General features: G+C 72.0%; 48 protein-coding genes and 3 pseudogenes (1 of these 51 running past the window's edge). 27 read left to right on the forward strand and 24 right to left on the reverse strand.

Going from position 1 to position 56,603, the window contains the following annotated elements:
* Positions 1-528: pseudogene (locus ABT123_RS00005) on the forward strand (hypothetical protein); the annotation flags it as partial.
* Between the two features lie 290 nt (positions 529-818).
* Here ABT123_RS00005 and ABT123_RS00010 read toward each other — a convergent pair.
* Together ABT123_RS00010 and ABT123_RS00015 are read right to left on the reverse strand one after the other, a co-directional pair.
* Positions 819-1,292, reverse strand: a pseudogene (locus tag ABT123_RS00010) (DUF3626 domain-containing protein); the annotation flags it as partial.
* A gap of 256 nt (positions 1,293-1,548) precedes the next feature.
* Positions 1,549-2,523: an alpha/beta fold hydrolase gene (locus tag ABT123_RS00015; protein WP_351307250.1), complete on the reverse strand. Its 975-nt coding sequence runs from the start codon at positions 2,521-2,523 to the stop codon at positions 1,549-1,551.
* A gap of 89 nt (positions 2,524-2,612) precedes the next feature.
* Here ABT123_RS00015 and ABT123_RS00020 point away from each other — a divergent pair, with 89 nt between their 5' ends.
* From ABT123_RS00020 to ABT123_RS00055, 7 genes are all read left to right on the forward strand, one after another.
* Positions 2,613-3,203, forward strand: a complete 591-nt coding sequence (locus tag ABT123_RS00020; protein ID WP_351307252.1) for a TetR/AcrR family transcriptional regulator — start codon at positions 2,613-2,615, stop codon at positions 3,201-3,203.
* Between the two features lie 180 nt (positions 3,204-3,383).
* Positions 3,384-3,734, forward strand: coding sequence for a hypothetical protein (locus tag ABT123_RS00025; protein ID WP_351307254.1), 351 nt, complete (start codon positions 3,384-3,386; stop codon positions 3,732-3,734).
* Between the two features lie 194 nt (positions 3,735-3,928).
* Positions 3,929-5,434, forward strand: coding sequence for a GMC family oxidoreductase (locus ABT123_RS00030; protein WP_351308162.1), 1,506 nt, complete (start codon positions 3,929-3,931; stop codon positions 5,432-5,434).
* Between the two features lie 320 nt (positions 5,435-5,754).
* Positions 5,755-6,573, forward strand: a complete 819-nt coding sequence (locus ABT123_RS00040; protein WP_351307257.1) for an inositol monophosphatase family protein — start codon at positions 5,755-5,757, stop codon at positions 6,571-6,573.
* Between the two features lie 39 nt (positions 6,574-6,612).
* Positions 6,613-7,209 (forward strand): NADPH-dependent F420 reductase, encoded by a 597-nt coding sequence (locus tag ABT123_RS00045; RefSeq protein WP_351307260.1) that lies wholly within the window; start codon positions 6,613-6,615, stop codon positions 7,207-7,209.
* Positions 7,210-7,337: 128 nt separating this feature from the next.
* On the forward strand, positions 7,338-8,024 hold the full coding sequence (locus tag ABT123_RS00050) for an acyl-CoA thioesterase family protein (protein WP_351307262.1): 687 nt from the start codon (positions 7,338-7,340) through the stop codon (positions 8,022-8,024).
* Between the two features lie 597 nt (positions 8,025-8,621).
* Entirely contained in the window at positions 8,622-9,608 is a 987-nt protein-coding gene (locus ABT123_RS00055; RefSeq protein ID WP_351307264.1) for a helix-turn-helix domain-containing protein, read from the forward strand.
* A 19-nt stretch (positions 9,609-9,627) separates the two neighbouring features.
* Here the strand turns inward: ABT123_RS00055 and ABT123_RS00060 are convergent, their stop codons facing one another.
* The 3 genes from ABT123_RS00060 to ABT123_RS00070 form a co-directional block, all read right to left on the reverse strand.
* Positions 9,628-10,188: a hypothetical protein gene (locus ABT123_RS00060; RefSeq protein ID WP_351307267.1), complete on the reverse strand. Its 561-nt coding sequence runs from the start codon at positions 10,186-10,188 to the stop codon at positions 9,628-9,630.
* Positions 10,189-10,534: 346 nt separating this feature from the next.
* Positions 10,535-12,058 (reverse strand): acetaldehyde dehydrogenase ExaC, encoded by a 1,524-nt coding sequence (exaC, locus tag ABT123_RS00065; RefSeq protein WP_351307270.1) that lies wholly within the window; start codon positions 12,056-12,058, stop codon positions 10,535-10,537.
* Between the two features lie 58 nt (positions 12,059-12,116).
* Complete coding sequence (locus tag ABT123_RS00070; RefSeq protein WP_351307273.1) at positions 12,117-13,541, reverse strand: GAF domain-containing protein; 1,425 nt, start codon at positions 13,539-13,541, stop codon at positions 12,117-12,119.
* Positions 13,542-13,802: 261 nt separating this feature from the next.
* Between ABT123_RS00070 and ABT123_RS36685 the strand changes: the two are divergent.
* A pseudogene (locus ABT123_RS36685) lies at positions 13,803-13,946 on the forward strand (LysR family transcriptional regulator); the annotation flags it as partial.
* 188 nt (positions 13,947-14,134) lie between these two features.
* Here ABT123_RS36685 and ABT123_RS00075 read toward each other — a convergent pair.
* Together ABT123_RS00075 and ABT123_RS00080 are read right to left on the reverse strand one after the other, a co-directional pair.
* Positions 14,135-15,445, reverse strand: coding sequence for an SWIM zinc finger family protein (locus ABT123_RS00075; protein ID WP_351307275.1), 1,311 nt, complete (start codon positions 15,443-15,445; stop codon positions 14,135-14,137).
* Entirely contained in the window at positions 15,442-18,486 is a 3,045-nt protein-coding gene (locus ABT123_RS00080; RefSeq protein ID WP_351307278.1) for an SCO1167/SCO6262 family helicase, read from the reverse strand. The genes ABT123_RS00075 and ABT123_RS00080 overlap by 4 nt, the downstream gene beginning before the upstream one ends.
* A 190-nt stretch (positions 18,487-18,676) precedes the next feature.
* Here ABT123_RS00080 and ABT123_RS00085 point away from each other — a divergent pair, with 190 nt between their 5' ends.
* Together ABT123_RS00085 and ABT123_RS00090 are read left to right on the forward strand one after the other, a co-directional pair.
* Positions 18,677-18,865, forward strand: a complete 189-nt coding sequence (locus tag ABT123_RS00085) for a tail-anchor membrane protein (RefSeq protein ID WP_351308165.1) — start codon at positions 18,677-18,679, stop codon at positions 18,863-18,865.
* A 41-nt stretch (positions 18,866-18,906) separates the two neighbouring features.
* A complete protein-coding gene (locus ABT123_RS00090) occupies positions 18,907-19,143 on the forward strand; it encodes a hypothetical protein (protein ID WP_502970805.1) in 237 nt (78 codons plus the stop codon).
* Between the two features lie 137 nt (positions 19,144-19,280).
* Here ABT123_RS00090 and ABT123_RS00095 read toward each other — a convergent pair whose 3' ends face one another.
* Both ABT123_RS00095 and ABT123_RS00100 read right to left on the reverse strand, forming a co-directional pair.
* A complete protein-coding gene (locus tag ABT123_RS00095; RefSeq protein WP_351308167.1) occupies positions 19,281-19,736 on the reverse strand; it encodes an SAM-dependent methyltransferase in 456 nt (151 codons plus the stop codon).
* A 44-nt stretch (positions 19,737-19,780) separates the two neighbouring features.
* Positions 19,781-20,593, reverse strand: coding sequence for a hypothetical protein (locus ABT123_RS00100; protein ID WP_351307281.1), 813 nt, complete (start codon positions 20,591-20,593; stop codon positions 19,781-19,783).
* 136 nt (positions 20,594-20,729) lie between these two features.
* Here ABT123_RS00100 and ABT123_RS00105 point away from each other — a divergent pair, with 136 nt between their 5' ends.
* Positions 20,730-21,653 (forward strand): oxygenase MpaB family protein, encoded by a 924-nt coding sequence (locus ABT123_RS00105; RefSeq protein ID WP_351307284.1) that lies wholly within the window; start codon positions 20,730-20,732, stop codon positions 21,651-21,653.
* 92 nt (positions 21,654-21,745) lie between these two features.
* Here the strand turns inward: ABT123_RS00105 and ABT123_RS00110 are convergent, their stop codons facing one another.
* On the reverse strand, positions 21,746-22,360 hold the full coding sequence (locus ABT123_RS00110; RefSeq protein WP_351307287.1) for a class I SAM-dependent methyltransferase: 615 nt from the start codon (positions 22,358-22,360) through the stop codon (positions 21,746-21,748).
* A gap of 161 nt (positions 22,361-22,521) precedes the next feature.
* Here ABT123_RS00110 and ABT123_RS00115 point away from each other — a divergent pair, with 161 nt between their 5' ends.
* From ABT123_RS00115 to ABT123_RS00140, 6 genes are all read left to right on the forward strand, one after another.
* Positions 22,522-23,298 (forward strand): MHYT domain-containing protein, encoded by a 777-nt coding sequence (locus ABT123_RS00115; protein WP_351307290.1) that lies wholly within the window; start codon positions 22,522-22,524, stop codon positions 23,296-23,298.
* Positions 23,299-23,539: 241 nt separating this feature from the next.
* Complete coding sequence (locus ABT123_RS00120; RefSeq protein WP_351307293.1) at positions 23,540-26,299, forward strand: sensor histidine kinase; 2,760 nt, start codon at positions 23,540-23,542, stop codon at positions 26,297-26,299.
* The gene (locus tag ABT123_RS00125) at positions 26,296-26,739 is read left to right on the forward strand and encodes a roadblock/LC7 domain-containing protein (protein ID WP_351307296.1); all 444 of its coding nucleotides are present in this window, start codon (positions 26,296-26,298) and stop codon (positions 26,737-26,739) included. The genes ABT123_RS00120 and ABT123_RS00125 overlap by 4 nt, the downstream gene beginning before the upstream one ends.
* 14 nt (positions 26,740-26,753) lie before the next feature.
* Entirely contained in the window at positions 26,754-27,131 is a 378-nt protein-coding gene (locus tag ABT123_RS00130; RefSeq protein ID WP_351307299.1) for a DUF742 domain-containing protein, read from the forward strand.
* The gene (locus tag ABT123_RS00135) at positions 27,131-27,772 is read left to right on the forward strand and encodes a GTP-binding protein (RefSeq protein WP_351307302.1); all 642 of its coding nucleotides are present in this window, start codon (positions 27,131-27,133) and stop codon (positions 27,770-27,772) included. Before ABT123_RS00130 ends, ABT123_RS00135 begins: the two co-directional genes overlap by 1 nt.
* A gap of 26 nt (positions 27,773-27,798) precedes the next feature.
* A complete protein-coding gene (locus tag ABT123_RS00140) occupies positions 27,799-28,638 on the forward strand; it encodes a hypothetical protein (RefSeq protein ID WP_351307305.1) in 840 nt (279 codons plus the stop codon).
* Here the strand turns inward: ABT123_RS00140 and ABT123_RS00145 are convergent.
* Positions 28,615-29,052 (reverse strand): PPOX class F420-dependent oxidoreductase, encoded by a 438-nt coding sequence (locus tag ABT123_RS00145; RefSeq protein WP_351307307.1) that lies wholly within the window; start codon positions 29,050-29,052, stop codon positions 28,615-28,617. The genes ABT123_RS00140 and ABT123_RS00145 overlap by 24 nt on opposite strands.
* Before the next feature lie 94 nt (positions 29,053-29,146).
* Here ABT123_RS00145 and ABT123_RS00150 point away from each other — a divergent pair, with 94 nt between their 5' ends.
* Positions 29,147-29,545: a roadblock/LC7 domain-containing protein gene (locus ABT123_RS00150; RefSeq protein WP_150211228.1), complete on the forward strand. Its 399-nt coding sequence runs from the start codon at positions 29,147-29,149 to the stop codon at positions 29,543-29,545.
* A gap of 29 nt (positions 29,546-29,574) precedes the next feature.
* Here ABT123_RS00150 and ABT123_RS00155 read toward each other — a convergent pair whose 3' ends face one another.
* Positions 29,575-30,552: a threo-3-hydroxy-L-aspartate ammonia-lyase gene (locus ABT123_RS00155; protein ID WP_351307310.1), complete on the reverse strand. Its 978-nt coding sequence runs from the start codon at positions 30,550-30,552 to the stop codon at positions 29,575-29,577.
* A 127-nt stretch (positions 30,553-30,679) separates the two neighbouring features.
* Here ABT123_RS00155 and ABT123_RS00160 point away from each other — a divergent pair, with 127 nt between their 5' ends.
* Positions 30,680-31,453 carry a DUF6397 family protein gene (locus ABT123_RS00160; protein ID WP_351307313.1) on the forward strand — a complete coding sequence of 258 codons (774 nt, stop codon included), beginning with the start codon at positions 30,680-30,682 and terminating at the stop codon, positions 31,451-31,453.
* Here ABT123_RS00160 and ABT123_RS00165 read toward each other — a convergent pair.
* Genes ABT123_RS00165 through ABT123_RS00175 form a run of 3 tightly spaced genes read right to left on the reverse strand, consistent with a single transcriptional unit; the run spans position 31,417 to position 35,342 of the window.
* Complete coding sequence (locus tag ABT123_RS00165) at positions 31,417-31,815, reverse strand: YchJ family protein (protein ID WP_351307316.1); 399 nt, start codon at positions 31,813-31,815, stop codon at positions 31,417-31,419. The two genes, ABT123_RS00160 and ABT123_RS00165, sit on opposite strands and share 37 nt — an antisense overlap.
* A 7-nt stretch (positions 31,816-31,822) precedes the next feature.
* Positions 31,823-32,704 (reverse strand): acyl-CoA thioesterase, encoded by an 882-nt coding sequence (locus ABT123_RS00170; RefSeq protein ID WP_351307319.1) that lies wholly within the window; start codon positions 32,702-32,704, stop codon positions 31,823-31,825.
* Positions 32,705-32,747: 43 nt separating this feature from the next.
* A complete protein-coding gene (locus tag ABT123_RS00175; protein WP_351307322.1) occupies positions 32,748-35,342 on the reverse strand; it encodes a DEAD/DEAH box helicase in 2,595 nt (864 codons plus the stop codon).
* Between the two features lie 31 nt (positions 35,343-35,373).
* Here ABT123_RS00175 and ABT123_RS00180 point away from each other — a divergent pair, with 31 nt between their 5' ends.
* A complete protein-coding gene (locus ABT123_RS00180) occupies positions 35,374-36,165 on the forward strand; it encodes a metal-dependent hydrolase (protein ID WP_351307325.1) in 792 nt (263 codons plus the stop codon).
* Between the two features lie 73 nt (positions 36,166-36,238).
* Here the strand turns inward: ABT123_RS00180 and ABT123_RS00185 are convergent, their stop codons facing one another.
* The 4 genes from ABT123_RS00185 to ABT123_RS00200 form a co-directional block, all read right to left on the reverse strand.
* Positions 36,239-38,020: an ABC transporter ATP-binding protein gene (locus ABT123_RS00185; protein ID WP_351307328.1), complete on the reverse strand. Its 1,782-nt coding sequence runs from the start codon at positions 38,018-38,020 to the stop codon at positions 36,239-36,241.
* On the reverse strand, positions 38,017-39,825 hold the full coding sequence (locus ABT123_RS00190) for an ABC transporter transmembrane domain-containing protein (RefSeq protein WP_351307331.1): 1,809 nt from the start codon (positions 39,823-39,825) through the stop codon (positions 38,017-38,019). The genes ABT123_RS00185 and ABT123_RS00190 overlap by 4 nt, the downstream gene beginning before the upstream one ends.
* Positions 39,826-39,939: 114 nt before the next feature.
* Entirely contained in the window at positions 39,940-42,894 is a 2,955-nt protein-coding gene (locus ABT123_RS00195) for an FAD-binding and (Fe-S)-binding domain-containing protein (RefSeq protein WP_351307334.1), read from the reverse strand.
* 28 nt (positions 42,895-42,922) lie between these two features.
* Entirely contained in the window at positions 42,923-43,432 is a 510-nt protein-coding gene (locus ABT123_RS00200; protein ID WP_351307337.1) for a MarR family winged helix-turn-helix transcriptional regulator, read from the reverse strand.
* Between the two features lie 95 nt (positions 43,433-43,527).
* Here ABT123_RS00200 and ABT123_RS00205 point away from each other — a divergent pair, with 95 nt between their 5' ends.
* Positions 43,528-45,378 carry an ABC transporter ATP-binding protein gene (locus ABT123_RS00205; protein WP_351307340.1) on the forward strand — a complete coding sequence of 617 codons (1,851 nt, stop codon included), beginning with the start codon at positions 43,528-43,530 and terminating at the stop codon, positions 45,376-45,378.
* 55 nt (positions 45,379-45,433) lie between these two features.
* Positions 45,434-46,270 carry an endolytic transglycosylase MltG gene (gene mltG / locus ABT123_RS00210; RefSeq protein ID WP_351307343.1) on the forward strand — a complete coding sequence of 279 codons (837 nt, stop codon included), beginning with the start codon at positions 45,434-45,436 and terminating at the stop codon, positions 46,268-46,270.
* Positions 46,271-46,304: 34 nt separating this feature from the next.
* Here the strand turns inward: mltG and ABT123_RS00215 are convergent, their stop codons facing one another.
* From ABT123_RS00215 to ABT123_RS00230, 4 genes are all read right to left on the reverse strand, one after another.
* Positions 46,305-47,375, reverse strand: a complete 1,071-nt coding sequence (locus ABT123_RS00215; RefSeq protein WP_502970821.1) for an FAD-dependent oxidoreductase — start codon at positions 47,373-47,375, stop codon at positions 46,305-46,307.
* A gap of 72 nt (positions 47,376-47,447) precedes the next feature.
* The gene (locus ABT123_RS00220) at positions 47,448-48,125 is read right to left on the reverse strand and encodes an HAD family hydrolase (RefSeq protein WP_351307349.1); all 678 of its coding nucleotides are present in this window, start codon (positions 48,123-48,125) and stop codon (positions 47,448-47,450) included.
* A 45-nt stretch (positions 48,126-48,170) separates the two neighbouring features.
* On the reverse strand, positions 48,171-48,650 hold the full coding sequence (locus tag ABT123_RS00225; protein ID WP_351307352.1) for an Lrp/AsnC family transcriptional regulator: 480 nt from the start codon (positions 48,648-48,650) through the stop codon (positions 48,171-48,173).
* 50 nt (positions 48,651-48,700) lie between these two features.
* Positions 48,701-50,305, reverse strand: coding sequence for a phospholipase D family protein (locus ABT123_RS00230; RefSeq protein WP_351307355.1), 1,605 nt, complete (start codon positions 50,303-50,305; stop codon positions 48,701-48,703).
* A 333-nt stretch (positions 50,306-50,638) separates the two neighbouring features.
* On the opposite strand from ABT123_RS00230, the gene ABT123_RS00235 reads away from it, so the two are divergent.
* Complete coding sequence (locus tag ABT123_RS00235) at positions 50,639-52,117, forward strand: FUSC family protein (protein WP_351308170.1); 1,479 nt, start codon at positions 50,639-50,641, stop codon at positions 52,115-52,117.
* Positions 52,118-52,156: 39 nt separating this feature from the next.
* Here ABT123_RS00235 and ABT123_RS00240 read toward each other — a convergent pair whose 3' ends face one another.
* The gene (locus ABT123_RS00240; protein WP_351308173.1) at positions 52,157-54,448 is read right to left on the reverse strand and encodes a HelD family protein; all 2,292 of its coding nucleotides are present in this window, start codon (positions 54,446-54,448) and stop codon (positions 52,157-52,159) included.
* A 150-nt stretch (positions 54,449-54,598) separates the two neighbouring features.
* Between ABT123_RS00240 and ABT123_RS00245 the strand changes: the two genes are divergently transcribed.
* The 3 genes from ABT123_RS00245 to ABT123_RS00255 form a co-directional block, all read left to right on the forward strand.
* Complete coding sequence (locus ABT123_RS00245; RefSeq protein WP_351307358.1) at positions 54,599-54,940, forward strand: thioredoxin family protein; 342 nt, start codon at positions 54,599-54,601, stop codon at positions 54,938-54,940.
* A 38-nt stretch (positions 54,941-54,978) separates the two neighbouring features.
* Positions 54,979-55,545 carry a GNAT family N-acetyltransferase gene (locus ABT123_RS00250; protein ID WP_351307361.1) on the forward strand — a complete coding sequence of 189 codons (567 nt, stop codon included), beginning with the start codon at positions 54,979-54,981 and terminating at the stop codon, positions 55,543-55,545.
* 137 nt (positions 55,546-55,682) lie between these two features.
* Positions 55,683-56,603, forward strand: partial view of a nitric oxide synthase oxygenase gene (locus ABT123_RS00255; protein WP_351307364.1) — the 5' portion only. The gene runs 216 nt beyond the window's last position; 921 of the gene's 1,137 nt are visible here — the first part of the coding sequence; the start codon lies at positions 55,683-55,685; the stop codon falls past the right edge of the window.

The raw sequence follows: 56,603 nt of genomic DNA on the forward strand, positions 1-56,603 counted from the left end.
ACCCCCACCGGAACCGTCACCTTCAGCGGCCCCGGCGGCTTCACCCAGACCGTGGCACTCAACGCAAGCGGCACAGCCTGCGTCACCACCACCGCAACCACCAACGGCACGGTCACCGCCGTCTACAACGGAGGCCCCTGCCGCAGCGCCTCCGCCACCACCGCAAACCTCACCGTGAACACAGCACCCACAACGCTCACGGCCGCCCCGGCACAGGTCCGCCTGCGCACCAACGGCACCTTCGTCATCCCGTCAATGAGCGCCACACTCAAGGTCACCGCCACCGCCGCCCCGCTCGCCGGACAACTGGTCACCTTCAGGGCCAACACCCTGCCCTTCCCCACCATCCTCGGAACCGCACTCACCAACGCCGCCGGGGTCGCAACACTGGCCCCGCCGAACCTGCCGGTCCCCAGCACAGTGATCACGGCAACGACCTACACCGCAACCTTCGCGGGAACAAGCTGCTACCGCTCGTCCACCGTGACAGCACCACTGACAGCCGTCTTCTTCCCACTCCTTCCCTAACCGCACACCGGTCACCGCCCCGGGAACCACGGCCCGGGGCGGGACCGGCTGACCGAGACGGGACCCCCGCCCCGGCCAGCCGCAGACCGTGAAGACACACGTGGTGCTTGCAGATGAACCGGGGCGACGCCGACGAGGAACTCGGCGTCGCCCCGGCCCCATGTCCGGGCCGCCCTGCGCCGGCAGCGCACAGTCGTAGTGTCCCGCCTCCAGTCCGGCTGACCCACCGCGTGGGGATCTGCGGTCTCACAGCCCGGAACAAAGCCCACAGTCCCTCCGGCACCAGCCCCTCAACGAAGGCCATCGAGTACAGCCCCCTCCATCGGTGCCGAAGCCACCGAGCGGTCCGTGACCTTGCGGGGAGACCCGAATCGCGCCAGGTAGTGCCACACCTTCTTGACGGCCTGGACGTCATAGAGGCCGGCGCGTGCAGCGTCTCCGACGATCCGAGGATCGAGCACGCCGTCGATCGCGATCTGCGTGCCCAAGTCGACGTACTCCTGACCGCGGAGCCGGGATGACGTCGGATCTCTTCAACCCCGAGTCGGAAGCCCCGGTGCCACTCCACCGGGCAGCCAAGACGCCTCAATGTAGTCGTCAAGCTCGTCCTGACGATCTGCGCAAGCCCTCAGCCGGAAGTGGGCCGAGCCGAACCGCGGCGCCCCGCCGACCGGCTTGCGGCGGAAGTTCAACGCACCGTAGACGGGCCGCTCATGAGCAGTCACTGCGTCGTACGCCCCGTCGAAGATCCGGCTCTCCCAGCGTTGATTGATCACCAATCGAGACGATCTCTTAAGCGCTCAGAAGAACCCGAGCTTCTTCGGCGAGTAGCTGACCAACAGGTTCTTGGTCTGCTGTTGGTACAGCAGCTGCACCCATTCTGACCAGGGGAAACGGCAGGAGGTGCGACTCTCTGGCGGGGCTGGTCCGGAAATGGTCCGGATCTTGGTCCGGGCGGTCCTGGGGCAGGGGGGGATGGGGTGGGATGGGAGGTTCTGGGAGTGATCGGGAGCGGGCTCGCTATTGGACCCGGTCACCGTGCCGCACATGTGCGGTGACACGCTCGTGATCGATGAACGCGGTCAGCACGTCCAAAGTTGCGTCGGGCTGTTCGTCGGGAATGAAGTGTCCGGCTTGCGGGATGACGACGCCGGTCGCGTTCTCTGCCCACGGACTGACGGAGGCCGCCATGTCGGGGATCGAGCCGTGGGAGCTGGAGATTCCCAGGACCGGGACGGTCAAGTGCCCACGTTCGAGAGCGTCATGATTCCTACGCGCTGATTCCGCGGCGTCGCGGTAGTAGGCGAGAGATGCTGAAAGCCCTCCCTCGGCCGCGATGGCGGCGGCGTAATGGTCGATCTCGGCGCCGTCGAAGGCGTTCGGGGACAGGGCTTTGACCTTCAAGAACCAGCCGACGTAGTCACGCTCGCGGCCGGCGAGCAGAGTCTCGGGCAGTTCGGGCACCAAGTGGAAGGCGAAGTGCCAGGTCTTCCAGGCCCGGTCGGGGTCCGTCGGGATGGAGTCCGGGAGGGTGATTCCGGGAATGCCGGCGTCAAGCAGAGCGACACCGTGCAGGCGCTCTTCGTACTTCAGGGCCAGCGAGAAGGCAACCCAGGCTCCGATGTCGTGGGCGGCGAGCCAGTACTTCGGCACGTTGAGCGCGGTCAGCGCGGCCTGGACGCGCGAAGCGACGGTGTGCGTGTCGTAGCCCCCTTGAGGGCGGTCGGAGTGGCCCTGCCCCGGCAGGTCGATCGCGATCACGCGGAATCGCTCGGCAAGACCGGGCATCACCTTTCGCCAAGCCCACCAGGTCTGCGGGAACCCGGCGAGCAGGACGACGGTGGGACCGGCCGGCCGGCCGCCTTCCACGGCATGCAGCCGGATTCCTTCCGCGTCGACCCAGCGGTGAGTGAAACCCGCAAGGTCGTACAGCGGCAACCTGGGGACCGGGTTCTGGTCGCAGGAGCGGTTCGGGGCTACAGCGTCGGCGGTCATGTTTGAAGCCTACGGCATCTTGAACTGATCAGTTCAAGATAGGATGGGTAGGGCGGCAACGGCTGGTACAAGAGCGAGGTGCATGCGTGATGGCCGGGAAGAAGCAGTTCGACGTGGGCATCGCGCTCGACGCGGCGATGGTCCAGTTCTGGCGGGCCGGATACGCCGACACGTCTCTCGACGACCTCTCCAGGGCGACTGGACTGAACCGCAGTTCCATCTACTCCTCGTTCGGCGACAAAGACTCGCTCTACCTGCGCTGCCTGGACCGCTACGCCGCGCGGTACGGAAAGAGGTACGACCAGGCGCTTTCACGTGCGTCCGAGGAACCGCTCCAGGCGGTACGGGCGTTCTTCGACGTCACCCTGCAGCGCATCGCCGACCCTGACGTACCTGACGGATGCCTGATCGCCCAGACCGTGATGGCGGCACCGGCGCTCAGCCCCACCATCGCCGCACGCGTGATCGAAGCTCTGGACTCTCAGCATGCTCGGCTGCGGACCGCTTTGAACGCCGCGCAGTTGGCCGAAGGCGATGCTGACGACTTCGCGGTTCACATAACGGCGGTCAACCAGTCGCTGGCCGTGATGAGCAAGACCAGGGCGAGCCAGAAGCAGCTCCGCACGGTCATCGACATCAGCATGAGTGCGCTAGAGCGCGCCTTGCATGCCCGGAGCTAACCTCGCCGTTTCGCCTGGGTGCGGCGGCTGGCCGGTCTCGGGGTCGATCCCGAAGCCCTGCGCAACTGGGTGCGGGCGGTCGGCGCGAGCGGGCCACGGGGGCGCCGGGCAGGGGTCCCCGCCGAGGCGTCGATGCCGCTGGAGCGGTGCTGTGTTGACGCCGACTGTCTCGCCACTCGCATGGCGCTGACGTTCCGAACGAACGTCGCGCAGGTTCAAGTACGTGCCGTGTCGGTATTCCTAGGATTCAACGGCAGAAGGGAAACCCGGGCTGTTCAAGGACGGGTACACACCAAGGACAAGAAACTCGTGAAACAAGAGAAGTCTAGCCGCGCGGCCGTCATCGCAGGTACGGGCGCCGACATCGGCATCCCCAACAGGATGATCGGCAATGGCCGGACCGGGTGCACCCAGGCCCGACGGATCAAGGTGATCATTTGCCACCGGGCCACCTCGGTGTCCGTCAGCACCAGCAGCGCGCGCAGCCTGCCTCCGGACAGCCCTGCTCCACTGGAACCCGTTCGCTGCTGATCAGCCGGTTCCACGCCTTCTGCGCGTCGCCGAGCTCGGAGGCGGCCGAGCGAGCCACAGGGCCGACCCGAAGACAACCACCCCAACTTTTCGGCCCCTTGAGTACATGCAAGCAATCAGCTCTTTGATCGTCGAAGAGCTCTTTTCCTGAAACCCGGTGGTCGGACAGTGCTGCCGTGGGAAGCGGAGACATGATGGGCCAGAGTCCTTATGACTATGTCGTTGTGGGAGCGGGGACAGCGGGGTGCGTGATTGCCTCCCGGCTTTCGGAACGCCCCGGCGTGCGGGTGCTGTTGCTGGAGGCAGGAGCCCGGGACGCGACCGAGGCGATGGCCTCTCCTTGGGGGTTCCTGGGGTTCGCCCCGTCATCCCTCTGGCTGGGCTCCTCGACCGTGCAGGCCGGTACAGGCAGGGCCGCTGACGTGTTGCGCGGTAAGGCGCTCGGCGGATCCTCGAGCATCAACGGCCTCTACCACCTGCGGGGGCACTGCTCCGGTTACGACGAATGGCCCGGACTCGGTGCTCCGGGCTGGGGTTTCGACGATCTGCTGCCCTATTTCCGCCGCAGCGAGAGCACTCGCAGTCGTGATGCCTCCGTGCGGGGCACGGACGGGCCGGTCGTGGTCGCCCCGGTTCCGGAACCCCATCCGCTTGCCACGGCGTGCGTCGACGCCGCGGTGCAGGCTGGGTTCACACGCGCCGATGACATCGGCAGCGGGCTGCAGACCGGGTTCGGGTGGAGTGACATGAATCTGCCCGGCGGCGCCCGCCAGAGCGCGGCCGACGCCTACGTCCGTCCGTTCCTCGACCGGCCGAACCTGGACGTCGTCACGGACGCGACCGTGCAGCGGCTGCGCATCACCGCGGGCCGCTGCACCGGCGTCGAGTACACCGTGGGTGGCGAGCACCTGTCCGTCGAGAGCGCCGAGGTCATGTTGACCGCGGGGGCCATCGGTTCCGCGCACCTCCTGATGCTGTCAGGGATCGGCCCGGCACGACACCTTGGCGAAAACGGCATCGACGTCGTCGCCGACCTGCCGGGAGTGGGATCCCATCTGCAGGACCATCCGATGGCGGCAGTGGTGTACGAGGCCAGCCGGCCCGTACCGTTCGTTCCCGCCAACCCGCCGGCCGAAATGATGGGCCTGCTGTACAGCGACCCCGCCGCGGTCCGGCCGGACCTCCAGGTCTACATCGTCGCCGCACCGCTCCCGTCGGCATGGGGCCAGCCGCCGGCGGGCGGCTACTCCATCGCTTTCTCCGCGATGGCTCCGCACAGCAGCGGCACCGTGCGCCTGGCGGACGCCCATCCCGCCAGCACTCCCGTCGTCGATCCCGGCTATCTGAGCGACGAGCGTGACCTGGAGGTCATGCGCAAGGGCCTGGAAGTGGCACGCCGCATCGGAGAGGCCGACGCGTTCGCCGACTGGCGCAAGCAGGAAGCGGTGCCGGGCTCCGGTACGAGCGGCGAATCCGTGGAAGAGTTCATCCGCAAGGCTACCGGCCCCTACTTCCACTTCACCGGCACCTGCCGCATGGGAACCGACGCCGACGCCGTCGTCGACCCTGCAAACCTTCGCGTACACGGGGTCGCCGGCCTGCGGGTCGCCGATGCCTCGGTGATGCCGTCGATCCCCTCGGCCAACACCAACGCGACCGTCTACGCCATCGCTGAACGGGCTGCCGAACTGCTCGACTGAGCCTTCCCCCGCGCCCACGGCACTCCCACAACGCGCATCATCCCTCCGCCGTGCGCCGAAATGCGGCCCAGACTGCGCCTCATCGCGGCGCCGGTGACGTGCGGGCGCGTGTCAGCCCCGGCCGTACTGCCCTCCTCCGGCAGCGCGTCGAGCGCGGCGGGCAGATTCACATCCAATTGCATACGAGTAATCCTTGCCGTTCTTCACATGCATTTGAAGTTAATGATGGGCCTATATACCTTCGAGCCGAAAGCGCAAGAAGCGACACGCAGTTCGGCCCCGACCGGCCTCATCTCCCCTCCTCAGACAGGAGCACCACCATGTCCGAAACGCTTCAGACCACCGACGTCGCCACCTCCGACGCCGACCTGCTCGATCAGACCGCAGCCGCCGTACGCGCAGCCGGTGCGGCGCTGCGCGAGCGCTTCGGCGACGTAGTCCGCTACCAGACCCGCGAAGAGCTGATGCACGCGCTCGCCGCCAACGACAACACAGCCCTCGACATCCTGCGCCCCCGTCTCACGAGCCTGCGCCCGGAGGCCAGTTGGGTGGAGGATGAGCTGGACGGCGGGGCGCTGCCGCCCGGCGAGTGGTGGGTCGTGGATCCGGCCGAAGGCAACGTCAACCACCTGCACGCCCTGCCCGAGTGGGCTGTGACCGCCACCCTCGTACGGGAGAACCAGCCGGTGCTCACCGCGGTCCACCTGCCGTTGACCGGCGAGACCTACACCGCGCTCACCGGCGCCGGGGCCTACCTCGACGGCCGGCCACTGCGCGTCTCCGCGACCGCGGACCTCGGCCTGAGCATCGTGGCCACCAGCCAGGCCCGGCCGGACGAGGACGAGAAGGTCGTTCGGCGCGTCGGCTCCTCGATCACCGAGATGCTCTTCGACGCGCTCGTCGTCCGCACCGCCGTGCCCGCGACCCTGCACCTGACGAATGTGGCCGCCGGCCGGATCGACGCCTTCTGGCAGTTCGCCGGCGCCCGCGCGGACCTGCTGCCCGGGGCGTTGCTCGTCACCGAGGCAGGCGGACAGATCTCCGACGCCGAGGGCCACCCCTGGACCCCGCAGAGCGAGAGCTTCCTGGCCGCCGCGCCCGGCGTCCACGCCGCGGCCGTCGCCACGCTCTCCCGCTGACCCCGTACACCACAACCGCACCCACGCAAGGACATCACCATGACCACGATCGCAGTTCTCGGAAACGGCCGCGTCGGAGGCAATCTGGCCGCAGCCCTCACCCGCGCAGGACACGAGGTGACGGTGGCGGACCGCGAGCCGGGCGCCGCCGTTGATGCCGCCCGGATGGCCCGGATCGTCATCAACGCCACCCCGGGCGCCGGCTCCCTGGAACGTCTCGCCGCCCTGCGCAAAGAGCTGCACGACAAGATCCTCGTCGACGTCTCCAACGCCACCGTCGACGGACCGGACGGACTGCCCGCCGACCTCATTTACCCCGGATCGAGCCTCGCCGAGCAACTGCAAGAGGCGCTCCCCGAAACGCGGGTCGTCAAGACGCTCAACACCATGCTCTTCCCGGTCATGACCGCACCGGCCATGCTCACCCAGACGCCAACCGTCTTCCTCTCCGGCGAGGACCCGCTGGCCAAGCAGACCGTCCGCGAACTCCTCGTCGACCTCGGCTGGAACAAGGAATGGATCACCGATCTCGGCGGGATCCAGACCGCCCGCGCCACGGAGGCCGCGATACTGTTCGTCCCGCACGTCATTCGGTCCAGCGGATTCGAGCCCTTCGCGATCTCGATCGCCCGCTGACTGCCGAGTCGCGCCAGCTGCAGGTGACCGGAGCCGGCACCGGCACGGATGGTTCCCGGTGGGACGCGGTCGCGGCAGGCATTGTCCGACTTGGTCGCGGAGTTGACGTTGACATGAGGTCGTCGTGCATGAACTCTCCTGAAAATCAGAGTGCCGGCGTCCAGGTCGACGTCCCGGTGCGGCAGGCTGATCTGGGCCGAGACGGCTCGGCAAGCACGATGGGTGTGGCCCGCTGGCTGGAAGACGCCCGGATTCGGCTGCGGCTGCACCGTTTCGAACGCCTCATCGGTGAAAAGGGGTTCGGCCCGTTCCGGATACTGCTCGTCGGTCAACGGGTCAGCCGGCTCGCTCCGGCCGGACCGGTCGGTACCCGCGTGCAGGTGCACACTGGCGTTCGCCGGGTCGGGCGCTCCTCCGTCACCTTCGGACAGGAGGCCATGGTCGGCGACAAGCGTGTGGGCAGCGGCGACGCTACGGTCGTGCTGGCCGACAACTCGGGACCGCTCCGGCTTCCGGACGAGCTGATCGCCGATCTCGACGAGATGCAGCTGCCGGAGACAGGGGTGGCAGGAGAGTCGGCCACCACCCGTCCGCGCCCCGAGCGCCTGCACCGTGCCCACTACGCGTACTGGGTCCCACTGCGTTCGCGGATCGGTGACGTCGACTCCAACCAGCATGTCAACTTCATCGCGCTGGCCACTTGGTACGACGAGGCCGTCGCCGCATTCATCCTGGACTCGATCGGGACGGCTGTTGGGGGCTCGGTGCCGGATCTGCCGCCCCGGTCGTACCAGATCCAGTATCTGGCGAGGTGACCTACCCGGGCAACTACGAGATCGCGCTCACGGTCCGTTCCGTCGACACCGGGTCTGTGCAGTACGAACTCGGTGTCTTCCGAGGTAGCACCTGCCTGGGCGTGGCCGACGCCATCGGCCCACGCGGCAAACTGCGCGCCAGTCACTTCCCAGCAGCTCGGACTCCGGAGGGTCCTCGCTGACGAAGCGCTGCCAGTTCGGCAGCATCGTGGTCGGAACGTAGTGGTCAGGAGCCGGTCGACGAGTGACAGCCGGTGTTTCGCGCCGGCGCCGACGGCCGGCTTCCGTGACCGCGAAGCGAGCCCGGCCTGATGCCGTACCTGCCACAACGGCCGCCCTCGGCGCCGATTTCAGCGATCACGTCAGCCGACAGCCCGGCGCTCAGCTCATCTCGCCGTATCAGAAGCATCAGCTCTGCCTCTCGACCGCTGCCATGCGAGCCGTCCATAGGAAGATTGGCACGGTGTCCACATGGGTCATGGCGGGTCCTGCGGAACACGATCACCAATGATGGTGTTGAAGCATGGAATACGAGGAGATCGGAGCGGGATGCACGGCACTGGAGCGGAAGTCGACGGCAACCGCGGGGTGTTCGCAGTGGACTCGACTGCCCCGGGCTCCGCACCGCGGGGACTCGACGTCTTCCGGCGCGGGTGGGAGACGCAGGTCGGCGACGATGTCTTCCAACTGCCGGCCTTCAGCCCGGATACCATCGGTGACTTCCGGGTCAAGGGCAACGTGGCCAAGGTGCACGGCGCGGCGATCGCCGATCTTCACGCCGCGTCGGCAACCCGGACCGCGGAGGTCCCGGGCGGCGATCAGGATCTCATTGCCATGTACGTCGTGCGGCGCGGCGCATGGACTCTGGGGGGCCCGCCCGGTTACGGCGACCGGACCGTGTCGGCCGGCCAGTTCCTCGTCCGGCACCTCGGGCGTCTGACTGCCTTCGAGACGTCGGCGCACCTCACGGCGAAGTTCCTTGTCCTGCCCCCCGGCGAGCTCAAGCCCCTGCTCGGGAGCCGGGTCATCACCGGGCCGGCGGACTCGGCCGAGATGCGCTTGCTGACGGCCCTTACAGACATGATTCACACAACCGTGGCCGACCTCGGTCCGGCCGGTGTGGAAGCTGCCCAAGGCACCCTGGTCGAGCTGGCCAAGGCGGTGGCGAAGGGCCGGTTCGACGACGTGGAACCCCGGTTGGCTCCCGCGCTCGCCCAGGCGGCCAAGGACCTCGCGGACCGTCGGCTCGCTGATCCCGAACTCTCTCCGGCGATGCTTGCGCGTGAACTCAACGTTTCCGTCCGTACGCTGCACCGGGCATTCGCCGCGGTGGGTGAGCAGGTGACCACCTACATCCGCCACCGGCGACTGCATGAGGCCCGGCTCGCCCTTGTCTCGCCGTCAGGGCGCCTGAGCATTTCGGAACTCGCCGCACACTGGCAGTTCGCGGACGGCAGCCACTTCACCCGAGCTTTCAAGAAGCACTACGGTCAGACTCCCACCGAGTACGCCCGCTCGACCGGAGCAGCCTCGCTCTCGCCGAACCGGACCCCGCCGGGCCACAGTCTGGCCGAAAGGGCGTGACCAGCAGTATGGCTGCAGTTCAGCGCATGCCGCCGACCTGATCGCGCTGCGCTCCCGGCGAGCTGACGGCGAGGCCGGTCAGGAGCGGGTAGAGCGGGCGTGGTCCCACCGCTCGAGCAGCACGCCTGCGGGCAGGGCGCTGGACCGGCATGTCGTGGGAGGCGCATGCGAGCAGTTGCTCGGCGACTAGGTGGGGAACGAGCAGCGCGGTGGTGCTGGCCTTTCGGTTGAAGGCCACCTGGTAGGTGGCGATGACTGATGCCTCCCATGGGGTGAGGGGGTCTCGTTCCGGCTCGCTGTGGTGGGTTCGGTGGAGGGCGGGTGTCTTGACTGCCACCAGCTGCCGGGGCGTGGTGGCAGGGCGGCCGGCTTCTTTGCGTGCCTGGCGGATCCAGTCGGCGGTGAGCTGGCGGAAGGAGGCGTGGGCCTCGGGCTTCCCCTTGCGGCGGCGCCCGAAGGCGTCGCTGACGACGGTGTACACCGAGAAGTCCTGGTCTTCCAGGCGCTGCCAGGACCAGGTGGCTCGGTGACTCCACTCGTACCACGCTCGCCGGAAGGTCTTCTCCGCCTCCGCTCCCAATCGGTCCCCTCCACTCTGGGGTGAGTTGACGTACCAGGCCAGGCGCACGGCCGCCAGCACGATGGTCGTGCCGGACCACGTGATGAAAGCGGTGGGCCACGAAGGGCGTGCCCACGCCCGCGGGTCGCGCTGGAGAGCCGTGCCGTCCAGCTACGCCCTGCCGCCGAACGTGTCAGAGGGTTGTCGCCTGCCTCACTCCGGGCAGGAATCTGGTCCGTGACTGGTCCGGGAGGCGCGACTGAACGGCTCCGTTCCGCACTTGGCGTGACGATCGAATGTCGTTGGGTGACGCTTCGGAACCGGCTACAGGAGGGTAATTGCCCTTCCAGGAGCCCGACTTGTCACTCTAGAAGAAGCCCAGCTTCTTCGGGGAGTAGGAGACCAGGAGGTTCTTGGTCTGCTGGTAGTGGTCCAGCATCATCTTGTGGGTTTCGCGGCCTATGCCCGACTGCTTGTAGCCGCCGAAGGCGGCGTGGGCCGGGTACGCGTGGTAGCAGTTCGTCCACACCCGGCCCGCCTGGATGGCCCGGCCCGCCCGGTACGCCGTGTTGATGTCGCGGGTCCACACCCCCGCGCCCAGGCCGTACGCCGTGTCGTTCGCGATGCGGATCGCGTCCTCGAAGTCCTGGAAGGATGTCACCGACACCACCGGGCCGAAGATCTCCTCCTGGAAGATCCGCATCCGGTTGTCTCCCTCGAAGATCGTCGGCTGGACGTAGAAGCCGCCCGCCAGCTCGCCCTCCAGTTCCTGCCGGCCGCCGCCCGTCAGGATCTTCGCGCCCTCCTGCTGCCCGATCTCCAGGTACCCCAGGATCTTCTTCAGCTGCTCCTCCGAGGCCTGCGCGCCGATCATCGTCTCGGTGTCCAACGGATGGCCCGGCACGATCAGTTCGGTGCGGGCGATCGCCGCGTCGAGGAAGTCCCCGTACCGGCCGCGCTCGATCAGGGCGCGCGACGGACACGTGCACACCTCGCCCTGGTTGAGCGCGAACATCGCAAAGCCCTCCAGGGCCTTGTCCCGGAGGTCGTCGTCGACGGACCAGATGTCGTCGAAGAACAGGTTCGGGCTCTTGCCGCCGAGCTCCAGGGACACCGGCTTCAGGTTCTCCGCCGCATAACCCATGATCAGCCGGCCGGTGGAGGTCTCCCCGGTGAAGGCGATCTTCGCCACCCGCGGGCTGGAGGCCAGCGGCTTCCCGGCCTCCTCGCCGAAGCCGTTGACGATGTTCACCACCCCCGGCGGCAGCAGGTCCGCGACCAGGCCCAGCCAGTAGTGCACCGAGGCCGGGGTCTGCTCGGCCGGCTTCAGGACGACCGTGTTGCCGGCGGCCAGCGCGGGCGCCAGCTTCCACACCGCCATCAGGATCGGGAAGTTCCACGGGATGATCGCCCCGATTACCCCCAGCGGCTCGTGGAAGTGGTACGCCACGGTGTCCTCGTCGACCTGGCTGAGCGACCCCTCCTGCGCCCGCAACGCCCCCGCGAAGTACCGGAACTGGTCGATGGCCAGCGGAAGGTCCGCCGCCAGGGTCTCCCGTACCGGCTTGCCGTTCTCCCAGGTCTCGGCCACCGCCAGCGCCTGCAGGTTCTGTTCCATCCGGTCCGCGATGCGCAGCAGTATCGCCGAGCGTTCGGCCGCCGGAGTGCGCCCCCAGGCCGGGGCCGCCGCGTGTGCCGCGTCCAGCGCCCGCTCGACGTCCTCCGCCGTACCCCGCGCGACCTCGGTGAACACCTCACCGGTCACCGGGGACGGATTGGCGAAGTACCGGCCGCCGGCGGGCGCCACGTACGCGCCGCCGATGAAGTGGTCGTAGCGGGACGCGTACGACATGAGTGCGCCCTCGGTGCCGGGAGCTGCGAAACGGGCCATGACGGTGTCCTCCCCTTGCCGGGCGCCGTCCGCCGTCGGGCGGCGCTTGGTGGGGAGGCTAGGAGCGGGCAGGTTGCGGAAACGTTGCACCCCGGTCCCGGTCCCGGTCCCGGCCTCGGTCCTGGCTCCGGTCCCGGTCCTGGCTCCGGTCCCCGCCCCGGCCGCCCGCGTCCGGCGCCCCGCCGTCCGCCTGCCGGGGCGGAACGGCCCGGTGTACGCCGCCCAGTTCGGCATCGAGCGCCCGTACCCGGGCCAGCGCGGCCGGCCTGGCCCCCGGCGGGAGCGCGGCGGCCAGCGCAGCCCACACCTCCGGATCGTCCTCGCCCCACGGGGCACACACCCAGTCCGTCAGCAGCCCGATGTCCGCGCGCGCCAGCAGCGCCGCCCGCGCCTGCTCCTCGATGCGCCGCCGCAGCCGGACGATCCCCGGCGCGGCGGAGGCGGGCAGCAGCGGCCCCGGATACTCGGCGAGCGCCGCCGATGTCGCACCGGTGGCCAGCAGCCGGGACACCGACACGAAGTCCGCCACCAGCGGAGCGGCCGTCCGGTACGGCCGGGACCGCAGCACATCCGGCCCCACCAGGCCGCGCAGGCGGGACAGTTCGGCCCGCAGGGTCACCGCGGAGGCGCGCTCGTCCTCGTACAGCGCGATCAGCAGTTCGTCCCCGGACAGACCCTCCGGATGGTGCGCGAGCAGCGCCATGATCTCGCTGTGCCGACGGCCCAACCGGTGCGTGCGCCCGGCACACACCAGCAGCGCCTCGTCCCGGCCGAGCGCCTGCAGCCGGTCCGCCGGCGGCCCGGCCGCAGCCCCGGCCGCCGCCCCCAGCAGGGCGAGCTGCGATTCGGCGGCCCGCGCCACCGCCTGGACGAAGGCCAGCGAATGGGGATGCGCCAGCCCGTCACCTCCGGTGATGTCCACCGCGCCCAGCAGCCGCCCGGTCCGGGGATCGCGCACCGGCGCGGCGGCACAAGTCCAGGGATGCACGCTGCGGCTGAAGTGCTCGGCCCCGAAGACCTGCACGGCCTCGCCGACCGCCACCGCCGTACCGGGGGCGTTCGTGCCCATCGCCGTCTCGGCCCACCGCGCACCCGGTACGAAGCCGAGCCCGGCCGCCCGGTCCAGCGTCCCGGAATCGCCCTCCACCCACAGCAGGCTGCCGCGGGCGTCGCACACGGCGAGCAGGTGCCGTTCGTGCGCCGCGAAGGCCCCTACCAGGTCCCGGAACACCGGCATTACCCGGGCGAGGGGGTGCTGCTCGCGGTAGGCGTACAGGTCCGCGTCCGGCAGCTCCACCCGCGCCGAGCACTCCGGGCTCAGTCTGGCCCGCGCGCAGCGCCGCCAGGACTTCGCGATCACGGCCCGCACCGGGGCCACGACCCGTCCCTCCGCCGTGAACACGGCATGCGCCCGGCGCAGCAGCCGCGAGCGCTCCACCGGATCGGCCCCGCCCGGCAACGCCACCGCCGCCTCACTCGCCATGCATCGCTCCCACGCCCGCCCGCATCGGATGCCCCTGCGCCCGGCCTCCTCCCCGCCCGGGCGGTGCCCAAACCGGGGCACGGGAGGCCAGGTTCGGGCTCGGCCGAAAGCTGTCCCCCGGCGGCCGGAGGGTGGGGGCGGGGGGCCTTCAGGGGGCGATCGGCTTAAGACTTCGGGGCTGGGGCTGGGGCTGGGGCTGGGGCTGGGGCTGGGGCTGGGGCTGAGGTTGAGGCTGAGGCCGGGGCTTGGGCCGGTGCCGGTGCCGGTGACGCGCTGGTCCGGCGTGCCGCCGGCATCCTCGCTGGGCTCACCGCCGCCGAAGAGGAGGCGGCGGGCATCGCCGGCCTGCGGGCAGGCCGGGGCGGATGCCGGGATCGTCCCCGACGGATGCCGGTTCTGGTTCCGGTTCCGGCGTGGTCGGGGGCCGTTGCCGGGTCCGGGGGCTGATGCTGGGACCGTCCCCGATGCCGTCCCCGCCCCCGTCCCCGATGCCGATGCCGATGCCGGTTCTGGTTCTGGTTCCGGCGTGGTCAGGGCCGTTGCCGGGTCCGGGGGCCGATGCCTGGACCGTCCCCGACGCCGGCCCCGAATGCCTAAGCCGGTTCCGGTTCTGGTTCCGGCTCCGGATCCGGTTCCAGCGCGGCCAGCGCAGTTGCCGGGTCCGGGGCGCCCGGTCCCGCCGGGACCCACCGCCCCGCCTCCTTCCGGTACGGCCACCAGCGGCCCTCCCGCCCCAGCCGCAGCTGGGCCTCCCCGCCCGGTAGGGTCCAGCGCGCCCGCACCCGGCGCAGCCCGGTCCCCTCGCCCGGCCCCGCGCCGTCCGCCTCGGCCGCCGTCAGCGCGGCCGTGGCCCGGGCCAGGGCGGGCCGGTTCGGGGTCCAGTCCTCCTCCAGTACCGCCAGAGCCGCCGCCCCGCCGAAGCGCCAGGCCCGCACTGCGAGCTCCAGCGCGGCCCGGTCCCGGCCCGAAGCCCGCGCCAGGCGGGCCCGTACTCGTACGTCCGAGGCCTCGGCGGCCAGCCGTACCGCATCCTCGGCCACCGACGGCGCGCCGGCCGGCAGCGGCCGGTCGGCGTGGCCCGGCGCGAGCGCCTCGGCCAGCAGCCGGTACGCCTCCCCGGCCGCCACCTGCGCCAGGAACTCCACCGCGTCCACATCGAGCTCCGGTTCCGACTCCGCGTCCAGCAGCGGCGGCTGACCCGGCGCCGACGGCAGCTCCGGCCGGGCTGGCAGCGGCGGCAGCCCGCCCCCGGCCGCGAACACCGCCGCGGCCGGAACCCCTTCTTCCACCGGGTCGGCCGCCGGTTCCGCCTCCGCTGCGCTGCGCTCCTCCAGCTCGGCCAGCACCTCCCGCTCCGCGCGGCCCCGCATCAGCAGCAACACAAAGGGGTCCCGGTCCAGCAGCCGCGCCACCTGGTAACAGAGCGCCGCCGTATGCGGGCAGTGGTCCCACTCCCCGCAGTCGCAGCTCGGCTCCAGACCGCCGATGCCCGGCAGCAGGTCCACCCCGGCCGCCGCCGCATCCTCCACCAGTTCCGGCGGCACCTCCCGGTCCAGCAGGGCTGCGATGTGCCCCGCCTGTCCGGCCGCCATGCCCAGGACCCGGTCCCACTCGGAGTCGGTGAACGTCTGCACCAGGACGTCCGTCCGGTGGGCGGTCCCGTCCGGGTCGCGGACCACCGCGGTCAGCCGGCCGGGCCGGACGGACACCGCGCCGACCGCCCCGGAGCGCGCGAACCGGCGCCCGTGCCGCAGCTGTTCGCCGTCCAGCGCACTGTCCTCCAGCGCGGCCAGCCAGGTCCTGCCCCACCAGGTCTGCGCGAAGCCGCGGCCGGCCGCCGCCGGCAGGGCCGGGAAGATCTTCTCGTGTCCATACGTGTGGTCGTGGTCGTGGTCAGCGGTCATCGTCCGTTTTCTCCGTCCCGCTCCGCGCGCAGGGCGACGAGCTCGGCCAGTTCCGCATCGGTCAGTTCGGTCAGCGCCGCCTCGCCCCCGGCCAGCACGGCATCGGCCAGTGCCCGCTTGCGTTCCAGCAGCCGCGCGATCCGGTCCTCGAGGGTGCCTTCGGCGATGATGCGGTGGACCTGGACGGGCTGGGTCTGGCCGATCCGGTAGGCGCGGTCGGTGGCCTGTTCCTCCACGGCCGGGTTCCACCAGCGGTCGTAGTGCACGACGTGGGCGGCCCGGGTGAGGTTCAAGCCGGTGCCCGCCGCCTTGAGGGAGAGCAGGAACACCGGGACCTCGCCGGACTGGAAGCGGTCCACCAGCTCCTCGCGGCGCGGCACCGGAGTGCCGCCGTGCAGCAGCTGGGTCCCGATCCCGCGGGCCGCCAGGTGCTTCTCCAGGATCCTGGCCATGGTGACGTACTGGGTGAAGACCAGCACCGAGCCGCCCTCGGCGAGGATCGTGTCCAGCAACTCGTCCAGGAGTTCCAGCTTTCCCGACCGGCCGCCCCCGCTCCCGCCCCCGGCACCCTCCTTCGTGTACTGCGCCGGGTGGTTGCAGATCTGCTTCAGGGAGGTCAGCAGCTTGACGATCAGCCCGCGGCGTTCCATCCCGTCCGCCGCCGCGATCGCGGCGAGGGTCTCGCGGACCACCGCCTCGTACAGCCCGGCCTGTTCGGGACTGAGCGCAACGGCGTGGTCGGTCTCCGTCTTGGGCGGCAGTTCCGGGGCGATCCCCGGGTCCGACTTGCGCCGACGCAGCAGGAACGGCCGTACGAGGGCCCCCAGCCGCGCGGCTGCCTGGGGGTCACGGCCCCGCTCGACGGCATCCGCGTAGCGGTTGCGGAAGGTCCCGAGGCGGCCGAGCAGGCCGGGCGTGGTCCAGTCGAGGATCGCCCACAACTCCGTGAGGTTGTTCTCGACCGGGGTGCCGGTGAGGGCCACGCGGGCCGGGGCGGGCACCGTGCGCAGGGCCCTGGCGGTGCTCGAGTGCGGGTTCTTGACGTGCTGCGCCTCGTCGGCGACGACCAGGCCCCAGGGGGTGCCGGCGAGGGCGGGTGCGTCCAGCCGCAGCGTGCCGTACGTGGTGAGTACGACGGCGTCGGCGGGCAGGCCGGCCAGACTGCGGCCGGAGCCGTGGAACCGCTGGACGGGGGTGCCGGGCGCGAACCGGGCGAACTCCCGCTGCCAGTTGCCGAGCAGGGAGGCCGGACAGACGACGAGGGTGGGACCGGCCGTCGCCGGGTCCTGCTGCCGGTGCAGGTGGAGGGAGATGAGGGTGATGGTCTTGCCAAGGCCCATGTCGTCGGCGAGGCAGCCGCCGAGGCCGAGGGCGGTCATCCGGGCCAGCCAGGCGAGGCCGCGCAGCTGGTAGTCGCGGAGTTCGGCGGTGAGGGCGGCGGGCTGGGTGATCGTCTGCTGGGCGATCGACTGCTGTGCGTACGGCGCCGCGCGGGCGGCCGGATCCTCGGGGTCCGCGGCGAGCTCGGCGCGCAGCCGGGCCAGCGGGCCGGTCGCGGTGACCGCCACCTGCCGGCCGTCGACCTCGGCCGATCCGGTGAGTACGGCGGCCAGCGCGTCGGCGGCCGTGACCTTGCGGTCCTGCCGGGCGCGAGCCCGGCGAGCTTCGGCCGGGTCGATCAGCACCCACTGGTCGCGCAGGCGTACCAGGGGGCGGTGCGATTCGGCGAGCCGGTCGAGTTCGGCAGGGGTGAGGTCGTCGGCCCGGTCGCCGAGGGAGTGGCGCCAGTCGAAGGAGAGCAGGGCGTCGGGGGAGAGCAGGCCGGGTGTGCCGACGGGGCCGAGCGTGCCGGCGGGGGCCGGGCCGGTGCGGTCGGGGTCCGTGCGGTTTGGGCCGGTGCGGTTCGGGTCGGTGTGGTCCGGGCCGCCACCGACCACGGCGTGGGTGGTGAGGCCGTGGGCGACTCCGCGGGGCCAGTGCACCTGGACCCCGTCTGCGGCCAGGGCCTGCGCGGCCCCACCGAGCAGTTCGGTGACCTCCTCGTCGGCGAGCTCGACGGAACCGGGAACGGCGGCGGTGAGCAGCGGGGTGAGCGGGGCCCACAGGCGGGCGGCCCGGCGCAGCGCGAGCAGTGCGTCCATCCGGGCACGCGGGGCGAAACCGGCGGCTGCGGCGCCCGAACCGGCCCACACCTCGGCGGCATCGGCGACCACAGCCGCATCGGAGAGGCTGTGCAGCTGGAGGACGGCACGGAAGCCAGGGGCCTCGGGCCGGTCCGGCCGGTCCGTCAGTTCGATGCGCAGGGAGATCCGTACGCCGGCATCCTGGCCGGCCGCCACCTCGGCGACCCAGGGGCGCAGGCCGGGGTACCGGCCGGGTTCGGGCGCGGCGAAGGCCGGTCCGTCCGCGGCGGCCGGGGCGGCGGGGGAGCGGGGGAGGGTGTCGGCGACCGCGTCGAGGAAGGCGCGCAGCAGCGGCTCGGGCGCGGGCAGCCGCAGCGGGTCGCCGTCGGCGCGGGCCGGCGGCACGGCGATGCAACGGGCGGCGGGCGGCATCGCCGCGGCCAGCTCCCGCACCTGCGCGAGGTCGGCGGCGTCCAGTGGGCCGATGCGCCAGGCGTCGTGGTCGGTGGGGGACAGGCCGGGCAGCAGCAGCCCGCGGGCGGCGAAGCGCAGGGCGAGCAGGGCGGCGGCGCCCCAGAAGGCGGCGGCGGGGGTGGCGCCCGGGCCCGGCGCGGCGGTGCCGGCAGGGGTGTCGACGGGCGGGCCGGCGGGTGGGACGGCGGGTGGGACGGCCGCGGCGCGGGCCCGGGTGAGCAGGGGAAGCGCGTCCGCCACCGGCAGCACGAGCGCGGTCACGGTGGCCGGGCGGAGCGCGGGGGTGATGACGGTCAGCTCTTCGAGGGTGCCGGCCGGGCCGGCCAGGCCGTCATGGCAGTCCCGGCCATCGGGGTGCCAGAAGGCGACGCGGCCGGTGCGGGCGGGATCGGCGGGCAGGAAGACGGCGGAGCAGTGGATGAGGTCGGAGATCTCTGGGAGCACGCATTCCTCAAACTTGACTACCGGGTACAGGGCGGACGACGGTACCCCACCCGACCGCCCCGACGGGCGCGGCCCGGCCGTGACCCGGGTCACGTTGATGACGTTCACGCCCGTTTCCGCCGCCGGGAACGGCCGGCCCTACCGGTGCGTTGTAGGGAGTGTTGGCCGACGCAGGAAGAGGTGTCAGGAGATGTCGACAAGCGGGAAGGTTGCCGCCGCCGGAGTGGTGGCCGCCATCGTGCTGTTCTGGACGCTCGGGTTCTGGCCGGGACTGCTGGTCCTGATCGGAGTTCCGACTGCCGCCTATCTGCTGCTGGACTCCTCGCAGCGGCGTCGGCTGAGGCATGTCACCCGGAACAGGAAGCAGATAGGCCGCTGAAGCCGGCCGGGGGAGGGATCCACCGCGAACTGTTCGACGAGGTGACCGAGTCCGGCTTCGAGGCCGCCCCCGGCCGGCTCGGTGAGAACGTGACCACCGAGGGCATCGACCTCCTCGGCCTGCCGCGCGGCACCATCCTCCGCGTGGGCAACGAGGGCCGCATCATCCGCAAGGGCGGGATCATGGGCGTGGTGCAGCGCGGCGGAACCATCCGCCCCGGCGACCCCATCACCGTGACCCTGCCGCCCGAACCGCACGAGGCGCTGGACCGCGTCTGATCCGCGTCGCCGGCGGCGCAACCCCGGCCGCGCGGGCCGGCTACGACTGTACGGGCCGGCCCGACGGTGGGCGGGAGGTTCGGCGGGCGGCGGGCGTCGGCGCGCCCGCGTCCCCGCTGCGGCTCAGCCGACTCCGGTCAGTAGTAGTCCCGCATCAGCGTGGTCGCCCACTCCGGCTGACGGTGGGATCCGCGCGGCCCGAACTCGACCAGGTACGGCTTGAGATCGAGCACCGGCGTGCCGTCCACCGCGTCCAGCCCCTCCACATGGACGTCCAGCCCGTCAACCGTCACCACCCGGCAGCGGGACACGCCCAGCCGGTTCGGCCGGTTCTTCCCGCGCTGCGCGAAGATGCCCACCAACGGCCAGTCCGGGTTGCCCCGCGGATGCCGGGCTCCGGTCTCGATCTTCTCGGCCGGCACCCGGTCGAAGTGGAAGACGACCTCGATGTGCGAGAACTCCTCCAGCCCGTACAGGGCCTCCGGCCCGAACCGGTCCGCGTCCAGCCGGATCACCGCCGTCTCCGCGCCCCAGTCGTCGTCGGCCACCTCGGACCGGCCGCCCACCACCGTTCCCACCGGATCGCATTCCACCCGCACGATTCCCCCTCGCAGTTCGTTCTGTGGTACCTCGTTGCTCAGGACGGCCGTACGGCGACCCGGTCCAGACCCGCCAGCAGCTCCGGCAACTCCTCGTCCCGCGGCACCGGAATGACCCCACTCGGCTCCTCGTCCAACAGCACGAACGCGACATCGTCGGTGCGGGCCACCAGCGACCACCCCGGCCCGTCCACCCGCAGCATCCGCGCCTCCTCGCCCGCGAAGGAGGACCGCACCCGTCCGGGCGGCGGCGGGGTCTCCGTGTAGCCGCGTGCCTCCGCCAGCACCCGGGCCAGACCCGGATGGGCCACCGGAGCCTCTCCGTCCGTCTCGAAGCGCTCCCGCCAGTCCCCCCATTGCAGGGCGATCTGGTCCGCACCCATCCGCCGCTGCGCCGCCCCCCACACCCCGGCCGAGGGCGGTGCCAGCGGCACCCGGCCGGTGCCGTCCGCGCCCTGCTCCGGATCGTGCGGATCCGGGACCCCCGGCGCCGCGACCGCGAGCTCCAGCGGCCAGCCGCCCAGCGAGACCACGATGGTGCGCTCGTCCGGCGAGAGGTCGTACTCCATCCCGCAGTCCCAGGAGGCGATGGCCATCGCGACGAGCGAGACGTCGTCGATGACCACGGTCCAGCGGGCGCCCTCTTCGTCCTGGCCGAGCACCAGCCCGTACCCATCCGCCACCGGCCGGACGCCGAGCAGCGCACACGCCTGCGGATAGTCATCGCCCAGGATGCTGGGGAACTGCGCGGGGGTCAGCAGTACGGCGGTCAGCACGTACAGCGAGCCGTTGTCCTCCGCACCCTCGCCCGTCCCGCCGGACCCCGCCGATTCCTCGGACTCCTCGGACACATCGCCTCCCGGTCGTTCTCTCGTCGGCGCACCCTAACCAGCGGGTAACCCGCACGTCGAGAGCCTGCGAGCGGCGATTTCCAAGGCCGCTGCCTGCACGTAGAGTTGGCCCTCCGCCACAGAAAGGCAGACCCCGGTGCAGCGTTACGACCGGCTGAAGGAAATCCTCCGCCTCGACCCCGACCAGGATTTCCTCACCATCTACCGGCTCACCGCCACCTACGAGTTCCCCTGGGACTTCACCCGCGCCCTGGAGCTCGCCCTCTACCGCACCTATGCCGTCCCGAGCATCGGACGCCTGCTCGCCGAGACCGCCGAGTTCACCGACCGCCCGCAGCGCCGCTACGACGACACCGCGCTGCTCCTGGACGCGGTGGTGGAGCACGGCTTCGAGAGCGACCCCGGGCGGACCGCGATCCGCCGCATCAACCAGATGCACCGCAGCTACGACATCAGCAACGAGGACATGCGCTACGTCCTGTGCACGTTTGTGGTGATTCCCAAGCGCTGGCTGGACGCCTACGGCTGGCGCGCACTGACCGCCCACGAATGGCGGGCCTGCGCCAACTACTACGCCACCCTCGGTCGCCATATGGGCATCAAGGACATTCCGGCCTCCTATGAGGAGTTCGAAAGCACCCTGGATGCCTACGAAAAGGAACACTTCGGCTGGGACGAGGGCGGTCGCAAGGTCGCCGACGCCACCCTGGACCTGATGGCCTCCTGGTACCCCGCCCCGCTCGCCCCGCTGCTGCGCGGCGCGAGCCTGGCCCTCCTCGACGAGCCGCTGCTGCAGGCCTTCCGGTACGAGCAGCCCCGCCCGGCCGTCCGGAAGCTGGTCCGGGGAGCGCTCCGGCTGCGCGGCCGTGCGGTGCGGCTGCTGCCCCCGCGCAGCACCCCGCACTACGCCCGGCAGAACCCGGAGATCAAGAGCTACCCCGGCGGCTACGACGTGGGCGAACTCGGCACCCACCCGGTCCCCGGCAGCGGGGGCTGCCCGGTCCCGCACCAGCGCCGCGCCGAGGGGGCCGACGCGCAGCCCGGCGGGCCGGGGAGCTGACGCCGGGCCGGGCCCCGCGGCGGGCCTGAGCCGCGGATCGGAGCTGCGGGCCCGAGCCGCGGGCCCGAGCCGAGTGGTCGCAGCCGCGGGCCTCAGGCCGACCGTACGGCGGCCGACCGTACGGCCAGGGCCAGGAACCGGGCGTCCTCGTCGGCGTACGAGGTCATCTCCCAGCCCGAACCGGCCAGCAGCGGGCCGAGATTGTGCTCGGCCCGCAGATCGTCCGGGGTGAGCTCCCGACCGTGCCGAGCCGCCAGCGCGGCTCGCCCGATCGGGTGAAACAGGGCCAGCCGGCCGCCCGGGCGGACCACCCGCGCCAGCTCGCGCAGGTTCCCGGCCGGATCGGGCAGGTGCGCGATCAGCCCGGCCCCGAACACGGCGTCCAGGCAGCCGTTGCGCAACGGCAGCCGGGCCACGTCGGCGAGCAGCAGTGCCCCCTCGGCGTCCCGCCCGGCGCGCACCGCGGCGGCCAGCATCTCCGGGGTCAGATCCACCCCGATCACGGTCCCGGCGGGACCGACGGCCGCCCGCAGCGCGGACAGCGCCCGGCCGGTGCCGCAGCCGGCGTCCAGCACCCGGTCCCCGGGCCGCAGCCCGAACTCCGCCACGGCGGCGGCGAAGGCGGGCCCGTCCCCGGGGAACTTGCGGTCCCAGTCCGCGGCCCGGGCCCCGAAGAACTCCTGTACGTGTGTCCGGTCGTCGCTCATGCAGGCCATCATGCCGCCCCGGGCGATCCCTGCGGACCGTGCACAGAGAGACACCCGGTGTGATCGAACGCGAACGTATCTCTGTCATATCCCAGCAGTTCCAGCAGCTTTCGAAATGCGCCCCTTGTTCGTGACCTCACCCGGACTAGCGTCCGTTGGCCATGGGACACCTGGACCACGCAGCCTATGGCTGGCTGACACCCGCCCTCTCCTACGTGATGGCATCGATCGGCGCCGCCCTCGGGCTGCGCTGCACCGTCCGCGCGCTCGCCGCCACCGGACGCTCCCGCCGCAACTGGCTGATCACCGCGGCCTCCGCCATCGGCACCGGCATCTGGACCATGCACTTCGTGGCCATGCTCGGCTTCAGCGTCACCGGCACCCGGATCCACTACAACGTGCCGCTGACCATCCTCAGTCTGCTCGTCGCCATGACCGTGGTCGGCGCCGGAGTCTTCGCCGTCGGGTATGGCAAGGACCGCGGCCGGGCACTGGTCCTCGGCGGCCTCACCACCGGCCTCGGCGTGGCCAGCATGCACTACCTGGGCATGGCCGCCCTCCGCCTGCACGGCCGGATCTCCTACGACCCGCTCACCGTCGGCATCTCCGTCGCCATCGCGGTCGTCGCCGCCACCGCAGCCCTCTGGGCCGCGCTCAACATCAAGTCCCCGCTGGCCGTCGCCGTCGCCTCCCTGGTCATGGGAGCCGCCGTGAGCAGCATGCACTACACCGGCATGATGGCCGTCGCCGTCACCGTCGCACCCTCCGACGCGGCCCTGCCCGGCGCCACCGCCATGCAGTTCATCTTCCCCCTCGCCGTCGGCCTGGGCTCCTACCTCTTCATCACCTCCGCCTTCGTCGCCCTCTCCCCGACCGCCGACGAACGCGCCGCCTCCGCCCAAGCCCGCCGCCTGGGCGAACGCGCCACCGCTCACTAGGGGGTGTCCGGCGGACCACGGCCCGCCCGGCCCGCCCGGCCCGCCCGGCACCGCGGCTCGCCGCGTTGTCGTCGGTCGCCGACGTTCCCCAGCCACCTCCCCAGACTCCGTCCGGGGCCGGGGCACCCCACGGAGGTGCCCCCGCCGCGTGGGACCTCCCCCGGCCTTCGGCGGCGGCCCCCCACCCACCTGTCACCTTCGTCGCCCCTCCCGCAGAATCCGCACCCGGAACGAGGAACCCATGCGCACACCCCGCAGGAGACCGGCCGACCCGGTGCCCCGGCCGCCCGCTCCCCCGGCCCGCGGCCGACGGGCCCACGCCGGGCCGCCCGCCGAGGAACACGCCCCCGCGTACGCCCCCGAACGTGCCGCCGAAGCGCAGCCCGGGGGACGCCAGGCTGCGGGGTGGCCGGCCGCCGCAGGCCCGGCGCCATCCGCAGCCGAGGCCGCAGCCGCCGCGATCGGGGCCGGGGCCATGGCCGGGGCCGTGCCGCCCGGCCGCCCCGACGGCCGGGCAGCGGGCCTCCGCACCGCCCGCGGCCCCGCGCTCGCCCGCCTCCGCACCGTCCGCGCGAAGATCGTCGCGCTGCTGATGGTCCCCGTGGTCTCCCTCCTCGCCCTCTGGGCCTTCGCCACCGTCAGCACCGCCCAGGACATCGCCCGGCTCAGCCGGATCCAGAGCATCGACGCGGAAATCCGCACCCCCCTCGGCCGCGCCGTCGCCGAACTCCAGGCGGAACGCCGCGCAGCCGTCCGGCTCCTGGCCGACCCCGGCACGGGACCCGCCGCCACCTTCGAACAGCAGGGCCGCAGCACCGACACCGCCGTCCGACGGCTGCGCCTCGGCACCGGCCACACCGTCGCCGACGCCGGCGACTACCCGGCCGAAACCGCCACCCGGCTGCGCGCCTTCGTGGAGGCCGCCGAAGCCCTCGGCTCCACCCGCACCGACATCGGCGCCCGCCGGGCCACCCCCGTCGCGGCCTACGAGACGTACACCCAGGTCATCGAAGCCGCGCTCACCGCCGACGGCGCCCTCACCGGCATCCCCGGCGCGGACCTCGGCGCCGACGGCCGCGTGCTCCTCGAGTTCGCCCGGGCCGGCGAGCTCCTGGCCCGGGAGGACGCCCTCCTCGCCACCCCCGGCCAGCGCACCGCCGAAACGCTTCGCCACCTCACCGGCACCGTCGAAACCCGCCGCACCCTCACCGAAACCGCCGCCCGCGACCTGCCCGCCGCCGAAGCCGAGGCTTGGCGGAGCACCCTGGCCGGTTCCTCCTACGCCGACCTCACCGCCGCCGAGGACCGCGTGCTCGCCGCCGGTACCGGACGCGAGGCCCAGGGCGCCCCCACCGGCTGGGAACCGGCCTACACCGCCGTCGCCCAAGCGATGGCCGACCTCGAAACCGCCGCCCGCAACCACGCCGCCGACCGCGCCGACCCGTTCACCGAAGGCGCCCTCGGCCCGGCCGGAGCCGCCGTCCTGCTGGGCCTCGCCGCCGTCGCCGCCTCCCTCGTCATCTCCGTCCGGATCGGCCGGGCCCTGGTCATCGAGCTCGTGTCGCTGCGCAACGGTGCCCTGGAGATCGCCCACCGCAAACTCCCGCACGCCATGGAACGCCTCCGGGCCGGGGAGGACATCGACGTCCTCGCCGAGACCCCGGCCCCGGCCCCCGCCGAGGACGAGATCGCCCAGGTCGGCGAGGCGCTCTCCACCGTGCACCGGGCCGCCCTCTCCGCCGCCGTCGAACGCGCCGAACTCGCCAGCGGAATCTCCGGGGTCTTCGTCAACCTCGCCCGCCGCAGCCAGGTCCTCGTGCACCGCCAGCTCACCCTGCTCGACTCCATGGAGCGCCGCGCCGACGACCCCGGTGAACTCGGCGACCTCTTCCGGCTCGACCACCTCACCACCCGCATGCGCCGCCACGCGGAAAGCCTGATCATCCTGTCCGGGGCCGCCCCCGGCCGCGCCTGGCGGATGCCGGTCCCGCTCACCACCGTCGTCCGCGCCGCCGTCTCCGAGATCGAGGACTACCCGCGCGTCGAGGTCAGCCGGCTCGCCGAGGCGGCCGTCGTCGGCGGTGCCGTCGCCGACCTCACCCACCTGTTCGCCGAACTCATCGAGAACGCCACCCAGTTCTCCCCGCCCCACACCAAAGTCCGGGTCAGCGGCGAGCCGGTGGGCACCGGATACGTCCTCGAAGTGGAGGACCGCGGACTGGGCATGGGCCGCGACACCCTCGCCGAAGCCAACCGCCGCATCGAACAGTCCGAGGCGCTCGACCTCTTCGACAGCGACCGGCTCGGCCTGTTCGTGGTCAGCCGCCTCGCCGCCCGCCACGGCATCCGGGTCCACCTGCGCACCTCGCCGTACGGTGGCACCACCGCCGTGGTGCTGCTGCCCAACTCTCTGCTCCAGGCGGCGCTCCCGGCGGGCCGTACCGAGCCGCAAACCGCTGCCCCGAGGCCGGAACCGGAACCGGAGCCAGCGCCGGCCGCCGTGTCCGGCGTACCGGAATCCGTACGCCGGTCCGTTCCTGCCACGCCGCAGCCCCGCGCGATACGGGAACCCGTACGCGGCGCCGGCCCGCCCCGGCCCCGACCGGAACCGGCCCCGGCCCCGAAGGCGGAACCCGAACCGGCAGCAGACCGGGCCCCGGAGCCGGCGCCCGTACCCCGGCCCGCCCCGGTGACCACCCTCCGGCTGCGCGGCCCCGCCGGCCCGGCCTCCTCCCGTACCGGATCCACCGCAAAGACCACCACCCCCCTCGCCGAGGTCACCGAACTGCCCCGGCGGGTCCGGCAGGCCAGCCTCGTCCCCCAGCTGCGCGAGGCCCCCGACCGGTCCGCCGCCCCGGCCGGCCCCCGCACCCCGCAGGACCCGCCCGGCCGCAGCCCCGAAGAGGTCCGCGACCGGATGACGGCCTACCGGGCGGGCTGGACCCGCGGCACCGAGGACGCCACGACGCACGCACACAGCAGCGAAGGAGAAAAGCCGTGATCGAACACCGCAGAATCGACCTCGACGGCGCCCGCCGCGGGGGCGAACTGGACTGGCTGCTGGACGACCTGGTGCACCGGGTCCGCGAGGTCCGGCACGCCGTCGTCCTGTCCACCGACGGTCTGGCCGTCGGATCCTCCAGCGCGCTCAGCCGCGAGGACGCCGAACACCTGGCCGCCGTGGCCTCCGGATTCCACAGTCTCGCCAAGGGCGCCGGCCGGCACTTCCACGTCGGCGGCGTCCGCCAGACCATGGTCGAGATGGACGAGGGCTTCCTCTTCGTCGCTGCGGCCGGCGACGGCTCCTGCCTCGCCGTGCTCAGCTCGGCCGCGGCCGATATCGGGCTGATCGCCTACGAGATGGCGCGCCTGGTCAAACGGGTCGGCGAGCACCTGTACACCCCGCCGCGGTTTGCGGCGCACCCCCCGACCGCGGGCTGAGGACGGACCGGAACATGAACGGCCAGTGGTACGACGCCGACGCGGGCCCGCTCGTCCGTCCGTACGCCATGACCGGCGGGCGCACCAAACCCGGACCCCACGGGGTCCGGTTCGACCTGATCGCACTGGTCGCCGTCGACCCCGCCGGCACCGGCTCCGACGAGTCGCTGCTCGGCCCCGAACACCGGGCCCTGCTCGGCCTGTGCCGCGCCGAAACGCAGTCGGTCGCCGAACTCGCCGCCGACGCCGACCTGCCCGTCGGCGTCGTCCGGGTGCTGCTCGGCGACCTGCTCGAAGCGGGTCACGTCCGGGTCAGCCGCCCCGTACCGCCCGCCCAGCTGCCGGACGAGCGGATTCTCCGTGAAGTCATCGAGGGATTGCGAGCGCTGTGATGGGACCCCAACACCCTGAATCCTCCGTACCCCCAGAGACCACCGACGACGAACTGGCCGCCCTCGCCCTGAAGATCCTGGTGGCCGGAGGCTTCGGCGTCGGCAAGACCACCCTCGTCGGAGCGGTCAGCGAGATCAGGCCGCTGCGCACCGAGGAGCTGCTCAGCGAGGCGGGCGAACTGGTCGACGACACCGGCGGCGTGGACCAGAAGACCACCACGACCGTCGCCATGGACTTCGGCCGCATCACCATCCGCTCCGGCCTGTCCCTCTACCTGTTCGGCACCCCGGGCCAGGACCGCTTCTGGTTCCTCTGGGACGAACTCTCCCAGGGCGCCCTGGGAGCGGTGGTCCTCGCCGACACCCGCCGACTGGAGGACTGCTTCCCGGCGGTCGACTACTTCGAACACCGGCGCATCCCCTTCGTGGTCGCCGTCAACTGCTTCCCCGGGGCCCGCGGCTACGGCGCCCACGAGGTGTCCCGAGCACTCGACCTCGAGCAGGGCACCCCGGTGGTCCTGTGCGACGCCCGCGACAAGGACTCCGGCAAGGAGGTGCTGATCCGCCTGGTCGAATACGCAGGCCGCGTCCACACGGCCCGCCTCCTCGACTCGGTCTCCCCACAAACCGACCCGGCCTAGGGGGTGTCTGGCCGTAGCCTTCGGTCATGGACCACGTCATCCTCTTCCTTGCGGTGCTGCCCGTCACGGTGGCCGTGTACGGGGTGCTGGGCACCCTGCACATGCGGCGCCTGCGCAGCCGGCGCCGGATCGAAGCGGTCCTCGAGGCCGGGGGAGTCGACCCGTACTACGCGGCGGGCGAGACCGGCAAGGATGCGCCGGCCGCGGCGGCCGAGTTGCTGCTCGCCGGGCTGCTGGAGATCGACAACCACTACGTGCTCCGCCTCACGGAAGCAGGCGCGGACCGGGTCCCCGGACACCCGGTGCCCGCCGCCCTGCTGGAGGCCGTACGGCGGCGGCATCCCAAGCCCGTCCCGCTCGGCCGGATCGTGCAGCGCGACGCACAATACGCGGAGCGAATACGCGCCTTCCGGGCGGAGCAGGAGGCGCAGCTGCCGCCCCGGCCCGACGCTCGCGGCGGTTCGGGCTGTCTCGGCTGCCTGGGCGTGCTGTTGATCGGCGTCTTGATCGCCTTCATGGCTTTCACGGCGCTGGCCCTCGTGAGCGAGGCGCCCCGGGGCGCCTCCGAATGGGTGGCCGCGACGGGCACCGCCTTCGCGCTCGCCCTGATCGGAGCCGCGCAGACGGTCTGGGAGCGACTGCCGTTCCCGTCGGAGCCAGACCCCCTGGGCGCGTACTGCCGAGGGCAACAGCACCCCGCGCTCACCGCCCTGGACGAGCGGCGGAGCCGACGCCTGAACCGGAGCCTGTTCCTGGGCCGCCGCCCGCTCGTCCGGCCGGCTCCGGGCCGGCCGAAGCGGCCGTGGCCGGCCCGCCTGCGCAGCCGCCTCCGCCGGCGCCGCCTAATCGGCAACCCCCGACTCTGAGATCACCTTCTCGATACGGACCCGGACCAGCAGTTCCCCCGGCACCGCATTGCGGCGGCCGACCGCCTCCGCCCGCTCCGTGCCCATGTACCGGCCGGCGATCCGGCTCGCCCACCGCAGCATCCCCTCCGGGTCGGCGTCGTACTCGCCGACCTCGGCCCGCCCCTGCAGCACGACGTACGAGAACGGCGGCCGGTCGTCGTCCACGCACAGGGCGACCCGGCCGTCCCGGATCAGATTGCGGCCCTTCACCGTCTCCTTCCCCGTGGTGAACAGGAAGGAATCACCGTCCAGGACGAACCACACCGGCGCGGTGTGCGGGCTGCCGTCCGCCCGGACCGTCGCCAGCTTGCCGGTGCGCGTGGAGTGCGAGACGAACCCCCGCCATTCCTCTTCAGTCATCTTCTTCGCCATGAGGACATCCTCCTTGCCGGAAAGCCCCTGGTGGGGAAGGCTTGCGGAACGACGACGCGGGGCGGGAACACCGCGTGAAGGGGGAGGGACTCAAATGGCACTGGACAAGCAGCTTGACTGGCTGCTGGACGATCTGACGCGCAGGGTCCAGCAGGTCCGGCACGCGGTGGTGCTCTCCAACGACGGGCTGGTCACCGGCGCGAGCGCCGGCCTGGCCCGGGAGGACGCGGAGCACCTGGCCGCCGTATCGGCCGGCCTGCAGAGCCTGGCGAAGGGCTCCGGGCGGCACTTCCGGGCCGGTGAAGTCCGGCAGACCATGGTCGAATACGACGAGGGCGTGCTCTTCGTCATGGGCGCCGGCGCCGGCAGCTGCCTCTGCGTCCTCAGCGCTGCCGAATCCGACATCGGCCAGGTCGCGTACGAGATGACACTGCTGGTGAACCGGGTGGGGGAACACCTGGGAGTGGCGGAGCGGCGCACCACCGGAGGCTGAGGGAGGCGCAAGGGGCGGTCAGGGGCGGCTCAGGGTGCGGCCGGGGCGGCGAGGAGTTCGGCGAACCGGGCCGGATCGATGTTGCCGCCGCTGACCAGGACGCCGACGCGCCGGCCGCGCAGCGCCTCCGCATGGGTGCGCAGCGCGGCCAGGCCCAGGCAGCCGGTGGGTTCCACGATCAGCTTCATGTACGTGGCGAACATCCTCATGGCGTCGACCAGTCCGGCGTCGTCGGCCGTGACGACTTCCGGCGCGGCGGCCCGCAGGATCCTGAAGTTCAGTTCACCGATGTGGGTGACCTGGGCGCCGTCCGCGATGGTGTGCGGCGTGGGGATGCGCACGATCCGGCCTTCGCGCAGTGACTGCTGGGCGTCGTTGCCGGCCTCCGGCTCCACTCCGAACAGCCGGCAGCCGGGGGCCAGCGCGCCCGCCGCGAGCACGGTGCCGGAGAGCAGCCCCCCGCCGCCCAGCGGTACGAACAGTGCGTCCAGCGGACCCGTTTCCTCGAAGAGCTCCATGGCCGCCGTGCCCTGCCCGGCCACCACATCGGGATGGTCGTACGGCGGCACCAGGGTGAGGCCGTGCCGCTCCACCAGGGCTGCGCCGATGGCCTCCCGGTCCTCGCCGTAGCGGTCGTACGTCACCACCCGGCCGCCGTACCCCTCGGTGGCGGCCACCTTCACGGCCGGGGCGTCCCGAGGCATGACGATCGTCGCCGGAATGCCGAGGATGCGGGCGGAGAGTGCGACCGCCTGCGCATGGTTGCCGGAGGAGTAGGCGACCACGCCCGCGCGGCGCTGTTCCGGAGTGAACCGCGAGAGGGCGTTGAAGGCCCCGCGGAACTTGAATGCGCCCATGCGCTGCAGGTTCTCGCACTTGAACAGCACCTGGACGCCGAGCTGTTGGTCGATCAGCCGGGACCGCAGGACCGGTGTGCGGTGCGCCTGGCCGGAGATCCGGGCGGCGGCGTCGGAGACGTCCTCGAAGGTGGGCAGGGGGCTCGTCATGAGCGCCAGGATAGGCAGCCCCGTGGAGTCGCCGGAGTTGTCCACAGGGCTCGCGGGGTGTTGTCGCAGCGGGTTACGTTCTTCACGCAGAGTAATCGATGTGGGGTGCGGCAAGGGGAGGACCGGCATGCAGACGAGTGCGGACACCATGATGGGCGGCGCCCGGGCGGCGGGGGAACTGGGTTTGCGGCGCGGCGAGTTCGCCTGGGCCGTACAGCTCGGAATCGTCCGGGCCGGACCGCCCGGGCCGGCCGGGACCAACCGGTTCACCCGGAAGGAACTCGACCGGATCAGGGCGGGCCAGGGATTCCCGGAGGCTCTGCGGGAACAGATCAGGACGCTCACGGCAGCCGGCGCGGCGGAGCTGCTCGCCGTCAGCCCCGGCCGGTTCACCCGGCTCGCCCGCTGCGGCCATGTGACTCCGGTCGGCTATCGGATCAACCGGTACCGGGCCGTGGTGTGGCTCTACCTCGCCGACGACCTCAAGGAGTTCGCCGCCCGCCGCCCCGACCTGCTGCGCGGTGCCGCCCCCGACGAGGACCGGGAGCGGCTGGCCGCCCGGGAGGACCAGAGGCCGCGCCGGTGGCGTGGCCGGCACGTCGGGCTGTTGCTGAGACGAACCGCGGATCCCTGGGAGCGCGCGGCGGTGCTCGCCTCCGTCCTCCCCGGCGAGCAGCTGGACGAAGCCGTGCCCGATCCGGCGGAGCGGACCCGGCTCGCCGGGCTCGCGCCGCCACCGCCGCATGGCCATCCGCACCACCCGGCCGCTGTTGCCGTGGCCCAGCGGCTGCTGCGCGCGGAGCAGGAGGAAGAGATCCTCTGGTACCGGACCAGCCTCGACTTCGCCCTCACCGGGGCGCGCGCTCAGTCGAAGACGACGGGGGAGAGGGGGCCGACATAGACCCAGGCGCCGCCCTCCCGGACGAAGCTGCTGTGCTCGTGCAGCGAACCGGCGTGCCGGCCCTCCCGGTAGTGCGCCCGGAACTCCACCGCGCCCTCCGTCTCGAACATCCCGCCGCGCTCGGTTCCCAGAATCTCCAGCCGCTCCCACCGCTGCCCCGGATCCAGATCCAGCACGGCCGGGCGGGTGGAGGAATGCCAGGACCGCAGCAGATAGGCGGTGTCCCCGACGGCGAACGCGCTGAACCGGGAACGCATCAACAGCTCCGCGGTGGGCGCCTGCTGGGCCCCGGAATGGAAACGGCCGCAGCAGTCCGGGTAGGCGGCGGGCAGCCCACAGGGGCAGGGGAGTGGGGTGGGCACGGCGGAATCAGCCCTTCAGGGAAGCGTACGGACGGAACAGGCCCTCCTGCACCACGGACACCAGCAGCCGGCCCTCGAGGTCGTAGATCCGGCCGCGGGCCAGGCCACGGCCGCCATGGGCGACGGGCGACTCCTGGTCGTACAGGAACCACTCGTCCGCCCGGAAGGGCCGGTGGAACCACATGGCGTGGTCGAGGCTGGCCATGTCGAACCCGCGGACCCCCCACAGCGGTTCCACGGGGATGCGCACGGCATCGAGGAGGGTCATGTCACTGGCGTAGGTGAGGGCGCAGGTGTGCACCAGCGGGTCGTCGCCCAGCGGGCCGACCGCGCGCATCCACACCGCGCTGCGCGGATCGGCGTCCTTGAGCTGCTCGGGCGTCCAGCGCAGGCGGTCCACATAGCGGATGTCGAACGGCTGGCGGCGCGCCATCCGCTCCAGTGCCTCGGGCAGCGCGCCCAGGTGCTCGCGGATCTCGTCCGCGACCTTGGGCAGCGTGTCCGGGTGCGGGAAGTCCAGACGAGGAGGCAGCTGGTGCTCGATGCTGCCCTCCTCCGGCTGATGGAAGGAGGCGGTGAGATTGAAGATCGTACGGCCCTGCTGGACCGCGGTGACCCGGCGCGTGGTGAAGGAACGCCCGTCCCGGACCCGCTCCACCTGGTACACGATGGGCACCCCGGGGATGCCCGGGCGCAGGAAGTACGCGTGCAGCGAGTGCACCGGCCGGTCGCCCTCGGTGGTGCGGCCGGCCGCCACCAGAGCCTGGCCGGCCACCTGGCCGCCGAACACCCGCTGGAGCGACTCCTGCGGGCTGAGGCCACGGAAGATGTTGACCTCGATCTGCTCCAGGTCGAGCAGATCGACGAGTCTCTCGGCGGGGTTCGTCATCAGAGCTTCTCCACTGCTGTCGGTTGCGGCGGTCCCGGGGCGGTCAGAGCTGGCCGACCGAGGTGACCCGGACCACCGCCCGGCCCTCCTCGTCGGAGGCCGCGAGATCGACCTCGGCGCTGATGCCCCAGTCATGATCCCCGTTCGGGTCGGCGAAGGTCTGCCGAACCCGCCACAGACCGTGCGCCGGATCCTCCTCGATCATCAGCAGCTTCGGACCGCGGGCGTCCGGGCCGGTGCCCAGATCCTCGTACTCGTCCCAGTAGGCGTCCATCGCCTCGCCCCAGGCGTCGGCGTCCCAGCCGGATTCGCCGTCCAGCTCGCCCAGCTCCTCGACGTGGTCCAGCGCCGCCAGCTCCACCCGCCGGAACATGGCGTTGCGGACCAGCACCCGGAAGGCGCGCGCATTCGCGGTGACCGGCTTGACCTGGTCGGCCTTCTCCTGCGCCTGCTCCGCCGTCTCGATCTCCGGGTTGGCGAGCTGCTCCCACTCGTCGAGCAGGCTGGAGTCGACCTGGCGCACCATCTCGCCCAGCCACTCGATCAGGTCCACCAGGTCCTCGGACTTGAGGTCGTCCGGGATGGTGTGGTCCAGCGCCTTGTACGCGCTCGCCAGATAGCGCAGCACGATGCCCTCGGTGCGGGCCAGCTCGTAGACGGAGGTGAACTCGGTGAAGGTCAGCGCCCGCTCGTACATGTCCCGGATGATCGACTTCGGCGAGACGGGGTGGTCGCCGACCCACGGGTGGCTCTTGCGGTACACGCCGTAGGCGTGCAGCAGGAGCTCCTCCAGCGGCTTGGGATAGGTGACCTCCTGCAGCCGCTCCATCCGCTCCTCGTACTCGATCCCGTCGGCCTTCATCGCACCGACGGCCTCGCCCCGCGCCTTGTTCTGCTGGGCGGCCAGGATCTGGCGGGGGTCATCCAGGGTGGACTCGACCACCGAGACCATGTCCAGCGCGTAGGAAGGCGATTCGGGGTCGAGCAGGTCGAAGGAGGCCAGTGCGAAGGTGGACAGCGGCTGGTTGAGGGCGAAGTCCTGCTGAAGGTCGACGGTGAGCCGGATGGTGCGGCCCTCCGCGTCCGGGGTGTCCAGCTGCTCCACCACGCCGCCGTCCAGCAGCGAGCGGTAGATGGCGATGGCCCGGCGGATGTGCCGCAGCTGGTTCTTGCGGGGCTCGTGGTTGTCCTCCAGCAGCCGGCGCATCGCCTCGAAGGCATTGCCGGGCCGCGCGATCACCGACAGCAGCATGATGTTGGTGACCTTGAACCGGGAGGTGAGCGGTTCCGGTTCGGAGCCGATGAGCTTCTCGAAGGTGGTGTCGGACCAGGCGACGAAACCCTCGGGGGCCTTCTTGCGGACCACCTTGCGGCGCTTCTTCGGGTCGTCGCCCGCCTTCGCGAGCGCCTTCTCGTTCTCGATCACATGCTCCGGCGCCTGCGCCACCACGAAGCCCGCCGTGTCGAAGCCCGCCCGCCCGGCCCGGCCGGCGATCTGGTGGAACTCGCGGGCCCGCAGCGTCCGCACCCGGGTGCCGTCGTACTTGGTGAGCGCCGTGAACAGCACGGTGCGGATGGGGACGTTGACACCGACCCCCAGGGTGTCGGTGCCGCAGATCACCTTCAGCAGACCGGCCTGAGCCAGCCTCTCCACCAGCCGCCGGTACTTGGGCAGCATGCCCGCGTGGTGCACGCCGATCCCGTGCCGCACATAGCGGGAAAGGTTCTTGCCGAACTTGGTGGTGAAGCGGAAATTGCCGATCAGCTCGGCGATCCGGTCCTTCTCCTCGCGCGAGCACATGTTGATGCTCATCAGCGACTGGGCCCGCTCCACCGCCTGGGCCTGGGTGAAGTGCACGATGTAGACCGGGGCCTGCTTGGTCTGCAGCAGCTCGGTCAGGGTGTCGGTGATCGGGGTGGTGACGTACTCGTAGGACAGCGGGACCGGCCGGGTCGCCGAGCGGACCACCGAGGTGGGCCGGCCGGTGCGCCGGGTCAGGTCCGCCTCGAACCGGGACACGTCGCCGAGGGTCGCCGACATCAGGACGAACTGGGCCTGCGGGAGCTCCAGCAGCGGAATCTGCCAGGCCCAGCCCCGGTCCGGCTCCGCATAGAAGTGGAACTCGTCCATCACGACCTGGCCGATATCGGCGTACTTGCCATCGCGCAGCGCGATGGAGGCCAGCACCTCGGCGGTGCAGCAGATCACCGGGGCATCCGCGTTGACCGAGGCGTCACCGGTCAGCATGCCGACGTTCTCGGTCCCGAAGAGCTTGCACAGGTCGAAGAACTTCTCCGACACCAGCGCCTTGATCGGCGCGGTATAGAAGGTGACCTTGTCCTGGGCCAGCGCGGTGAAGTGCGCCCCCGCCGCCACCAGGCTCTTTCCGGAGCCCGTCGGAGTGGAAAGGATCACATTCGCGCCGGAGACCACCTCGATCAGCGCCTCCTCCTGAGCCGGGTACAGGGCGATGCCCTGGCCCTCCGCCCACGAGGAGAAAGCCTCGAAGAGGGCATCGGGGTCGGCATTCGGCGGAAGCTGATCAATGAGGGTCACGCCCCCATCTTGCCTGGCTTCCGCCCCGAAGAGGGAACCGGCGGCCGAATGAAGATCACCGCCGGTACGCTGGGCCGTCATCGATCAACCACAGACTGGGGCGGGAACGAGCATGATGGGTCCGGCGCACTCACTGTCCGGGGCGGCAGCCTGGCTGGGGGTGGGAGCGGCGACCGCAGCCGCGGGACACCCGATGCCATGGCCGGTCCTGGTCGTCGGCGCACTCATCTGCGCCGGCGCGGCCCTCGCACCGGACCTCGACCACAAGTCCGCGACCATCTCGCGCGCCTTCGGACCGCTCTCCCGCGGGCTCTGCGAGGTCGTGGACAAGATCTCCTACAACGTCTACAAGGCCACCCGCTCGCCGCGCGACGCCCGGCGCTCCGGCGGCCACCGCACGCTGACCCACACCTGGCTCTGGGCCGTCCTCATCGGTGCCGGCGCCTCGATACTGGCGATCACCACCGACCGCTGGGGAGTCCTCGCCCTGCTCTTCGTCCACCTGGTGCTGGCCGTCGAGGGACTGCTGTGGCGGGCCGCCCGGATGTCCAGCGACATCCTGGTGTGGCTGCTCGGCGCCACCAGTGCGTGGATACTCGCCGGAGTCCTGGACCAGCCCGGCAACGGCTCGGACTGGCTGTTCTCCGGCCCCGGCCAGGAATACCTCTGGCTGGGACTGCCGATCATGCTCGGTGCCCTGGTCCACGACATCGGGGACGCCCTGACCGTCTCCGGATGCCCGATCCTGTGGCCCCTCCCGATAGCCGGCAAGCGCTGGTACCCCATCGGCCCGCCCAAGGGAATGCGCTTCCGGGCCGGCAGCTGGGTCGAGCTCAAGGTCCTCATGCCGGTGTTCATGCTGCTCGGCGGAGTGGGCGGCGCCTCCGCCCTCGGATTCCTCTAGGCCCACACCGTAGGAACGCGAAGGGCCCGCACCCCTGTCGGGGTACGGGCCCACCGAGGCGGAGCCGGACGGCTCAGCCGTGCCAGGACCGCCACAGCGCCGCGTACGCGCCGTCCGCCGCGACGAGTTCGTCATGGCTGCCCAGCTCGCTGATCCGGCCGTTCTCGACCACCGCGATCACATCGGCATCGTGCGCGGTGTGCAGCCGGTGCGCGATCGCGATCACCGTCCGCCCGTCCAGCACCCTGGCCAGCGACCGCTCCAGATGGCGGGCCGCCCGCGGGTCCAGCAGCGAGGTGGCCTCGTCCAGGACCAGCGTGTGCGGATCGGCCAGCACCAGCCGGGCCAGCGCGATCTGCTGGGCCTGCGCCGGAGTCAGGGCCGTACTCCCCGAGCCCACCTCGGTGTCCAGGCCCTCCTCCAGCGCCCGGGCCCAGCCGTCGGCGTCCACCGCGCCCAGGGCCGCCCACAGTTCGGCGTCCTCGGCACCCGTCCGGGCCAGCCGCAGATTGTCCCGCAGGGTGCCCACGAACACATGGTGTTCCTGGTTCACCAGGGCCACGTGCTCGCGGACCCGCTCCGCCGGCATCTCCGACAGCCGCGCCCCGCCCAGGGTGACCTCGCCCGCCCGTGGCGCGTAGATGCCCGCCAGCAGCCGGCCCAGCGTGGACTTGCCCGCGCCCGACGGTCCGACCAGCGCCATCCGGGTCCCCGGCGGCACCGACATCGACACGCGGTGCAGGACGTCCACACCCTCCCGGTAGCCGAACCGGACCTCTGCCGCCCGGACATCCCGGCCGCCCGGGACCACCGCGGGGTCACCCGCGTCCGGCTCGATGTCCCGGACGCCCACCAGCCGGGCCAATGAGACCTGCGCGATCTGCAGTTCGTCGTACCAGCGCAGGATGATGCCGATCGGGTCGACCATCATCTGCGCCAGCAGGGCGCCCGTGGTCAGCTGACCCACCGACATCCAGCCCTGGAGCACGCACCAGCCGCCGATCAGCAGCACCGACCCCAGGATCGTCACATAGGTGACGTTGATGACCGGGAACAGCACCGACCGCAGGAACAACGTGTAGCGCTCCCAGGCCGTCCACTCCTTGATCCGCTGCTCGGACAGGGCGATCCGGCGCCGGCCGAGCCGGTGCGCCTCCACCGTGCGGCCGGCGTCCACCGTCTCGGTGAGCGCCGCCGCGACCGCCGCGTACCCGGCCGCCTCCGAGCGGTACGCCGACGGCGCCCGCTTGAAGTACCAGCGACAGCCGAACACCAGCACAGGCAGCGCCACCAGCGCGGCCAGTGCCAGCGGCGGCGCGGTCACCGTGAGCGCCCCGAAGAGCAGCCCGGCCCATACCACACCGATGGCCAGCTGGGGCACCGCCTCACGCATCGCGTTGGCCAGCCGGTCGATGTCGGTGGTGATCCGCGACAGCAGATCGCCGGTACCGGCCCGCTCCAGCACGCCCGGCGGCAGCCCCACCGACCGCACCAGGAAGTCCTCCCGCAGGTCGGCCAGCATCTCCTCGCCGAGCATGGCCCCGCGCAGCCGGACCATCCGGACGAACAGCGTCTGCACGACGAGCGCCAGCGCGAACAGCAGCCCCACACGCCCCAGATTCAGATCGCGCGCCCCCGACGCGAGATCGTCCACCACCCCGCCCAGCAGGTACGGGCCGACCATGGAAGCCACCACCGCGATCGCATTGACCGCCACCAGCAGGACGAACGCCCGCCGGTGCCGGCGCAGCAGGCCGCCCACGTAGCCGCGTACCGTCGCCGCCGTCCCCACCGGGAGGGTGGCGGAGGTCTCCGGGGCCGCCGGATCGTATTCCGGCGCTGCCACGCCGATCATGCCGACTCCTCGATCTCTGTGAGTGCATCCTCGAGTTGGGCCAGTCGCTGTTCCTCGTCGGTCTCCCGGGTGACCACGGCCCGGTAGCGAGGTTCGTCGCGCAGCAGCTCGCGGTGCGTGCCGACCGCCGCGACCGTGCCGTCGTGGACCAGTACCACCCGGTCCGCGCGGTCCAGCAGCAGCGGTGAGGAGGCCAGGACCACGGTGGTCCGGCCGGCCCGCAGGCCGGCGATCCCCTCGGCGATCCGCGCCTCCGTGTGCGAGTCGACCGCCGAGGTCGGCTCGTCCAGCACCAGTACCTCCGGGTCGGTGACCAGCGAACGCGCCAGTGCCAGCCGCTGCCGCTGCCCGCCGGACAGCGACCGCCCGCGCTCGGTGATCCGGGCGTCCATCGGGTCGGTGACCCCGTCCGGCGCGGACTGGAGCAGGGCGTCCAGCACGTCCCCGCACTGGGCCGCGGCCAGCGCCGACCGGGCCTCGACCGTCCGGGAGGCTGGTACGTCGAGCAGCTCGCGCAGGGTTCCGGACAGCAGCACCGGGTCCTTGTCCTGGACCAGCACCAGGGTGCGCGCGGTGTCCAGGGCGAGGTCGTCCAGCGCCACCCCGCCGAGCAGCACCGAAGGCCGGTCCGCCGGCTCCTCGTCCTCGGCGGGGTGCCCGCCGAGCCGCTCGGCGAGCCGGCCCGCGAGGTCCGGGTCCCCGCACACCACGGCGGTGAACAGGCCGGCCGGAGCCAGCAGTCCGGTCTGCGGGTCGTACAGGTCCCCGCCGGGCTGCGGGGCCTCGGCCTGCTCGGCCGGGCCGCCCTCCGTCCGGACCAGCGAGAGCACCCGGGCGGCCCGTTTCGCCGACGGACGGGAGAAGGAGTACGCCATGGCGATCTCCTCGAAGTGCCGGAGCGGGTACATCATCGTGGCCACCGCGCTGAACACCGCGACCAGTTCACCCACCGCGATCCGACCGTCCAGCACCAGCGTGGCGCCGTACCAGGCCACCGTGATCAGCAGAATGCCGGGCAGCAGTACCTGGATCGCCGAGATCAGCGCCCACATGCGGGCGCTGCGGACGGCGGCCCGGCGTACCTCCTGGGAGGCCTCGCGGTAGCGGCTGAGAAAGAGTTCCTCGCCGCCGATACCGCGCAGCACCCGCAGACCGGCCACGGTGTCCGAGGCCAGTTCGGTGGCCCGGCCCGCCTTCTCGCGCTGGATGTCGGCCCGTTTGGTGGCGAGCGGCAGCAGCGGCAGGACCGCAAGGGCCAGGGCGGGCACCCCGATGGCCACGACCACACCGAGCGCAGGTGCGTAGAGCAGCAGCCCGACGCAGATCACCACGACGGCGAAGGCGGCGGCGAGGAAACGGGACACCGCCTCCACGAACCAGCCGATCTTCTCCACGTCACCGGTGGACACGGCGACCACCTCGCCGGCGGCCACCCGCCGGGTCAGGGCGGAGCCCAGTTCGGCGGTCTTGCGGGCGAGCAGCTGCTGCACCCGGGCGGCGGCGGTGATCCAGTTGGTCACGGCGGTCCGGTGGAGCATGGTGTCGCCCAGCGCGATGCCGATGCCGATCAGCACGAGCAGGGCGCCCACCAGGAGCAGCCGGGTGCCGTCGCGGTGTACGACGGCCTCCACGCCCATGCCGACGGCGAACGGGAGCCCGGCGATGCCGCAGAAGTGCAGCAGCCCCCAGCACAGACACCTGACCTGGCCGCCGAGTTGGTTGCGCCCGAGCCAGAGCAGGAAGCGGGGGCCTGAACGAGCATCCGGGACCCCGGGGTCCGGATGCGGAAGATCGCTGATCTGCATGACGCCCCATGGCTCGGTGAGTGGTTCAAACCGTGCAAGGTTCGCCTTCCGGGGTGCCGTCAGGCAATCGATTTTCCGTACGGCAAGGGGCATACCGGCCAGTTTCGGCACGGTTCAGGGGCGGGTCGCGCGCTCCAGTTCCAGCAGGACGGAGTGGTACGAGCGGCCGGTGGCCCGGTCCATGCCCACTTCGCACATCCGGTTGGCCGACAGGTGCGCGTCGAACTCCCGGGCCGTGACCTCGGCTGCCTCCCGGGCGGTCGCCGAGGCGGTCAGTTCCGGGTGCAGCATGCCCCGGTCGCCTGCGAAAGCGCAGCAGCCCAGGTCGTCCGGGACCACCACCTCATCGGCACAGGCCTCGGCAACGGCCCGGAGCCCGCCCTCGTCCCCCAGATGGCGCATCGAACAGGTGGGGTGCAGGACCGCCGAACCCACCGTGCGAAGAATGTCCAGATCGGGCAGCAGTTCCTCGGCGGCCCACACCACCGAGTCGACGACGGTGAGTTCGGCGTGCAGGGCGCGGTTGTCCTCGGTCAGGTACGGGACGACCTCTTGGGCGATGCCGAGGGTGCAGGAGGAGGCGTCGACCACCAGCGGCAGCCGTCCGCCGGCCGTCCAGCCCCAGGCCGCCTCCACGATCCGGTTGGCCATCACCCGGGTGCCGGCCTCGTAGCCCTTGGAGTGCCAGATGGTCGCACAGCAGGTGCCCGCCACGTCCCGGGGGATCCACACGGGCTTTCCGGCCCGCGCCGAGACCGCGACCACCGCCTCGGGGAGGGACGGCCGGGACCGCCGGTCCGGCCCCTGCCGTCCGTCCGGCCCGCCGAAGATGCGGTTGATGCAGGCCGGGTAGTAGACCGCCGCGGCACCCGCCCGCCGGGTCGCGGGAAGCCCGGGGGCAGCCGCGCCCGGGATCTGCGGCAGCCACTCGGGCACCAGATCGGGGCGGACGGCCTTGCGCGCGGCCCCGGTCACGGCCCGCAGCGGCCCGTCCCCGATCCGGCCGCTGATCCGGTCCGCGGCGGCGACCGCCAGCCATGCCGCCTTCTCGACAGTGGCGAAGTGCCGGGCGGTGAACTCCGCCGCCCGCTCCTCGCGGGCGCTGTGCCGATGGTGCCGGAACTCCTTCATCAGTGCGCCCGTATCGATGCCGACCGGGCAGGCCAGCCGGCAGGTGGAGTCGCCGGCGCAGGTGTCCACCGCGTCGTACCCGTAGGCGGCCAGCAGCCCGTCCAGCACCGGGGAGCCCGGCGGCTGCCGCATCATCTCCCGGCGCAGGACGATCCGCTGGCGCGGAGTGGTGGTCAGGTCCTTGCTGGGGCAGGTGGGTTCGCAGAACCCGCACTCGATGCAGGGGTCGCCGATCGCCTCCACCCGCGGGATGGTCTTCAGCCCGCGCAGATGCGCCTGCGGGTCGCGGTCGAGCACGATCCGCGGGGCCAGCACCCCGTCCGGGTCGATGATCTTCTTGGTGCGCCACATCAGTTCGGTGGCTCGCGGACCCCATTCCAGTTCGAGGAAGGGGGCGATGTTGCGGCCGGTGGCGTGCTCGGCCTTCAGCGAGCCGTCGAAGCGTTCCACGGTGAGCCGGCAGAAGGCGTCCATGAAGGCCGCGTACCGCTCCACGTCGGCCGGCCGGGCGGCGTCGAAGGCCAGCAGGAAGTGCAGGTTGCCATGGGCGGCGTGGCCGGCGACCGCGGCGTCGAACCCGTGCTCGGCCTGCAGCGCGAGCAGGGCCTCACAGGCCTCCGCGAGCCGGGCGGGCGGTACCGCGAAGTCCTCGGTGATCAGGGTGGTGCCGGGGGCGCGGGCGCCGCCGACGGCGGCGACGAAGGCCCTGCGGGCCTTCCAGTACCCGGCGATGGTGTGCGGGTCCCGGGTGAAGGCATTGGTGACCGAGGGAACCGGGGCGACCAGGGGCAGGCCCGCCACGATCGCGCCGGCGGTCTGCTCACAGGCCGCCAGGGCGGCTTCGTCGGGGACCCGGAACTCCACCAGCAGGGCGGTGGTGTCCTTGGGCAGGTCCGCCCAGTCGGCCGGAACGCCCTCGACGGCCACCGAGGCGCGCAGGGTGTTGCCGTCCATCAGTTCCACGGCAAGCGCACCGGCTTCGTTGAACTGCGGGACGGCGGCGGCTGCCAGCGGCAGGGAGGGGAAGAACAGCAGCGCGGAGCAGACCTCGCGGTCCAGCGGCAGGGTGTCGAAGACGAGCTCGGCGAGGAAGCCGAAGGTGCCCTCCGAGCCGACCATGAGTCCGCGCAGGATCTCGACCGGTGTGTTCCCGTCCAGATAGGCGTCCAGCCGGTACCCGTTGGTGTTCTTGATCTCGTACTTGGCGCGGATCCGGGCGACCAGTGCGGGATCGGACTCGATCTCGGCCTTCACCGCGAGGAGACCGTGGCACAGGGCCGGTTCGGCGCGTGCGAGCTCCTCGTCGGCCAGCGGGTCGGCGGTGTCCACCACGGTGCCGCCGGGCAGCACGAAGGTGAGGGAGGACAGGGTGCGGTACGAGTTCCGGGTGGTCCCCGCGGTCATGCCGGAGGCGTTGTTGGCGACCACCCCGCCGAGGGTGCAGGCGAGGGCGCTGGCCGGGTCGGGCCCCAGCACCCGGCCGTGCCGGGCGAGCGCGGCATTGGCCCGTACGACGGTGGTGCCGGGCCGGATCCGGGCCCGGCGGCCGTCCTCCAGCACCTCGATGCCCGCCCAGTGCCGGCGTACGTCGACCAGGATGTCCTCGCCCTGGGCCTGCCCGTTGAGCGAGGTGCCGGCCGCACGGAACACCACCTCGCGCTGTCTGCCGTGCGCGTACGAGAGGACGGCGGAGATGTCGTCGATGTCCTCGGCGATCACCACCACCTGGGGTACGAAGCGGTAGGGCGAGGCGTCCGAGGCGTAGCGCACCAGGTCGGAGACCTTCCACAGCACCTTCTCGGCGCCGAGCAGGTCGGTCAGTTCGGTGCGCAGCACCTCGGGGGTGCCGGCGGCCCGGTGTTCGGGCAGCCGGTCGGGGGAGGGGCCGCCGAGGGTGCGCGGACGCAGAGCTTCCGGTTTTGGCTCCAGCAGCGGCATTGCATGCCCCCTCGGCTCGGCGCTCCGCTCAGCAGCTGCGCTCCGCCGGGACGTCGGCCAGAGCGTTCAGCAGGCCGCCGAGCACCTCGCGCTGATCGGCGGTCAATGGAGCCAGGATCTCCTCTGCCGCGTCGGTTCGCGCGTTGCGCAGCCGGCGCAGCGTGGCGCGCCCGGTGTCGGTGAGCTCGATCCGGATCACCCGCCGGTTGGCGGGGTCGGGTACCCGGCGCACGCAGCCGGCCGCCTCCAGGCCGTCGACCAGCGTGGTCACCTGGCGCGGGACCACTTCCAGCCGGGCCGCGATATCGGCCATCCGGGGCGCCTGCCCCCGCTCGTCGTGGGCGACCACGCGCAGCAGGCGGCTCTGGGCGGGAGTGATGCCGATCGGCTCGATGTGCCGCTTCTGGATGCGGTGGAGCCGGCGGGTCAGACGGAGCAACTGCTCGGCGAGGAGACGGTCGGCGTCGGCGCTCTCCGGGCCTGCGCTCTCTGGGCCTGCGCTCTCTGCGTCTGCGCTCTTTGGGGCGGTGCTGCTCATGCCGGGAACCTTATCAGGATCCCGTTCATTGTGAGTATAGGTAACAATGAACTATGCTCCAATGGACACAGCGACCGAGAATCCCGAGGGAGCCCATGCGCCCGGAAGAACCGAACTGGACCCCGTCCAAACGCCCGCTCGATCCCAGCCGTCCCGCCCCGTCCGAGCAGCCGCGCGAGCTCCGGCGCATCGTGCGCCTGTTCAGTCCCTATCGGGGGCGGCTCGCCGTCGTCGGCCTGCTCGTCGGAGCCTCCTCCCTGGTCGGCGTCGCCTCGCCGTTCCTGCTGAAGGAGATCCTCGACACCGCGATCCCCGAAGGCCGCACCGGACTCCTCAGCCTGCTCGCCCTCGGAATGATCCTCACCGCGGTGGTCACCAGCGTGTTCGGCGTGCTGCAGACCCTGATCTCCACCACCGTGGGCCAGCGGGTCATGCACGACCTGCGCACCGCCGTCTATGCGCAGCTGCAGCGGATGCCCCTGGCCTTCTTCACCCGGACCCGCACCGGCGAGGTGCAGTCCCGGATCGCCAATGACATCGGCGGCATGCAGGCCACCGTCACCTCCACCGCCACCTCGCTGGTCTCCAACCTGACCGCGGTGATCGCCTCCGTGGTCGCGATGCTCGCGCTCGACTGGCGGCTCACCCTCGTCTCCCTGTTGCTGCTGCCGGTGTTCGTCTGGATCAGCCGCCGGGTCGGCCGCGAGCGCAAGAGGATCACCACCCAGCGGCAGAAACAGATGGCTGCGATGGCCGCCACGGTCACCGAGTCCCTCTCGGTCAGCGGCATCCTGCTGGGCCGCACCATGGGGCGGGCCGACTCCCTCACCCGGTCCTTCGCCGAGGAGTCCGAGAAGCTCGTCGGCCTGGAAGTGCGCTCCAGCATGGCTGGACGCTGGCGGATGTCGACCATCGGCATCGTGATGGCCGCCATGCCCGCCCTCATCTACTGGGCGGCCGGCCTGGCCCTGCAGTCGGGTGCGCCCTCCCTCTCGGTCGGCACCCTGGTCGCCTTCGTCACCCTCCAGCAGGGTCTGTTCCGGCCGGCGGTGAGCCTGCTGTCGACCGGTGTGCAGATCCAGACCTCGCTCGCGTTGTTCGCCCGCATCTTCGAATACCTCGACCTGCCGGTGGAGATCACCGAGCGCGAGGACCCGGTGCGACTCGACCGGGCCAAGGGCGAGGTCCGCCTCGAAGGGGTCGACTTCGCGTACGACGCTGGGCAGCCGGATGCGCGCCACACCCTGTCCGGCCTCGACATCACCGTCCCGGCCGGTACCTCCCTCGCGGTGGTCGGCCCGACCGGCTCCGGCAAGAGCACCCTGAGCTATCTGGTGCCCCGGCTGTACGACGTCACGGACGGGCGGGTCACCCTCGACGGGGTCGACGTCCGGGACCTCGACTTCGACTCGCTCGCCCGCTCCATCGGAGTGGTCTCCCAGGAGACGTACCTCTTCCACGCCTCGGTCGCCGACAATCTGCGGTTCGCCAAACCGGACGCCACCGACGAGGAGATCGCCGAGGCCGCCCGGGCGGCCCAGATCCACGACCACATCGCCTCCCTGCCCGATGGGTACGACACCCTGGTCGGTGAGCGCGGGTACCGGTTCTCCGGAGGCGAGAAGCAGCGCCTGGCCATCGCCCGGACCATCCTCCGCGACCCGCCGGTGCTGATACTCGACGAGGCCACCAGCGCCCTGGACACCCGCACCGAACATGCCGTTCAGCAGGCCATCGACGCCCTCTCGGCGGGCCGCACCACCATCACCATCGCCCACCGCCTCTCCACCGTCCGCGATGCCGACCAGATCGTCGTCCTGGACGCCGGCCGGATCGCGGAGCGCGGCACGCACGAGGAACTGCTGGATGCCGGCGGACGGTACGCGGCCCTGGTCCGGCGGGACGCCCGGTCGGCCCCGTCACCCCATGAGCGTGTGATCGTATGACTGGCACGCGGCTCGGATGCCGGGAATATGGCGCTTCGCAGGTTAGCGTGCCCATATGTCCTACGAGTACCGGCCGAAGAAAGGCCGGACCCGCCTTACCCGCCGCGGCCGGCTGGCGATCTTCCTCGGCCTGCTCCTCGCGACCGGAGTGGCGGTCCTGGTTCCGCTGCTGCTGCCCGACGAGAAACCGGAGCAGCCGCGCCGGTTGCTGATCCCCGAAGGCTGGCGGGCCTCCCAGGTGTACGCGGCGATCGACCGCGAACTCAAGGTGCCGCCGGGCACCGCCAAATCAGCCGCGCGCACGGCGGGGCTGGCCCTTCCGCAGGAGGCGAAGGGCAACCCGGAGGGGTACCTCTTCCCGGCCACCTATCCCGTCACCTCCGAGACCACCCCGGCCGAACTGCTGGCGTACATGGTGCAGACAGCGGGCCGGAACCTGGCCACCAAGGCCGTCGCCGACGGAGCCAGGGCGCACGGCATGACCCCCTACCAGACGGCAACCCTCGCCAGCATCGTCCAGGCGGAGGCCGAATCCACCGCCGACATGGGCAAGGTCTCCCGGGTGGTACACAACCGGCTGGCCCGGTCCATGCCGTTGCAGATGGACTCCACCCTCAACTACGCGTTGAACCGCAGCACTGTGGACACCACCCTGGCCGACACCCGGATCGACAGCCCCTTCAACACCTACGAGCGGCAGGGCCTCCCGCCCACCCCCATCGACAGCCCCGGCCTGCACGCCATGGCCGCCGCCGTTGCGCCCACCCCGGGGAAGTGGCTGTTCTTCGTCACCGTCAAGCCGGGCGACACCCGCTTCTCGGCGACCTACGAAGAACACAAGCGCCATGTCGCCGAGTTCAACCGGTTCCGCGCGCAGAACCGCAGGACGTAGAGGCGGCCGGCTCGCCGGCCGGACCGGATCGGCCTCACCCGGCCGCCACCGCCGCCACGGCCGGCTCCCGGGTCAGCAGTCGGCGGATCTCGCGGACCGCCGCGCCCCCGGCGCGGTTCGCGCCGATGGTGCTCGCCGAGGGTCCGTATCCGACCAGGTGGACCCGCGGATCGCGGACCGCGCGGGTGCCCTCCACCCGGATTCCGCCGCCCGGCTCGCGCAGCCGGAGCGGGGCCAGGTGGTCGATCGCGGCCCGGAAGCCGGTGGCCCAAAGGATCACGTCGGCCGCGACCGTGGACCCGTCCGCCCAGGCCACCCCGTCCGGGGTGATCCGGTCGAACATGGGCCGCCGGTCCAGCACCCCGGACTCCAGCCCGGCCCGGACCGCCTCGTTGAGCGGCAGCCCGGTCACGCTCACCACGCTCTGCGGCGGCAGCCCCTGCCGGACCCGGTCCTCCACCAGCGCCACCGCCGCCCGCCCCTCGGCCTCGCCGAAGGAGCCGTCCCGGAACACCGGCGGCCGGCGCGTCACCCAGGTGGTCTCCGCCGCCACCCCGGCGATCTCCAGCAGATGCTGCACCCCCGAGGTGCCGCCGCCCACCACGACCACCCGGGCTCCGGCGAAGGCCCCCGGACCGGGATAGCCCGAGGTGTGCAGCTGGCGTCCATGGAAGGTTTCCTGACCCGGATAGCGGGGCCAGAAGGGCCGGTCCCAGGTCCCGGTGGCGTTGATCAGGGCCCGCGCGGACCAGGTGCCGGCCGAGGACTCGACCAGCAGCCGGTCCCCGTCGCCCGCGCGCACCGCGCTCACATCCACCGGCCGCCGGACCGCCAGCCCGAAGGTCCGCTCGTACCGGTCGAAGTACTCCCCGATCACCTCGGCGGAGGGCCGCAGCGGATCGGCCCCGGTCAGTTCCAGCCCTGGCAGGGCATGCATCCCATGCACCCTGCCGTAGGTCAGCGTGGGCCACCGGAACTGCCAGGCCCCGCCCGGCCGCGGAGCATGGTCCAGCACCACGAAGTCCAGCCCCGCCCGCTTCAGGTGATACGCGCTGGACAGACCGGCCTGTCCGGCGCCGATGACCACCACGTCCGCATCCCGCACCAATTCGTTCACGGTTCTACTAACTCGGGCGGGTCCCCGGATCTTCCCGGGCCCGGGCGGGCCTACCGGTGCCTACTCGGCGCGCCGTCCGGTCACATACGTGTACGCCGCCTCCGCGCTGAACTCCTGCTGCCCGGCGCGGAACAGCAGCCCGGCCGTCGCGAACGCCGGATCGTCGGCCGTGGCGGCGACATAGGGGAGGGCCACGCAGTCCATGCCGGCCGCATGGGCGGCCAGGGCCCCCGGGGCGGCGTCCTCCAGTACCACGCAGGTGGCGGGTGCCACCCCCAGCCGGCGGGCCGCCTCCAGGAACACGTCCGGGGCGGGCTTGCCGTGCGGGACCTCCTCGGCCGAGACCGTCGTGGTCAGCAGGGTGTCCAGGCCGGTGCCGGCCAGGACCGCGTCGATCGCCTCCCGTGAGGAGCCGGAGGCCACCGCCATCGGCACTCCCTCCGCATGCAGCCGCTCCACGAACTTCCGCATCTCCGGGTAGGCCTCGGTCTCGGTGCGGGCCAGTTCCAGATAGGCCGCGTTCTGCTCGGCCAGCAGCTGTTCCACCGGCGCCGGGATCCCGTACCGCTCGCGCAGGATCTCCAGCGTCTCCAGGGTCCCGATCCCGATGAAGGCGGAGTGCTGTTCCCAGGTGAAGTCCGGGACGCCGTGGCGCTCCAGGGTGCGCCGTCCGGACTCGTAGTAGTGGGGCTCGCTGTCCACGAGAGTGCCGTCGAGATCGAATATGACGGAGATCATCCGCTGCGCCCGTTCTGCCGGTTGTATACCTTCCCGGCCATCCTGTCAGGAAATGCGGGCAGCCCGTCCCACCGACTCCACCAGCGGCAGCAGCCGGTGCGGCACCCGCTCGCGCAGCGCCACCTCGGTCCGGGTGCGGACCACGCCGGGCAGCCGGATCAGCCGCTGGATGACGTCCTCCAGATGTGCGTTGTCCCGGGCTGCCACCCGGGTCAGCAGATCCCCGCCGCCCGTGATCGAGAAGGCCTCGATGATCTCCGGTACGGCCGCCAGTGCCTCCCCGACCTCGTCCAGGTGGCCCTGGGTCACCTCGATGTGCACGAAGGCCAGCACCGGATGGCCCAGCGCGGCGGGCGAGATCACCGGCCCGGTCCCGGTGATCACCCCGGTCCGCTCCAGCCGGTCCAGCCGGGCCTGGAGGGTCCCGCGCGCGATGCCCAGCAGCCGGGCGTACTCGCGCACACTGGTGCGCGGCTGCTCGATCAGCAGCCGCAGGATGCGGGTGTCGAGCTCGTCCACCGTCATGCCCGCCATCGTACGGTCCGTCAGGATTCGTCAGTACTCGTGAATAGTCGTCAGTACTCGTTGCGGATCCGCAGGCCCAAGGGCCGGCCGTCCGGGTCGACCAGGAGGTGGTGCAGCGGGCGGGCGAGTGTCCTCGCCGGGTACGACAGGGCGGGCGGGACGTACGCGCGCAGCCGGCCGGGCGGCCTGGGCCCGCGGCAGCCGCCCGCGTACCAGCCGTCCAGCGAGGCGGCGGTCGCCGCGAAGGCATCGAAGGCGGCCACCGGATCGCACAGCGCCGCGGCGGACTCCCCAGGGGCCTCCAGGTGCTCGAGGGAGAGATCGAGGCGCAGCTGCCGGGCGAATGAGCGAGCGCCGTCGGCCAGGCCTGCGGGGTCGGACGGCTGCCGCGGGTCCGGGCTCTCGTCGAGCACGGCGCAGCCGAGCTCCGAATCGTGCGTCCAGGAGCGCAGGTTGACGTTGTCGGATCCGACCGAGGCCCACACGTCGTCGATCACGCACACCTTGGCGTGGACGTAGACGGGCGTGCCCTCCGGATTCTCCAGCCCGTAGACCGCGACCCGCCCGCCGGCCGCCCGGCGCAGCCGTTCCAGGGCGGTGATCCGCCCGATCAGGTGCATCGGCAGGGCAAGCCGGCCGTCCTCCTCGGGGACCGAGGGGATGACCGCGATCAGCCGCAGCTCCGGATGCTCGCCCAGCGCCCGGGCGAAGTGCTCCACCACCCGGGCCGACCACAGGTACTGGTCCTCCAGATAGACCAGCGCCCGGGCCCGCCGCAGGGCCTTGAGATAGCCGCGGGCGATGCTGCGTTCACCGTCGGGGGCGAAGGGGTACCCGCGGAGCAGCCGGTTCGGATACGTGCGCAGCAGCTGCACGGTGTGCGTGCCGCAGGGCGCGGGATCGGGCAGCTGCGGCGGCAGCCGGTCCGCCTCGATGTCCTCGTGGTGCAGCAGCTCCCGCAGCCGGGTGAGCGGGCTGCGGGTCAGCGGGGAAGGATCGTCCCAGCGCTCGCGGAAGCCCGCCTCGACATCGCCGACGACCGGTCCGCGCAGCGCGAGCTGGACGTCGTGCCAGGGCGGGTGCGATCCGTAGACGGCGGCCATGGCCAGCGACTGGCGGTCGCCGCGGTGGGCGGCATCGTCGTTGCGGTTGTGGCACAGGTCGATCCCGCCGACGTACGCCACGTCGAGCTCGGGGCGGCCGGGGTGGCGCAGCACCACCAGCTTCTGGTGGTGCGAGCCGCCGGGGCGGACCCGCATGTCGAGCAGGCATTCACCGCCCGCCGCCTGGATCTCCTTGCCGAGGTGGCGGTTCTCCCGCTGGCTGAACTGCAGACTGTCCAGGTGGGACCGCCAGAGCAGCCCTTTGACGATCACCCCGCGCTCGGCCGCCGCCGCGAGGACCGCCCCGATCTCGGTTCCGGGTCCGTCGAGCCGTTCGTCGGGATCGCCGCGCCAGTCGGTGAACAGGAGCAGGTCTCCCGCCCGCATGGCCCGGATCCCTGCCAGGAGCTCCTTGAAATAGGTGGCACCGTGTACCAGGGCGCGGGCCTGATTGCCCCGTGACCACGCCGTGCCATCGGGGTGGCGCCTGTCCAGGCGCGTCGCGGGGTTGCCGCGTTCCCCGGCCGCCAGCAGCCAGTCGGTGTGTTCCACACCCGCCTCCTCCGGCCCGCAGTCCGGCCCGGCGTCTACCCGCTGCGCGCCGCCCCACCCGGACCACCGGCCGTTGGCGCATCGCCGGCCACCTACCAGCCGGTTCGACTGGGCCAATGGCCCACTCGATCCGGTGCGGCTTGAGCCAATGCTCTCTACATGTTTATCTGTGTCGTATCCATGTATCTTCGGCGCCGCGCAGCGCCGGGTCGGCGACGAGGCCGGACCGGACCGCGGTGCCTTCGTCGTGCCTGCGGGCCGCCCACCACCCCGGGCGGACGCCGGGACGGCGCGCATCACCTGCAAGGGGGGCGGCACACCGCCGTGAAGAGGATGTTCGTGGCTCCGGATCCGGGGCTGTTCAGACTGAGGAACTCGGCCCGTGCCGTGATCGGCGTCGCGCTCGCCGTCACCCTGGCGGAACTCGCCGGGCTCTCCCTCACCGCCTCCATCACCGGAGGACTCGCGGCCCTGCTGGCCCTCTTCACCGTCACCGACGCCACCGTGCGCGCCCAGCGGGTGACCACCGCTCTGCTGCCCGCCGTCGGCTTCCCCGTGCTGGCCCTCGCCACCACCCTCCACGGCACACCGCTGCTGCGCGACGCCGCCTTCCTCGCCGTGGTCTTCTGCGGGGTCTACGCCCGCCGCTGGGGCCCGCGCGGCCATGCACTCGGGATCTTCGCGTTCATGCAGTTCTTCGTGACGCAGTTCCTGCACGCCGCCCCCGCCCAGCTGCCCGAGCTCTACAAAGCCGTCGCCCTGGCCCTGATTGCGGCCGGAGCCGTGCGCTACCTCCTCTGGCCCATCGAGCGGCGCACCCCGCCCGCCGCCGCGCCTCCCGGCCTGCCCGGCACCGGACTGGCCCGTCCCACCACCCGGCAGGCCTTCCAGGCCACCGCCGCCTGCGCCTTCGCGCTCACCGTCGGCCAGCTCGTCTCCGCGGACCGCTGGTACTGGGCCGTCGGCACCGCCTGGTGGATCTTCGTCAACACCGCCTCCCGCGGCGAGACGCTGGTCCGCGGCTTCCGCCGGGTCCTCGGCACCGTCACCGGAATCGCCGCCGGCCTGCTGATCGCCGTCCCGCTGCACGGCGCCCCCACCCCCACCGCCGTCCTCGTCGCCGTCTGCGTCTTCGGCATCTTCTACACGGCCGCCCCCTCCTACTCCTGGATGATGTTCTTCGTCACCGTGATGGCGGGCCTGCTGTACGGGCTGCTCGGCGTGCTCCACCCCGGCCTGCTGCTCCTCCGCTTCGAGGAGACCGCGCTGGGCGCGCTCGGCGCCGCCCTCGCCGTGGCCCTGATCCTGCCCGTCACCACCCATGCCGCCAACGACGCCTGGATCCAGCGCGCCCTGCACTGCGTACGGGCGGCCACCGCGGCCTCGCTCCGGCGGCTGGACGGGGACCCCGAGGCCGACCCGGCCCCGCACGCCGCCGAGCTGGAGCTGCTGCTCGGCCGGGTGCGGATGGCCCTGGCCCCGCTGGTGCACCCGCTGAGCCCGCTGCGGGCCCGCAAGGCGCGGGCCCGTCAGGTGCTCGCCCTGCTCGACGACTGCGCCCGCGAGGTACGCGGCCTGGCGGCCGTCGCCGCCGACCCGCAGGCCTCCCACGACGCCCGCCTGGCCGCCGCCTGCTGGCGGGTGGAGGCGGCCGTGGAGGCCCTCACCGGCGACGGCACCCCCGCGGTACCACAGCAGCGGCCCGTTGCCGACGCCCCCGCCCTGGCCCACCTGCACGGCCTGGAGCACGCCCTCGCCGCCCTGGCCGACCCGCTGCGCACCGACCCGAGGTCCCCGCTGGTCGGCGCCTGACCTGAGCCCGGCCCGCGCCCCCGGGCCAGGGCCCCGGACTCAGCCCAGGCCCGCCGGGAGCCGACCGGTGTGCAGCACGCCCAGCCGCTGGGTCGCCCGCGTCAGGGCCACGTACAGATCGCTGGGCTGCTGATCGGCCGGCTCCACCACGATCACCGTGTCGAACTCCAGCCCCTTGGACTGGCGCGGATCCAGCAGCACCACGCTCCGCGTCAGATCCGGCTCCTCGCCCGCCCGCACCCCCGGCAGCGCCCCGGCCAGTACGCCGTGCAGCGGGCGCGGCGCAATCACCGCGAGCCGCCCCTCGGCCGGCATCCCCTCCGCGACGGCCGCCGCCACCGCCCCGGCCAGGTCCGCGGCGGCCGGCACGGCCCGCACCCACGGCCGGACCCCGGTGGACCGCACCGAGCTCGGCGGTTCGAAACCGGGCTGCCGGGCCCGCAGCACACCCGCCGCCAGCTCCATGATCTCGGCCGGCGTGCGGTAGTTCACGGCCAGCCGCACCATCTCCCAGCGGTCCCCGACGTACGGGGCGAGGATCCGCTCCCAGGAGCCCAGCCCCGCCTCGTCACCGGTCTGCGCCGGATCGCCGACCAGGGTCATCGACCGGGTGGGGCAGCGCCGCATCAGCAGCCGCCACGCCATCGCCGACAGCTCCTGCGCCTCGTCCACGATCAGGTGCCCGAAGGCCCAGGTGCGGTCGGCGGCGGCCCGCTCGGCCGTGGTGCGGTGGTCCGCCTCCTCCTGGCGATCGGCCATCCGCTCGGCGTCGATGATGTCGTGCGCGGCCAGGTACTCGCTCTCCATGTCCTCGAACTCGTACGACTTCGAGCCCTCGGACAGATCGAGCACGCCCTGCGCGTAGGCGATCCGCTCCTGCCGCTCCCGCTCGGCCGCCGCCTGCTCCGCACTGTCGTCGTACCCGAGCAGCTCGGCGGCCTCGTCCAGCAGCGGGATGTCGGCCACCGTCCACCCGCCCCGGGCACCCTCGACGCCGCCGCCGGCCGGCCGCCGGATCAGCTCCGCCTCCGCCGCCGAGACGTGGGTGGGGTCCGCGAGGAACTCGGCGACCAGCTGCTGCGGGGTGAGCGCGGGCCACAGGGTGTCGATGGCGGCATGGACGGTGGCGCTGGTCGCGATCTCCTTGCCGAGCTGGGCGATGTCGTCCGGGCCGAGCAGATTGGGCCCGCCGTACGGGTCCGCGCCGAGTCGGTCGGCGAGCTGCTCGGTCAGCGAGTCGATGATCCGGAAGGCGAAGTAGGGGCGGGCCAGGTTGTGCGGCAGTCCGGTGGACCGGGCCCGGTCCCGGGCCTCGTACGCCATCGAGCGGTCCAGCAGCAGGGTCCCGTAGTCGTCGTGGTCGATCTCCAGGGCCGGCTCCGGCAGCACCTCGCTGTCCTCGCCCGCTCCGGCGGGCACCGTCTCCGGCAGGGTCTGCCGGTCGCGCACCACCGCGGCCAGCACCTCGGCCATCGAGGCGCGGCCCTTGACGGCCGCGGCGCCCGGCCGGTCGGTCCCGGTGGCCCGGACCCCGGGGAACAGCTCGCCCAGGGTGGCCAGCAGCACCCCCGTCTCGCCGAGGGCCGGCAGCACCTCCCCGATGTAGCCGAGGAAGGCCGGGTTGGGGCCGACGATCAGCACCCCGCGCCGGGCGAGGGACTCACGGTGCGCGTACAGGAGGTAGGCGGCCCGGTGCAGGGCGACCGCCGTCTTCCCGGTGCCCGGCCCGCCCTCCACCACGAGCACCCCGCGGTGCGGGGACCGGATGATGTGGTCCTGCTCGGCCTGGATGGTGCGCACGATGTCGTGCATGCGGCCGGTCCGGGCGGCATCCAGCGCGGCGAGGAGCACGGCGTCCGCGTCGGCCCCCTCGTGGCCGGTGCGCTCGGCGTCGGTGAGGTCCAGGATCTCGTCGTGCAGGGCCGTCACCTCACGGCCCCGGGTGGTCAGGTGCCGGCGCCGGCGCAGGCCCATCGGGGAATAGCCGGTCGCCAGATAGAACGGCCGCGCGACATCCGCCCGCCAGTCCAGTACGAGCGGGGTGCGCTCCGCGTCGTCCTGCCTGATTCCGATACGTCCGATGTGGTGGTCGCGACCGTCGGAGAAGGTGAGCCGGCCGAAACAGAGCCCGTTTTCGCCCGCATTCAGCGCGGAAATCAGGCCGGATTGCTCGGCCACCAGGACATCGCGTTCCAAACGCGCCTGAAAGCCCTCGCCGTCCGTCAGCAGAGCCTCGCGCATCGCCCGTTCGGCCTGGTCACGCAGGTCGTCGAGGCGTGCGTAGAGCTCCGTGATGAAGTGCTGCTCATTCCGGAATTCCTCGGTTGACAATTCCACTCCCGCCGCGATACAGTGTCCTCGTAAGCCTCTTCACATCCCCGTTTCTGGCAGGGTGTGAAACATCAAATATACGCAGATGATTGCCCTGGCCGTCAATATCGGTCGGGGTATTTTTGTGCCGCGGGACCCGGGAGTATGCCGATGGTGAGCCATGTCCACCAGCCGCTCGAGGACGCCGAATTTGAGTTCGTCCTCACCATGGCGGCCGGCACCCCCGTCCTGGCCTTCTTCCGCGGCAGTTGGCCCAAGGCCGTGGAGGCCTGCCGCGCGATGGACCCGGTGCTCCGCGACACCGCCCGGGACTACGACGGCCGGCTGACCGCGATCCGGGTGGACATGACCCGCTGCCCCGCCGCCACCCGGCGGTACGAGGTGGCCTCCGCACCCACAGTGGTGCTGATCAAGGACGGCGCGGCGGTGGCCACGCACGCCGGCCCCCTGGACCGCGCCGGACTCGCGGAGTTCCTCGACGCCGCCCTGTGACCGGTACGAGCGCGGAGGCGAGCGCGTACGGTCGTCGGATGACCACCGCACCGCTCATCAGCTACCGGCTCGCCCGCCCCGAGGACGCGGCAGCCATCGAATCCCTCGACAGTTCCTTCACCACCCGCAGCGTCTTCGAGGCCACCGCCTCCGACACCGGGTTCGTGCTCCGCGAGGTCCCCGTCGATCCGCCCCTGCACAAGGCGTTCCCGCCCGAGGAGCACGACGAGCAGGAGATCGGCGAGGACACCGCCGCCGACCGCCGCACCTTCGTCGCCGTCGACGAGGCCGACGGCGGCCGGCTCTGCGGATTCGCCGCGGTCGGCTACAGCCCCTGGAACCGCCGGCTGACCGTCGAGGACATCGAAGTCGCCCCCGCCCACCGGGGCATCGGCATCGGCCGCACCCTGATGGAGCACGCCGTCGGCTTCGCCCGCGAGCGCGGTGCCCGCCACCTCTGGCTGGAGGTCTCCAGCGTCAACGCCCCCGCCGTGCACGCCTACCGGCGGATGGGGTTCGTCTTCTGCGGCCTCGACACCACCCTCTACGACGGCACCCCGGCGGCCGGTGAGCAAGCCCTGTACATGGCGCGCCCCTTGGGCTGACCGTCACTCCAACGGGTGGTCCGGTCAGGTCTGCCCGGCGGCTCTGACCTGCGGGATGTGCAACGGGTGATGGCGAACCGCACATTCATCCGGCATGTACAGGGTGGATCTGGCCGGACAGGGGGTATCGGCCCGGAATGGAAATGCTGCAACAGCTCTCGACGACCGCTCAGGTCTGGGCAGAGGCCGAGGAATTCATCCGCCTCTTCCACCGCGAGAACCCCGGCACGGGCGATCCCCGGGACCGGCTCGCCGCCGTACGCCAGGAGCTCGAGGACACCGGAACCTACCGGCACACCCACGAAGAGCTCGTGCACGGCGCCCGGGTCGCCTGGCGGAACAGCAACCGCTGCATAGGCCGCCTGTACTGGAACTCCCTGCGGGTACGCGACCGCAGGGAACTCACCGGCGGCGACGAGATAGCCGCCGAGTGCGTCGAGCACCTGCGCGACGCCACCAACGGCGGCCGGGTCCGGCCCACCATCACGGTCTTCGCCCCGGACGTCCCCGGGCGGCCCGGCCCGCTCATCTGGAGCGAACAGCTCATCCGGTACGCCGGATACGGCGACCACCCCTCCGTCACCGTCGGGGACCCCCGCAACCGGGAGCTCACCGAGGCCCTGCGCGAACGCGGCTGGCCGGGCGGCCCGGGCACCCCCTTCGACCTGCTCCCCCTGGTCGTCCAGGGCTGCGACGACAAGCCCCGGTGGTTCGAACTCCCCGCCGACGCTGTCCTCGAAGTGCCCATCGAGCACCCGGACGACGACCACTGGACGGACTGGGGACTGCGCTGGCACGCGGTGCCCGCGATCTCCAACATGTGTCTGGAGATCGGCGGCATCCACTATCCCGCGGCCCCCTTCAACGGCTGGTACATGGGCACCGAGATCGGTGCCCGCAACCTCGGTGACGAGGACCGCTACCACCTGCTGCCCGGGGTGGCCCGCCGGATGGGGCTGGACACCTCCAGCGACCGCTCGCTGTGGAAGGACCGGGCGCTGGTCGAGCTCAACCGGGCCGTCCTGCACTCCTTCGACCGGGCCGGGGTGACCATCGCC

Origin of the sequence: Streptomyces sp. NPDC002054 (assembly GCF_040296685.1) — a bacterium.
GTDB lineage: Bacteria > Actinomycetota > Actinomycetes > Streptomycetales > Streptomycetaceae > Streptomyces.

Excerpts from the sequence above, each read along its gene's own strand:
- ABT123_RS00015 (WP_351307250.1), bottom strand. The coding sequence starts at position 2,523 with ATGACCGCCGACGCTGTAGCCCCGAACCGCTCCTGCGACCAGAACCCG.
- ABT123_RS00020 (WP_351307252.1), top strand. The coding sequence starts at position 2,613 with ATGGCCGGGAAGAAGCAGTTCGACGTGGGCATCGCGCTCGACGCGGCG.
- ABT123_RS00025 (WP_351307254.1), top strand. The coding sequence starts at position 3,384 with ATGGCGCTGACGTTCCGAACGAACGTCGCGCAGGTTCAAGTACGTGCC.
- ABT123_RS00030 (WP_351308162.1), top strand. The coding sequence starts at position 3,929 with ATGGGCCAGAGTCCTTATGACTATGTCGTTGTGGGAGCGGGGACAGCG.
- ABT123_RS00040 (WP_351307257.1), top strand. The coding sequence starts at position 5,755 with ATGTCCGAAACGCTTCAGACCACCGACGTCGCCACCTCCGACGCCGAC.
- ABT123_RS00045 (WP_351307260.1), top strand. The coding sequence starts at position 6,613 with ATGACCACGATCGCAGTTCTCGGAAACGGCCGCGTCGGAGGCAATCTG.
- ABT123_RS00050 (WP_351307262.1), top strand. The coding sequence starts at position 7,338 with ATGAACTCTCCTGAAAATCAGAGTGCCGGCGTCCAGGTCGACGTCCCG.
- exaC (WP_351307270.1), bottom strand. The coding sequence starts at position 12,058 with ATGGCCCGTTTCGCAGCTCCCGGCACCGAGGGCGCACTCATGTCGTAC.
- ABT123_RS00070 (WP_351307273.1), bottom strand. The coding sequence starts at position 13,541 with ATGGCGAGTGAGGCGGCGGTGGCGTTGCCGGGCGGGGCCGATCCGGTG.
- ABT123_RS00075 (WP_351307275.1), bottom strand. The coding sequence starts at position 15,445 with ATGACCGCTGACCACGACCACGACCACACGTATGGACACGAGAAGATC.
- ABT123_RS00085 (WP_351308165.1), top strand. The coding sequence starts at position 18,677 with ATGTCGACAAGCGGGAAGGTTGCCGCCGCCGGAGTGGTGGCCGCCATC.
- ABT123_RS00110 (WP_351307287.1), bottom strand. The coding sequence starts at position 22,360 with ATGAGCGACGACCGGACACACGTACAGGAGTTCTTCGGGGCCCGGGCC.
- ABT123_RS00115 (WP_351307290.1), top strand. The coding sequence starts at position 22,522 with ATGGGACACCTGGACCACGCAGCCTATGGCTGGCTGACACCCGCCCTC.
- ABT123_RS00120 (WP_351307293.1), top strand. The coding sequence starts at position 23,540 with ATGCGCACACCCCGCAGGAGACCGGCCGACCCGGTGCCCCGGCCGCCC.
- ABT123_RS00130 (WP_351307299.1), top strand. The coding sequence starts at position 26,754 with ATGAACGGCCAGTGGTACGACGCCGACGCGGGCCCGCTCGTCCGTCCG.
- ABT123_RS00135 (WP_351307302.1), top strand. The coding sequence starts at position 27,131 with ATGGGACCCCAACACCCTGAATCCTCCGTACCCCCAGAGACCACCGAC.
- ABT123_RS00140 (WP_351307305.1), top strand. The coding sequence starts at position 27,799 with ATGGACCACGTCATCCTCTTCCTTGCGGTGCTGCCCGTCACGGTGGCC.
- ABT123_RS00145 (WP_351307307.1), bottom strand. The coding sequence starts at position 29,052 with ATGGCGAAGAAGATGACTGAAGAGGAATGGCGGGGGTTCGTCTCGCAC.
- ABT123_RS00150 (WP_150211228.1), top strand. The coding sequence starts at position 29,147 with ATGGCACTGGACAAGCAGCTTGACTGGCTGCTGGACGATCTGACGCGC.
- ABT123_RS00155 (WP_351307310.1), bottom strand. The coding sequence starts at position 30,552 with ATGACGAGCCCCCTGCCCACCTTCGAGGACGTCTCCGACGCCGCCGCC.
- ABT123_RS00160 (WP_351307313.1), top strand. The coding sequence starts at position 30,680 with ATGCAGACGAGTGCGGACACCATGATGGGCGGCGCCCGGGCGGCGGGG.
- ABT123_RS00170 (WP_351307319.1), bottom strand. The coding sequence starts at position 32,704 with ATGACGAACCCCGCCGAGAGACTCGTCGATCTGCTCGACCTGGAGCAG.
- ABT123_RS00175 (WP_351307322.1), bottom strand. The coding sequence starts at position 35,342 with ATGACGGCCCAGCGTACCGGCGGTGATCTTCATTCGGCCGCCGGTTCC.
- ABT123_RS00180 (WP_351307325.1), top strand. The coding sequence starts at position 35,374 with ATGATGGGTCCGGCGCACTCACTGTCCGGGGCGGCAGCCTGGCTGGGG.
- ABT123_RS00185 (WP_351307328.1), bottom strand. The coding sequence starts at position 38,020 with ATGATCGGCGTGGCAGCGCCGGAATACGATCCGGCGGCCCCGGAGACC.
- ABT123_RS00190 (WP_351307331.1), bottom strand. The coding sequence starts at position 39,825 with ATGCAGATCAGCGATCTTCCGCATCCGGACCCCGGGGTCCCGGATGCT.
- ABT123_RS00195 (WP_351307334.1), bottom strand. The coding sequence starts at position 42,894 with ATGCCGCTGCTGGAGCCAAAACCGGAAGCTCTGCGTCCGCGCACCCTC.
- ABT123_RS00200 (WP_351307337.1), bottom strand. The coding sequence starts at position 43,432 with ATGAGCAGCACCGCCCCAAAGAGCGCAGACGCAGAGAGCGCAGGCCCA.
- ABT123_RS00205 (WP_351307340.1), top strand. The coding sequence starts at position 43,528 with ATGCGCCCGGAAGAACCGAACTGGACCCCGTCCAAACGCCCGCTCGAT.
- mltG (WP_351307343.1), top strand. The coding sequence starts at position 45,434 with ATGTCCTACGAGTACCGGCCGAAGAAAGGCCGGACCCGCCTTACCCGC.
- ABT123_RS00220 (WP_351307349.1), bottom strand. The coding sequence starts at position 48,125 with ATGATCTCCGTCATATTCGATCTCGACGGCACTCTCGTGGACAGCGAG.
- ABT123_RS00225 (WP_351307352.1), bottom strand. The coding sequence starts at position 48,650 with ATGACGGTGGACGAGCTCGACACCCGCATCCTGCGGCTGCTGATCGAG.
- ABT123_RS00235 (WP_351308170.1), top strand. The coding sequence starts at position 50,639 with ATGTTCGTGGCTCCGGATCCGGGGCTGTTCAGACTGAGGAACTCGGCC.
- ABT123_RS00245 (WP_351307358.1), top strand. The coding sequence starts at position 54,599 with ATGGTGAGCCATGTCCACCAGCCGCTCGAGGACGCCGAATTTGAGTTC.
- ABT123_RS00250 (WP_351307361.1), top strand. The coding sequence starts at position 54,979 with ATGACCACCGCACCGCTCATCAGCTACCGGCTCGCCCGCCCCGAGGAC.